Source organism: Nocardia sp. NPDC049526 (assembly GCF_044465765.1).
GTDB lineage: Bacteria > Actinomycetota > Actinomycetes > Mycobacteriales > Mycobacteriaceae > Nocardia.
Window position 1 is genome coordinate 287336 of record NZ_JBITMA010000005.1, and the last position, 57671, is coordinate 345006.

The following is a 57671-nucleotide window of genomic DNA, read 5'->3' on the forward strand; positions in this document are numbered from 1 at the left end:
CATGGGCTCGACGTTACTCATGTTGGCGCGCAAGCATTCCGGGCTGCGGGTGCGCGCACTGGTGCTCACCGGTGCGGGCACGGCGCGCGAGGACGAGGAGCGGGCCGCGCTTGCCGCGTTCTGTCCGGATGCAGATCTGCGCGTGACGGTGCTGGACCTGCCCGACGGCCGCGCACCCGCGCACTGGGACCGAATCAAGCAGGCGCTGGCCACTTTCCGCGCGAGCACCGAACCGGATCTGGTCTTCGCACCGCAGCGCGGCGACGCGCATCAGGATCATCGGCTCCTCGCCGAACTGGTACCCACCGAATTCCGGGACCATCTGGTGCTCGGCTACGAAATTCTCAAGTGGGAGACCGATACGCCGACGCCGACCGTATTCGTGCCGATAGCAACGGAATTCGCCGAGGAAAAGGCACGGCTGCTGCAGAAGCACTACCCTTCGCAAGTGGGGCGGGACTGGTTCGACGAGCAGTCGTTCACCGGTCTGTCCCGGCTGCGTGGGGTGCAATGCCGGGATCGGCATGCCGAAGCATTCGTTGTCGACAAGGTTGTCGTCGATTTGGGTCTGTCATGACTACTGGAGCTCAATTGACTGCCGAAGACGCGGGCATGCGTGTACTGCTCACCGGACATCAGGGTTATCTCGGCACGATCATGGCGCCGGTGCTGCGCGCCGCGGGCCACGAGGTGGTCGGACTCGATACCGGATTCTTCGCCGATTGCGTCCTCGGCCGACTGCCCGGCGATCCGCCCGGTCTCGCGGTCGACCTGCGCGATGTGACCGTCGAACAGCTCACCGGGTTCGATGCGGTGATCCATCTGGCGGCGCTGTCCAATGATCCGCTCGGCGCGCTCGATCCCGAAATCACCTACGCGATCAACCATCACGCGTCGGTGCGGCTGGCCCGGCTTGCGAAAGAGGCTGGGGTGCGGCGGTTTCTGTACGCATCGACCTGTTCGGTGTACGGCGCGGCGGGCGAGGATCTGGTCACCGAGGAAGCCCCGCTGCGTCCGATCACGCCCTACGCCGAGAGCAAGGTGCGGGTCGAGGACGATGTCGCGGCGCTGGCAGATGCCGACTTCACGCCGGTATTCCTGCGCAACGCAACGGCATTCGGCTTCTCGCCGCGACTGCGCGCGGATATCGTGCTCAACAATCTGGTCGGTTACGCGGTGCTCACCGGCGAGGTCAAGGTTCTCTCGGACGGGACACCGTGGCGGCCGCTGGTGCATGCCGACGATATCGCCAAGGCCTTCGCGACCTGTCTGACGGCGCCGCGTGCGGCGATCGACTGCCGGGCATTCAATATCGGCACCGAGGCGAACAACCTCACGGTGGCCGATATCGCCGAGGCCGTGGTGGCCGCGGTGCCGGGCGCACGGCTGTCCATCACCGGCGAGAGCGGCGCGGACCCGAGATCCTACCGCGTCGACTTCTCCGCCGCCCGTTCGGCTCTCGGCTACCGCGCCACCTGGACGGTGGCTGCCGGGGCCGAGCAGCTGTATCGCGAATACACCGCCAGAGGACTGACCAGTGACGATTTCTTCCGCCGGTTCACCCGTTTGCCGCATCTGGAGAAATTGCGAGATACCGGGGTGCTGGATGCGTCGATGCGTCGAATCACTGCTCCTGCGGCTCAGCACGTTTCGTGAGCGAGATTCAGCGAGCGAACCATGGGCACAGCGCGCCTGCTGCGCACGACGGAGCCCAGCGTCAGCGAGGCAGCGTCGTGCGCAGCTGTCGCCAACTGCCCGCGGCTCGGTCGCGGGCCGAGACCACGGTGACCGGCAGCGGCCAGGCGATGGCCAGTTCCGGATCATCGTAGGCCACGCCGATATCCTCGGCCGGATCGTGCGGACGGTCGATCCGGTAGCAGACATCGGCCGTCGCGCTGAGCGCCTGGAAGCCGTGCAGGAAGCCAGGCGGCACGTACAGATGCCGGAATTCGGTGTCGTCGAGCCGAAATGCCTGCTGCCGCCCGAAACTCGGCGAATCCGGCCGGATATCGACCAGCACGTCGTGCACCGCGCCGTGCGCGCAGCGCACCAGCTTCGCCTCACCACGCCCGGATCGTCCGTGCATGCCCCGGATGACTCCGCGTGCCGAACGGGATTGCGAATCCTGCACGAATGCGGCCGCCGTACCGGGTGCGCCGAGGTGGGCGTCGAAGCCCGTGGCGTCGAAGGTACGGATGAACAGGCCGCGGTCGTCCCGGAATGGTTCGGGCACCAGCACCAGGACATCGGCGAGATCGGTGTGTTCGATACGCACCAGGCCATCGTGTCATGAACGGCACCGTCCCGGGTCGCGGTTGCCGCGGCTGCTCGAGTACCGAACTCACCCCGGTGCTCGATCTCGGCAAAGTTCCTGCCGCCGATCACTTTCCGCTCGCGCGCAGTGCGATCGAAACCACCGAGGTCGCGCATCCGCTGCGCATGGATGTCTGCGGTGCCTGCGGGCTGGCGCAATTGGCAGATGACGACACTCGTACCGCGGAGCCGCGCGGTATCGAACCGCAGGCGCTGCGCGATCAGGCCGCCGAGGCGGTGGCCCGGGTGACGCGCGCCGGGCTGTTGCGCGGGCGGACCGTGCGCGAATTCGGCAGTCCGCACGGCGGTACCTGGCTGCCGTTGCTCGCCGGGCGCGGGTTCGAATCCGTCGATGGAGTCGCCGATGTGGTGCTCGACTGCTTCGGCATCATGCACGAGCCGGATCAGCGGGCCGCCTTCGCGCAACGGGCCGCGGCGACCGCACCGACGGGCGTGCTGCTGCTCCAGTACCACTCGCTGGCTAGCATCGTCGCAGCGGGTCAGTGGAATGCATTGCGGCACGGGCATTTCGCGTACTACTCGCTCGGCGCACTGCACCGATTGCTCGAGGCCGCCGGGATGAGTGTGGCGAAGGCGTGGGAGTTCGATCTGTACGGCGGCACCGTCCTGATCGGCGCGGTGCACGGCACGGTCGAACCGGACGAATCCGTGCGCGCGATTCGCGCCGCGGAAGCCGAATACACCGAACTCGTTGCGCTACAGGGCCTTCAGCGCAGTAGCGACGAGCACGCCCGACTACTACGCCGCTGGCTCGAGGCGATGGCAGCGCGCCACAGACGGGTGTACGCCTATGGGGCGGCATCGCGCGCGGTCGCGCTCTTCAGCATTGCCGGAGTGCACCGCGGGCTCATCGCCGCGGTCGCCGATGCCTCACCCGCCAAACAGGGCCGCCGGATGCCCGGCACCGATATCCCGATCATCTCCCCTGCCGAACTCGTCTCCGCCCGACCGGATTTCGTGCTGCTGACGCTGCGCGATCTGCTCCCGGAGGTCCGTGCCAGGCTTCCCGACCTCGACGGCCGCTGGATCGTCGACGACCCAGCCGGCCCATCGGAAGGACGGTGACCATATGCCGTGAGTTCGCTGCGCCATAGTGGGATCGGCGTCGGCGTTGCGCGTTTTGCTGTTGAAACATCTGTTATCGGGGAACCTGAGGGGAAATACTGATGAGGGAGAACACACTCCGTAGCCGGAGTCTGCGCGCGTTCATACTGGCCTCGGTCACGGCTTCAGGGCTGGCCTTTACCACCGGCGCCGCATCCGCGGCGATCGATAGCACCAGTCAGATCGTCGATCGGCAGGATCGGACGGTCGAGGCGATTCAATCCGACACCCGGATCGATTTCGTACCACCACTGGACGGCAATCCGCTGACCCGCGAGTGGTTCCACAACGGTGCGGCCTCCTACCGCGTCACCGGGCCGAACGCTCAGGACTGGTCGGGCCACATCACCGTCGGCTATCAGGTCGGATACCCGGCCACGCTGAACGGGCGGATCGCATTCCAGTGGTACACGCCGGATCTCGGTCTCGATCTCGGCGGCGCCGACGGCTCGGTGCTCAAGCTCAACGGTCTGATCCCGCGGGCAGGCATCGAACTCGAGGTGGGCTTCGGCCCCGGCATCCAGACCTTCGAGTGCACCGGCGGCGATGTTTTCGGCCCGGAGGGCTTCATCCGGATGTCCGGCTTCCACGGCACCGTCACCGGTGTACTCGGGCAGACCACCATTCGCCCGTTCGTGCGGGTGATCAGCGCCAACGGTGACGCGGTGTACACCTACGGCAGGCTCTGGACCATCTGAGCCGGCAGTGCGCGGCAGTGTGGCGGCAGGTCACGTCGCGGTGTTCGGGAGGCTGTGCGAGGCAGCTGTCCGCGCACCGCGCTGAGACCGTCATTATGGTGCGCTCGTTCGAACCTGCACGGTCGCCGGATTCGAACCGCGAGCTGTGTGGCATTCCGAGGCGTCCGTCATCACGATTCGGGACATTTGGAGTTGAAACAGGGTCATGGTCGGGCCGGCGTAGACGGACGGTCGAGCGGATCGACGCCGGTGAGTGCCGAGCTGGCGGCCCACACTCCGGTGGCGGTGTCGAGATCGGTCATATGCGCGTGGGGTGTTTCCCGATGCGGTTGTCCGCGGAGACCGAAAACCCTTGGCCCCCATAGTTGCCCGCCGGTGATATCGGGGTCCAGAACGGCTCGGACAATGCTTTCGGCCCCCGCGTGTTTGCCGTGCAGTACAACACCTGCGGGCAGCCCGCGCAGGCGCTGGGTGGTGGTGCGGACGAACAACGGTGGCCGCGACGGGGTCAGCGAGTCCAGGGCACCGCCGGGATGGACGACAATGCTGGCGGTGCCGGCACCGCGTGCGCGCAGACGACGATCCAGTTCGAAACCGAATAGCATCTGGGCCAGTTTCGATCGCCCATAGCTGCGCTTGGGCCGGTAGTCGTACTCGGACTGCAGATCGGCAAGATCCAGCCGCTCCGACCGCGCGGCGAAGCTGCCCACCGTGATCACCCGACTGTTCGCGGCGGCCGTCAACATCGGCGCCAAATGCGCGATTAGCGCGAAGTGCCCGAGATGGTTTGTCGCGAACATCAATTCGTGCCCCTGAGCACTCGCGCGGCGATCGGGACCGGACAGCAGCACCCCGGCATTCAGCACGACCGCGTCCAGGCTATCGACACCGAGGGCGTCTACTGTCGCAGGCAGGGAGGACAGATCCGCCAGATCCAAGCGCACGCATCGCAGTCGAGCGCCGGGAACCCGTGCCCGGATCGCACGTACCGCGAGGTCGCCCTTGGCGGTGTCACGGCAGCCCAGCACCACGGTGGCACCGTTGGCCGCGAGTTGCTCGGCGGTGAAATACCCGATGCCGGCGTTAGCGCCGGTAACCAGAATTGTTTTCCCCTCGGCCTGCTGGCCGCTGCTATGCCACGTCATGCCATCGACCTTGACAGCGCGCTCTTGCACTGCCCTCACACGCCACTGGCATGCAGCCCCGCACAATGGAGTACCCGCTCGGCCCGCCGGGGTGGATCGACGCATGTCCGGAAATCGGCTACTCCCGCTGCACGGAGCGCCCGCCCAAAGTGTGCCGGGCCTTGACGCTCCTGGATCGCTCGGACACAAACGGCGCTCGTTGATGGCTGAACCACCGCAAGGTGTTCGCGCAATAACACACCACAGCGAAGCCGCAGATCGATGACCTGCGACTGCACTGTTCGATGGGCCTAACGCTCCACAACCCGAACACTCCGACGGTCGAAGGGGTCAGCGATTCCGATCAGGCCGGTAGGCGCTCGGCAGGTGAAAACCATGGCTTGAAAGACTGATTTCACCGAACTGTCGGTGATCGGCGCTCCGCTGGTACATCGAAGACCACCTCGTACACCCAACCGTCAGTTCGCCCGGTATGCGGCATTTCAGTGCGTTCGGCAGTTGGGGCGATGGAGGCGGGGAGGGCGTGACATATGATCTGATCATTGCGCAGGAGGGAGCCCGATGGAGAGCCCGATCGAGGTGGTGCGCAGGTTCTGCGCGGCGTGGTCCGACGACGCCGGAGTCAGCGAGCTCGCCGCATTCCTCACAGACGACGCCGTCTACCACAACATCCCGATGGCACCGGTTACCGGCAGGGAAGCGATCGCCGACAACATCGCCTCGTTCATTCGCCCTGGCCCGCCAGGCATCATGGGCATCGACTTCCGCATCATCAACATCGCAGCCAATGGTCCGGTCGTGATGACCGAGCGGGTGGACGTCTTCACGATCCCCGACAGGTCCTTCGAGCTCCAGGTCATGGGAACCTTCGAGGTCAGGGATGGCAGGATCAGCGCCTGGCGGGACTATTTCGACCTGAACCAGTTCACCAGCCGGATGGGATGACTCCGGTCGGCTGCCCGAACTTCGTTGGATTTTCGGCGATTACTACCAAGACCCCGAAGTACTACGTGTAGCAAAGGATTGCTACGGACAAACGTCCCGTATTCCGCATGAGCGGGCGTCTACTCTCGTTATGGAACCCTGCCTGGACTGTGTCGGGGCTTGACGCCCCTGGATCGCTCGGACACAAACGACGCACATCGATGACGGAACCGCCACAAGGTGTTCGCGCAATAACACCATAGCGAAGCCGCAGATCGATGACCTGCGACTGCACTGTTCGATGGGCCTAACGCTCCACAACCCGAACACTCCGACGGCCGAAGTGGCCAGCGATTCCGATCAGGCCGGTAGGCGCTCGGCAGGTGAAAACCATGGCTTGAAATGCTGATTTCACCGAACTGTCGGCGATCGGCGCTCCGCTGGTACATCGAAGACCACCTCGTACACCCAACCGTCAGCTCGCCCGGTAGCGGCATTACCGCGCACTCGAGTCGACTGAAGCTAGCTCGGCATGCGGGCCCCGCAGCCCAATGAGCAACGACCTGGAACATATGTCCATAAATAGCGTGGCCAGCTGGGCGAACTCAGTCCCGGCCCTGATCGTGAGCAATCGGATTCGGCTCTGGTTCATCCGCCACGATCCAGCGACCGGTTGCCGGGACCGCGCACAGGACGAGAATCAGCAGGCTCACGATGATCGGAATGAACAAGAAGGTGAAACCTCTGTTGAAGAGCTGTGCAACGCTCACGATCAGTGCCACCCCTGACGCGAGGATCAACAGGAAGCGACCCGTTTTCATGTACGCCAGCAGAAGGAATCCGCCGACCCACCAGGCCAGCCCGATGACGACGGCGACGATCCCCATGACGATCAGGTCTGTGTACCCGCCGATCTCTGAATATTCGCGGGCGTGATCTTCGATTGCGACGACCGTGTAGAGAACCCACATGACTCCGGCGATTCCGGCGATTGGACCGAGGATCAGCGCGGTGATGGCTGCGGTGACGGCGGTCGCGCCGTGTGGAGCCGGCGTCGGTAACTCCGGTTGATCGTGCGGATCTTTCACACCCGTTCCCCTCGTCGTTTCGCGCGAACCTACCTCGCCGTGCCGGGAGTTGGCGATGCAGTGGTTCAGGTGTCTTGACCAGCACCACGACATGGCCGTTCGTGTCGGTCGAACCGGCGCCGTTCTCGGGATGGCGAAAGACGCTGCAGCGCGATCGCGCAGTGTCGGCGGCGGCCCACACGGAACCCGTTCATCAGCGGGAACCAACCCTGTGGTGTGCCGCCAGGGCGAGCCGATTGCCCAGAGACGGCCTCGGCGAGTTGATCTTCCGCTGCCTGCGTTCACCACTTCGACTCGCTCGGGTCGCCGCAGAACAGTGCGTTCGGTGTACGGGCCCGGCCTACGACGAACGGCCAATCATCTGAGCGGTGGCAGAATCGTGCGATGACAGCTGCCAGAACTGCCCGCCACCAAAGACTCTCGGCATTCCTGGCGTCCCGCAGCGATTTTGAGCTCGCTGAGCTGGCAGGCACCGGTCGAGTCATAAGCGTGGGTGTGGGCGGTGGCACGGCGGGCCTGGTCGTCGACGGCGTGCCGGTGTTCACCAAGCAGATCCCACTGACCGACCGGGAGGTCGCCAACCAAGGCTCCACCGCGAACCTGTTCGACCTGCCGGTGTTCTGTCAGTACGGTATCGGCGGCCCAAGTTTCAACGCATGGCGCGAGCTGGCGGCGAACAACATCGTCACCGAAGCCGTTCTGGGCGACGAGACGCAGTCGTTCCCGATGCTCTACCACTGGCGGGTACTACCTGGCCGGTCGCCGATCGCAGCCGAACACGCCGACATCGACACCGTCGTCACCGCCCAGGGCGGCTGCCCGGCCGTGCGGACCCGTCTCGAAGCGCTGGCCGCCGCGTCGTCGAGTCTCGTGCTGTTCTGTGAGTACATCCCGTACTCGATGCCGGACTTGCTGCGCGAGAACCCGGCTGGCAAGGCATCCGCAGTCGAGCGGCAGTTTTCAGAGATTGTGACGTTTCTGCGGGATCGGGAGTTGCTGCACATGGACGCGCACTTCGACAACATGCGCACTGACGGGGCCAGGATCTATCTCAGCGACTTTGGGCTGGCCACATCGCCGCAATTCGACCTGTCAGCCGCTGAGCGCGACTTCACTGAGCAACACGTCACTCATGACGCCGACTACGCCGCCATGCGCCTGGTCAACTGGCTGGTGACCGATGTCTGCAAGGTGCCGACACCGTCCAGCGGCGGTCCAGTCGCCCGCAACGAGTACGTGCTCCAGTGCGCCGCTGGGCGCATACCGGATGACGTGCCACCGATGGTCGCAGCGATCTTGACCCGGCACGCACCCGCCGCCGCGAAGATGAACGCCTTCTACTGGAAACTCTTCGACGGTGACATCCACGCGGAGTACCCGGCTGGGTAACTGCGCACGAAACAGGCACGCTCACATCGGCATGTCAGTACGTTGCCCAGGCCGAGATGATCTCGGCCCATTGATCGGGGCGGTGCCCAACCAAGGCGGATGACCTACGGCGCGGACCTCGGGATCACCATCAGTGGCGGATGCCCACAATCCCCTTGTCGCTCAGGCAAGATGCCTGGCATGAAGGTAATCCTCTTCGGCGCGACCGGCATGATCGGGCAGGGGGTGCTCAACGAGTGCCTCCGAGACGAGCGGGTCGAGCAGGTCTTCGCCGTCGGGCGCAGCTCGCTGGGTATCGAGAACCCCAAGCTGCGCGAGCTGGTCCAGCCCGATCCGACCGATCTCTCCGTAATCGCCGGCGAACTGCCGGAGTTCGACGCCTGTTTCTTCTGCCTCGGTGTCTCCTCTGTCGGCATGAAAGAGGAGAACTACCGCCGGATCACCTACGACCTGGCCTTGAAGGTCGGTCGCACGCTGGCGGCCGCGAACGCGAAGCTGACGTTCATCTATGTCTCCGGGCAGGGAACCGACAGCACTGAGCAGGGTCGGTCGATGTGGGGGCGGGTGAAGGGGAAGACCGAGAACGATCTGCTCGCACTTCCCTTCCAGGCGTACATGTTCCGGCCCGGATTCGTACAGCCGATGGACGGTGCGGTCTCCAAGACCCGGCTGTATCGCGCCGCGTACGTAGTCACCGGGCCGCTGATCCCGCTGTTCAAGCGGCTGGCGCCGAACGCGGTCAACGACAATCGGGAGATCGGTCGCGCCATGATCGCCGTCGCGGCCTCTGGGGCGGACACTCGTGTGCTAACGCCCCGGGAGATCACCGCGCAAGCTACGCCCTAGCTGGTAGTGGAGCATCCGCTCGTGCCAGTTGCCGCGCCGCGAGGACACTGATGGCAGTGACCAAGACGTACGCACATCGCCATGCGCGGGCGTCCACTCTCGTTATGGCACCCCGCCCGGAGTGTGTCGGGCCTTGATGCTCCTGGATCGCTCGGACACAAACGACGCTCGTTGATGGCTGAACCACCGCAAGGTGTTCGCGCAATAACACACCACAGTGCGGCCGCAGGTCGATGACCTGCGGCTGCACTGTTCGATGGGCCTAACGCTTCACAACCCGAGCCCGCTGACGGTCGTTGGGCCGGCGATTCGAATCACGCCGGTAGGTACTCGGCGGATGTGAGCGGTCGTGTGCCGGGGCGCGCCGCGGGCAGGCCATAAGCGGCAAGAAAAGCACGCCATCGACACCATCAGACGTTCACCAACCGCGTTCGACGCACGATACTTCGAATCGGCTGCTGCCGACGCGGCGCGGAACGAGTGGCACGAAACCCCCTTGGACAGTACGCTTCTCGAAGTTTGCAGCAGTGGTTCGGCGACCGAAAGCAGGGATGCGCGGATGACCGCGTCCCCAGCACACACGAATATCTGGAGTTGCATTCTTGAGTACGACACAGTCCCGACCGGACACCCCGGCCTGTCCAGTCGTCCACGGCTCGCCGATGGCTACCGAAGGTCCGAGGGTGTCGCTGTACTCGTCGGAATTCGCCGCGGATCCGCACCGTGTTTACGACGAAATGCGAAGACAGTACGGCTCTTTGGCTCCGGTTGAGCTGGCGCCGGGCGTGCCGGCCACGTTGGTGGTCGGGTATGACACCGCGCTGCGGATCCTCAACGATCCCGAGCACTTCCCTGTCGATCCGCGCACCTGGCAGCAGAGCATCCCGGCCGACTGCCCCGTCCTGCCGCTTATGGAGTGGCGTCCCACCGGGAGTCGAAGCGACGGAGCGGCCCTCCAGCGCTACCGGCAGGCAATCACCACGAGTATCAACGCGGTAGATCTATATGCTCTCGATGCCACCGTGGAGAAGATCGCCATCCCGCTGGTCAACACCTTTTGCCAGGCCGGTACAGCCGATCTGATCAGTCAGTACGCGTTGCCGCTCGCATTCGCGGTCACCGATGCTCTGCTGGGCTGCCCGCCGGAGATCGGACAGCGGGTCGCCGCAGGCATGGCCGCGATGTTCGAGGGGATCGATGCCGAGGACGGCAACAAGATGATCGTCGAGGCGCTGCTGGAACTGCTGGCCCTCAAACGGACCCATCCTGGCAACGACATCACCTCGCTACTACTGCGGCATCCGGCCGAACTCGATGAACTGGAGATGATCCACCAACTGAACAGCGTCTACGGCGCCGGGATCGAACTGCAACAGAACCTGATCGGCAACACCCTGCTGCTGATCCTCACCGACGAACGCTTCGGTGGAAGTGTCGTCGGCGGGAACCTGTCCACCCGAGACGCCTTGGACGAAGTCTTGTTCAACAACCCGCCACTGGCGAACCTTCTCACCACCTACCCCCGTCAGCCGATCCTCATCGACGACGTCTGGGTGCCCGCGCACCAGCCGATCCTCATCAGCATGGCCGGCTGCAACAACGACCCCAAGATCCGGACCGAGAATCACACGGGCAATCGCTCGCATCTGGCGTGGGGCATCGGCCCACACGCCTGCCCCGCGCAGTCGCTGGCCTACCTGCTCGCTCAAAACGCCATCGATCAGCTTCTCGATGCGCTGCCCGAGATCCAGCTGGCCATACCAGCCGACGCACCGACCTGGCGGCCTGGCCCGTTCCACCGGTCCTTGGCGGCTCTACCGGTCACCTTTCCCCCCTCTGCTCCGTTGAACGGAGTCTGAGAATCTCGCAATCTCCCACGCGCGTCGGAAGCGACTAGGCGACCATCTCGATCGCCCGTAGCGACGCCCGCCGCCATGCCAGCGACCTGAATTCGAGATCGCCATGGAGCGCAGTTGGAAACGACTCGTCCTGCCGCTCGGTGAGGTGATCCATCGGCATGAGCGTCCGTCTACCCGCGCTACATGGACCGCCTACCCGGAGTGTGTCGGGCCTCGACGACCCTGGATCGCTCGGTCACAAACGACGCTCGTCGATGGCTGAACCGCCGCAAGGTGTTCGCACAATGCCACACAACAGCGAAGCCACAGGCCAATGACCTGTGCCTTCGTCATTTAGTGGGCCCAACGCTCCACAACCCGAACACTCTGACGGTTCAAGGGCCAGCGATTCCGATCAGGCCGGTAGGCGCTCGGCAGTGAAAACCATGGCTTGAAATGCTGATTTCACCGAATTGTCGGCGGTCGGCGCTCCGCTGGTACATCGGAGACCACCGCGTGCACCCCAACCGCCAACCCGCCCGGTATGCGGTATGAGCGGGCAGTCCGACGTCGGAGCTCGGGAACCGCTCCCGCTCGGGCGGGAGCGATCCTCCATCAGTGGGCTCAGGTTCCCATCCGGTGCGAGGCCCGAGTTTCCGAGGCACTCGCGAGTGGGCCACGGCCGGACCAGACAGCGAGTGTGGCCAAGGCCAGCAGCACACCGGCGAATACCAGGACTGCGGGCAGTGAGACGGCCCGCCGGTCAGTGCGCCGAGTCCGATCGCCAGGTTGAACACCGCGACCCACAGGGCAGAGGCTGCTTCCACCGCCTTGGGGGCTGCCGTGATCATCCATGTCTGCAGGCCCACCGACACGCCGCCGAAGATCAGGCCCCACCCGATCAGCAGTATCACTCCGCCGATCGAGCCGCGACCGAGGAGCGGGTAGAGCAGTACCAGCACGGTCAGGCCGGCGGCGATACCGAGCACGGCCCGGTGCAGGGCTCGCCCGAGGGCCGCGCCCGCGAGGAAGTTTCCGACGATGCCCGCCGTGCCGAATCCCAGCAGCAGGGGGCCGACGAATCCGGCATCGATGCCGGACAGCTGTTGCAGGATCGGCCTGACGAAGGTGTAGGCGGCGAAGTGCCCGGTCACGAGGAGAAACGTGGCCAGGATGCCGGCTCGTGCTCCGGGGTTGCGGAGTTGATCGGCGAGCTGGCGAAGTCCGACAGGTTGCGTGGCGACCAGGGGCGGCAGGACCGCGACCAGGACGAGGGACACCCCCAGAGCCAGAATGCTCAGCGCCGCGAATGCAAGGCGCCAGCCCGCGAATTCACCGAGTGCCGTCCCGAGTGAGACGCCGAGCACGTTCGCGGCCCCGACCCCGCCGAAGATGAGTGCGGTGGCTTTCGGCACGGCCTTCTCAGTCACCAGCCGCACGGCCAGGCCCGCGGCGACTGCCCAGAAACCGCCGATGGCGATGCCGACCAGCACTCGGGAGACCATCAGTATTCCGAAGTTGGGTGCCACCGCGGAGATCGCGTTGGCGGCGGTCATGAGACCCATCAGCACGACGAGCAGCACCCGTCGATCGAGTCGGCCGATGATCAGCGGAACCGCCGGCGCCGCGAGGGCGGCCACGATACTAGCTCCGGTCACCATCAATCCGGCCGTGCCCTCGGAGACCTGCAGCGCCGAGCCGACCGGAGACAGCAGTCCGATCGGTAGCTGTTCGGCCGTCACCAGCAAAAACGTACCAACCGCCACCGCGGTCACAGCGGACCAGCGATTCGTTTGTAGGGCAACGGGATTGGTTGCGTGTTGCGTCGTGGTCAAAGCCACTCCTCCAATTTGGTAGCGATCGTTCCCATATGAAGCAGAATAATATGGTAACGATCGCTCCACAACCGTGGTAGGCTACCGCTGTGGCACGTCCGCGGGAGTTCGACGAGCAGGAGGTGGTCGCCAAGGCGACTGCGTTGTTCCGGCGGCGCGGCTACCACGCCACCTCGGTGCGTGACCTGGGGGAAGAGCTGGATCTCAAGCCGAGCAGCCTGTATCGGACGTTCACCGACAAGCACACCCTGTTTCTGCGTGCACTGGATTACTACCGCGCACACGACTCGGTCGAAGCCAAACGCCGCCTCGAAGCGTCGGGTTCGTGCCGGGAAGCATTGCGGGACTGGATGATCTGGATGATCAGCGACACGCCCCACGACAATGTCGCCGACGGGTGCTTCGTGGTCAACACCGCGACCGAACTCGGTACCACCGACAATGCCGTGCAGGAACGGATCGAGGCCGCTTTCGACGTCACCCGCGACACGCTCGAAACGGTGCTGCGCCGCGGCCAGGCCGCAGGTGAGCTGCCGGCCGATCTCGATATCGGCGCGGCAATCGAATCCCTGTTCACCACGGTTCTGGGTCTGCGGGTCCGGGAACGTGCCCGTCACGAACCCGATCGACTGATCACCGCAATTGACTTCGGCATTCGCTCACTCGGCCCGGAACCCAAGCGCCGCCAATCCTGAGCTTTCCGTACAACGAAGGCCGACCGAAGAACAGCATGCCCGCGCTACAGCGACCATCCTCAAATCGGCATGCGCGGGCGTCTACTCTCGTCATGAAACCCTGGCCGGACTGCGTCGGGCCTTGACGCCCCTGGATCGCTCGGACACAAACGGCGCGCATCCATGACGGAACCGCCACGAGGTGTTCGCGCAATACCACACAACAGCGCAGCCGCAGATCGATGACCTGCGGCTTCGCTGTTCGATGGAGCTAAGGGGACTCGAACCCCTGACCCCCACGAAGAGGTTCATGAGACTAATCGGTCCGGCGAGACCTCGATGTTCGGCACCGACACCAACGATCGCCCCCGCGACGGCAACGAAAGTGGCCGCACCCTCCGACTATGAAGCCGCCGAATTACGTTCGGCCACAACGGAAATACAGCGCACAGCGAGGAACTCCCGTCGAGTCCGAACTGCACGACCTCCCCACCGGGCTACCCCGAACGCACCCCCACAACGGATACTCAACCCTCTATGACCCTCTCGTCAGAACGTCAAGTCGACCGGCGGCAACCCAGCCTCCCGGCCCACTGCGTCCAAGACGGTCCGTGACACCCGAGCAGACGACTGAGCAGGGGAAAAAGGCAATACGGCCGACGATCTCCCTTCGGCTCCGCGAGCAGTCCTCCCCCAGTAGGCACCCGACGTCGACGTCACATCGATGACGAAAGAGTGGGGTAACCGTGGGGCCGGCTCAAGTCTGCACCCACACCCGCGAACCGCCACCGAACGATACGCAACCTGCACCGCGAGTTACCTCGAACGCTCGGTAGTAGCAAGTGTCTAACTAGCCGATTTCCGTGCAGTCGTCTTGCCTACGGTCTGTGGCGTTGCCACCCTCGGTCGCCGGTCGCATCCCCGGCAGCGAGCGTCAGGATCATGTTCCGTGATGGCGGCCGGGGCCCCGCTCAGGCGGATCAAAAATGCACCCTGAATAGACGTGATAGATCCTCCGACTCGGAGGTCCGCGCCTTGGGCGGGTGGCCTTGGCGGCTGTATATACCGGCGAAAGCGTGGGTAACCGCAAGTAGCGGGCGTCGAATAAGTGTGGCCACTCCGCGACGAGATCAAATCCCGGACACGGGGTCGGATCACCGAGTGCTGCCCACCCACGCGTGACCTTCCAGTCGGCAGCGCGAATCGATTCCGCATATTTCGACAGCGGATCGGCCGCCGTTGTTCCGTCACTCCGGCGGGCGCCGATCCGTGCCCCGACTATCTCGGAGGGTTTGCTGTAGTTCGCTGTTGATGCGTTGGGCTTCGGCGAGCTGATCTTCGAGGATGACGATGCGGCACGCGGCCTCGAGTGGGTTGCCTTCGTCGACGAGTTGCCGGACCCGAGCCGCGATACGCAATTGGTAGCGAGAGTAGCGGCGGTGGCCACCCTCGGAGCGTTGCGGGGTCAGCAGTTCAGCGGCGTCGAGACCGCGCAGGAAGGCTTGAGTGACTCCGACGATTTCCGCGGCCCGGCCCATGCTGTAGGCGGGGTAGTCATCGTCATCGAGCCGGTCGGCGGGCGTGCTGTCAGGGTTCGCTTGCGGATCTTCCACTACACCTCTCGAGGATTTCATGCCTCCAGGCCCCGGCGCGTACAGCGCCGGGGCCTGGGGTCGATCTATCTGTTGTTTCAATTCCGACTATCGGCCGGCAAGGCCGGTGTCGCACACCGCGTCCGGACATGTCCACAAATGACGCGTAGTGCGTATGTGTTTGCTCGTAGACCACCTCCCGGTTCGTAGGATGCGCACCCCGCGCCAACCAGCGACGCGGTCCCGCCCGGAAACTCGTCGAGACGCTTCCTGCGCTTTCTTGCGGTGTTCTTCGTCCCCTCCGGCGGTAAACCAAACATCAACTACTTCACTTCACCCCAGCCGGAGGGGACGGCCGAACCTAACATCTTCCGGGCAGTTCATCTCTGCCACGGCCACCGGACTTCCTACTCTCTGAACAAGAGCGACAGTACAACAGTACGCATCGGTTGTCTACATTCACCACTACAGATTTCTTCTTCGCCGATCCGTAGCCCACTCCACCATTGACGGCCGCAACCGCTCGACTGTCACGAGCGGCAACCATTGCGAGGCAAGACACGCCCAACAAGCGCTCCCCGGCCCCGGTCAACAGCACGTGGGTGCACGAATAGACCCGGCGTACAGGCCTTTCCCTGCTGGGACGGCACGCCCGAAGCAGCGCACCATCCCACAGGGTTACGCCAGGGACGAATCCTGTCGACGCTCGCTGGTTGCACACAGTCACCCCCGGCGCTATAAGAAATATGCACCCACTGGCACAGATTATCTTGCCAGTAGATTCGAGAGGAAAGGACAGTTGAAGGTGGCGACCATGTTGATGCGTACCGATCCTTTCCGGGATCTGGACCGGTTCACACAGCAGGTATTCGGCACTGCGGCACGTCCGGCGGCGATGCCGATGGATGCGTGGCGCGAAGGCGAGGAATTCGTGGTCGAGCTGGATCTACCCGGCGTCGATCCGGATTCGCTGGATCTGGATGTCGAACGCAACGTACTCACCGTGCGAGCACAGCGTTCGGAGTTGAACGCGGGCCGGGAATTGATCGCCGCGGAACGACCACGGGGTGTGTTCAGTCGGCAGTTGTTCCTCGGCGAGTCCCTAGACACCGAGGCCATCAGCGCCGACTACAACGATGGTGTGCTGCGACTTCGCATCCAGATCGCGGAGAAAGCCAAGCCACGCAAGATCGACATCGAACGCAGCAACCGACGGCAGGTCATCAACGCCTGACGCGAACGAGTACGCCGGAAAAACGAACAGGCACTCCGGCCATCTCGGCCGGGCTCGCGTCGTGCACGTCCCTGCACAGCACCTCAACCGGCCGAACAGCCGCTCGCTGAGACCGACCCGATCGTGTGGGATACCGGAACAACGCGACGAGCGTTCGCTGTCCTCGTTACTCCGGTCGACCGTGTCGAGTGCTCGGTCCACGAGCCCCGGACGTGCGGATTCTGCGGTTCATGGCATAGTTGGCTGTTGAGACCGGGCGTATCGAAGTGATCTGCACGGCTCACCTACAGAGAAGAAGTTGTTAATAACATGGCTCAAGGCAGTGTGAAGTGGTTCAACGGTGAAAAAGGCTTCGGCTTTATCGCTCAAGACGGAGGCGGCCCTGACGTCTTCGTGCATTACTCGGCTATCGGCGGGGCGGGTTTCAAGTCGCTCGAAGAGGGCCAGCGCGTGGAGTTCGAGGTAGGCCAGGGCCAGAAGGGTCCGCAGGCCCAGGATGTCCGCGCTATCTGATCCAGCGTGACCTGTAAAGGCTCCGCACCATCGAGGTGCGGGGCCTTTCTCATTCGTGTAGCGCCGGCCGACTCCGGGATTGGTTCAGAAGCGATAGTTGGGCTACTCCGCTAGAGCGGAAGCCCGCACGAGCGCAGCGCACAAACACCCGAGGTGGCAGGAGGAATCCGAATCATCCAGCTCCGCCAGGCATTCAACAAGCCGGCCCGATCCCGAAAGAACAGCGCGCCCGCAAAAGCGGAACGCGAACACGCCGTGAACGACCGCTCATCAAGCGGCAGTGTCGGGTTCGTCACGCGCCGGTAGGAACGGTGTCGCATCAGGTGACCGTCCTTGCTCGATGCCGCGCCCACGCGCTAGTTCGGCATCGAACGCCGCACCCATCAGCACCGCGAGATTCGTGATCCACAACCACACCAGGAAGACCACCGCAGCGGCTAATGAGCCGTAAACCTTGTTGAACGAACCGAAATTCGCGACATAGACCGCGAATCCGGCTGAGGCAGTGGTCCAGACAATTACCGTAAGCACACTTCCCGGTGTCAGCCAACGGAACCCGGGGTGCCGAACATTCGGCGCGGCCCAGTAGAGCAGCGCGCACACCAAACTCACCAGCACAGCCAACACAGGCCACTTGAGTACATCCCAGATCCGGACACCCGCCGAGCCGACACCGAACCACCCACCGATCTCGCGAGCCACCGCTCCGGTGGCGACCACCCCGACCGTGCACGCCGCGACGACGACCAGCAGCGCGACGGTCAATCCAAGCCGCAGTGGCAACGTCTTCCACATCGAACGGCCTTCATCGATCTCGTAGATCGAGTTCGCGGCGCGAATGAACGCGCCGACGTAGGCGGAGGCGGTCCACACCGCGACGGCAAGCCCGGCCATCGCCACGGGCCCCGACAGCGAACGTGCATTCTGCAGATTCTCGATCGCGTCGACGAGAAGGGCGATACCGCTGCCCGGTCCGAGCTGCTCAACGGTGTCGATCAGCGTATCCGTCGAGCTGGGCTCCAGCATGCCGAGAACCGCAGTGAGCACCAACAGGCCCGGAAAGAGCGACAGCACGCTGTAATAGGTCAGCGCCGCAGCCCAATCCGTGAGCTTGTCCGACCAGACCGCGCCAATCGTGCGCCACAGCGCATCACGCCAGGATCTCCACCGCAGGTCCGTCGGGCCCGACACCCGCTCAACAGTCATCCACGCACCTCCCGGCCAGCACGCGGATACCCAGGCGCCGTCACCCAAAACACATGGCCGGCTACAGGTCGTGCGCCTCCGGGCCTCGATTGATCGCACTTTGTCGACAAGCCACGCCCGAGACTGGTCGCGGGCAGCGCTGGTGCACGTCGAGCGCAACCCTGAGTCCGGGCGCAAGCCACGGCGTCCAGGTCAGGAACAGCCACCCTCCCACACGTCCCCCAGCATGCACGGCATGCCGGTCAGAATGGCTGGGAACGCGACCGTGCGTGCGCCCAGTTCGTCGGCCACCCGCAGGGATTCGCGATAGCAGGAGGCCCGCAGTGCCGAGCGGTCCTCGGCGTCCGAGGAGTTGTTCGAACAGTTCCCATTCGTCGTTGTCGAAGATCTCGATCTCGGTGTCGTCGTCGCGGGGTAGCCGGATGCCCGCGCAGGGGTTGAATGCCAGCAGCGGTGTCGGGCGTTGTTCGACGGCCGCGCGCATGGGGGCGGACAGGAAGCCGTGTTCGTTCTTGATCGTCTTGGGGGCGTTGCCCTTGTCCTGTTCGAGGTAGACGATCCAGGCGGCGTCGGTGTCCTGGGTGACGGCCTCGAGGGTGGCGTGCTCGCCGAAGAACGGGACGATGTCGTTGACGATAAAGCGTCGGTATTTGGCGCGACCGTCCTCCTGGACGCCGGTGAGTCGCGGGTCAGCCAGTCGAGCAGCAGGACCGCACCGGTACCTGCGTCGTGTTTGCCCGCCACGACGTCGCGGGCAGCGTCGAGGCCGATGCGCTCGATCAGGTCGGCCCACCACTGGGCCTCGCTGTATTCGTCGAAGCTCTCGGCCCGACTGCCGGCGTTTGCGCTCGGTGTCGTAGTAGTGGAACGGGACCTGCCAGCTGACGGTGCCGTCCTTGCGGGTGCGCGGGCGAGGTGCGGGCATGCGCCACTCCTGTCGTGTCGAAGATGGCGACACGAGCTGCCGGAGAAGCGGTGGTGACCGCGATCGAGATCGAGATCGAGATCGAGGCTACCAAAATAGCCTCTGACCTGCACATACGACAGTGGAGCTAAGAGGACTCGAAACCCCGGACTCCACGTTGCCACTCTGTGAGCACCCTGGGGGGAGAATTGCCCACCCCTCGGGTTTGCTGGGCGATCCCTGAGGTCTCTGTTCCGCGGGGCGCGAACACCGGACAGTTATCCGTGTACCCGTTCCCGATCTCCCGGAGGAATCCCCTATGCAGCCGAGCTACGTTCACCACGTCCGTCGGCAGGTATGCGAATACGGGGATACGAGGTCGTATACCTATCTGCGTGAGGTCGGACGCGAGCTCGTCGAGGAGATCGTCAGCTATCGCGAACTCGATCGCGACGCCAGGGCTGTGGCCGCTTGGTTGGCCGATCGTCCGGAATCGGGGCAGCCCGTTGTGCTCCTCTACCAGGACGGTATGGCGTTTCTGCGAGCATTTCTCGGCTGTCTGTACGCCGGCGTTGTGGCCGTTCCCGCGCCGCTGCCGCACTACGAGCGCAGCGCCGACCGGGTAGCGGGCATAATCGCGGACTCCGGCGCCCGGTTGGTGCTTACAACCAGCCAATTCCAGCCGCTGGTCGCGGCGGCCACGACGGCGATCGTGGCCGCCACCGACGTTCCGCTCGGCGACCCCGACGCCTGGCAAATGCCCGATATCGACTCCGGGACGATCGCATTCCTGCAATACACCTCGGGATCGACCGGCACCCCGAAGGGTGTCGTCGTGACGCACGGCAATCTCATGCACAACGAGGCGGCCATCGCCGTCGGCGGCGAGCTGGACGATACCGCGACCGGTGTCAGCTGGATCCCGAACTTCCACGACATGGGCCTGATCGGCTTTGTGCTGGGGGCGGTGTACTTCGGCGCGAATCTGGTGTTCATGTCGCCGACGACATTCCTCAAGCGTCCGATGCGCTGGCTACAGGCCATCAGCAAGTACCGAGCAACCTACACCGGCGCGCCGAATTTCGCCTACGACCTGATCGTGCGCCGAGTCACCGACGAGCAGCTGGCAGATCTCGATCTCAGCAGTCTGCGGTCCGCGTTGTGCGGCGCCGAGCCGGTTCGCGAACGAACCGTGGCGGCGGTAAACGAGCGGTTCGCGGTCGCAGGATTGCGGCCCACGGCATTCCTGCCGGCCTACGGCCTGGCGGAGGTGACGCTGCTCGCCAGCTACGGACGGATCGACGCGGCACCGGTCTACCTCGACGCCGGACGCGATACCCGGCTCGTCAGTTGCGGACGCGCGGCGCGTGGTCTCGACATCCGCATCGTCGACCCGCACACGCGCAAACAGGTGCCGGACAACACCGTCGGCGAGATCTGGATTCGCGGCGAGAGTGTTGCGGCCGGCTATTGGAACCGTCCCGATGAGACCCGCGAGACCTTCGACGCACACCTCGGGACCGAGGGGCCGTTCCTGCGCACCGGTGATCTCGGTCTGCGACACGACGAGGAACTGTTCATCGCCGGCCGACTCAAGGATCTGCTGATCATCAACGGCCGCAACCTCTATCCCCAGGACGTCGAGGAACTGGTGGGCGAGCTGCATCCGGCACTCGCCGGCAGCGTCGGCGTCGCCGTATCCGTCGACGCGGGGGGCCGGGAACGAATGGTCGTACTGCAAGGCGTCAAGAAGGCGCTGCTCGGCGAGGCCACGCTGACCGAGCTGACCTCGGCGATCAAAATCGCGGTGGCCCGAAGGTTCGATGTGCCCGCACCGAATGTCGTTCTCGTAGAAACCCGTTCGGTGCATCACACCACCAGCGGCAAGGTCCAGCGCGGCTCGATGCGGGCGGCGTTCCTGGAGGATCGCGTCGAGGGTGTCCTGCACGAAGATCTCGAACCGGCACTGAGCCGATCACTGACCGTCTGACCGACCCCGTACCGCCGAGGAGCCGAATATGTTCGACACAGCTGCCGCCTGCCCGACATCGATCCAGGGCTGGCTCGTGAAGCGCGTCGCGGATTACACCGAACGTGCACCGCACCAAGTGGATCCGGCGGTCCCACTCGCCGAACTCGGCCTCGACTCCGCTTCGGCGGTGACCCTGTGCGGTGAGATCGAGGACCGGTGGTCACTCGACGTCGACCCGACCCTGGTCTTCGACTACCCCACCATCGCCGATATCGCCGCCCACCTCGCCGCCGAATTCGCCCACGCCGCATGACCGATATCGCCATCGTCGGCCTGGATTGCCGATTCCCGCAAGCACCCGATCCGAATGCACTGTGGCAGATGCTGCTCGAAGGACGAGACGCGATTTCGGAGGTGCCCACGAATCGCTGGCATGCCGACGACTTCCACGATCCGGCCGGTGCGCCCGGCACGATCAATACCCGCAGCGGCGGATTCATCGACGATGCGGACGCGTTCGACCACGAATTCTTCGGTATCGCACCGCGGGAAGCCGAAGCGATGGATCCGCAACAGCGCCTGCTGCTGCAGTCCACCTGGCGGGCCTTTGAGGATGCCGCACTCGACCCCCGGGCCCAGTCCGGCACGCGCACCGGGGTATTCGTCGGCGTGATGGCCAATGAATGGGCAAACCTCCAGATGAGCGATTATGCCGCCATCACACCTCAGCACGGTTCGGGCAACGGATATTTCATGACCGCGAATCGCCTGTCCTATCAGCTCGATCTGCGCGGCCCGAGTATCGCGGTCGATACCGCCTGTTCGTCATCGCTGGTCGCGATCCATCTTGCCTGTGGCGCACTGGCTTCCGGCGAATGCGATCAAGCGGTGGCCGGTGGCGTGAACCTCGTTCTCACCCCGGCCGTCGGTGTGTTCTACACCCAGGCCGGCCTGTCCGCACCCGATGCCCGCTGTAAACCGTTCAGCGGCAACGCCGATGGGATTGTGCGCGGTGAGGGTGTCGCGGTTCTCGTGCTGCGGCGTTTGGCCGATGCGGTGGCCGAGGGGCTGCCGGTCTACGCGGTGATCAAGGGCAGCGCGGTCAATTCCGACGGCCGCAGCAACGGCATCACCGCGCCGAACCGGTGGGCACAGCAGCAGGTGATCACCGAGGCGTATCAGCGGGCCGGCATCCAGCCCGAGGCCGTGGACTTCATCGAAGCACACGGCACCGGAACGATTCTCGGTGACATGATCGAGGTCAAGGCGCTCGGCGCACTGCACGGGACGAACCGGGCCGAACCCTGCGGCATCGGTTCCATCAAGGGCAATCTCGGCCATACCGAGGGCGCTGCAGGCGTCGCCGGACTGATCAAGGTCGCGCTCGGTCTGCACCACGGTGTCGTCGCGCCGACGAGATTCGCCGAACAGGAAAACCCTCGGCTGCGGATGAGTCACCATGGTCTGCGCCTGGTCGCGGAACCGATGCCGCTGCACGGACCGGCGCTCGGCGGGGTCAGCAGCTTCGGGATCGGTGGTACGAATGCGCACATCGTGCTGGCTAGCGCACCCGCGAAGCAAGCTCCGACGGCGTCCGGCGGTGGCGTACTCACGCTGTCGTCGAATGATCAGGAAGGACTGCGGCGCAACGCGCTTCGCCTCGCCGACGCATTGGCGACGGTGCCGGAGGATCGGTTCGCGCAGCTGTGCTGGACCAGTAACCAGGTCAAATCTTCCGGGCGAACTCGACTCGCGATCGTCGCGAACGATCGCGCCGATGCTATCGCAAGCCTGCGGGGCGAGCCCGAAATCGGTGTGGCACAAGCGGTCGGCACCGGTTGGATGTTCACCGGTCAGGGTTCGCAATTCGCCGGTATGGCACGGGCATTGGACGCGGCGGACCCGTTGTTCCAGCACGCCCTGTGGGCGGTCGACGATTGCATGATCGATCACCTGGATCGCTCGGTGCGCGACCTGCTGCTCGATGAGAGCGCCGATATCGACCGCACCGACCTCGCACAACCCGCCATCTTCGCGATGGAATACGCACTCGCCCGGTCGCTCGCCGACGCGGGCGTGCGGCCCGCATGGCTCATCGGGCACAGCATCGGCGAATTCGCGGCCGCGGCCGTCGCGGGCGTTTTCGACCTCGACGACGCGTGTCGACTGGTAGTCGCGCGCGGTCGGCTGATGCAGCAGTTGCCGACGGGCGGTGCGATGCTCGCGGTACGCGCGGCCGAGGACCGGGTGGCCGATCTGCTCGCCGAGGAACCCTTGCTTGCGATCGCCGCTGTCAATGGTTCGGCAGATCTCGTGCTCTCCGGTCCGGCCGCGGCGATCGAGCGGATCCGGGTGGCACTCGACGCTCGTGCGGTGATCACGAAGGCGCTCAATGTTTCCCACGCGTTCCACAGCCCGCTGATGGAGCCGATGCTGGCGGAGTTCGAGGCCGTCGCCCGCGACTGCGTCTACCGTGCACCGAATATTCCCATCTATTCGACCGTGCGCGGACGGTTGCTCGATGCTTCCGAGCCGATGGATGCCGCGTACTGGACCGAACACGTCTGTGCCACTGTTCGATTCGCCGACGCCGTGACGGGGGCACTCGGCACCGAGCCCAGCCACATCATCGAGGTCGGCCCGCGAAAGGTCCTGGCGGCGCTGGTCGGCCGGATTCGGCCCGAGCTGGCGGCGCGCTGCCTCGCGCCCAGCCCCGGACCGGGTGCGACCGGCGCCGAATTCGCGCAGACCCTTGCCGCGCTGTACCGCGACGGTTTCAACCCCGATTGGGATCGGCTCTACCGACCGGCGCAACGAGTCCGTCGCCGCCTGCCGACCTACGAGTTCTCGACCGAACACCGATTCTGGGTCGAACCCCCCACCCACACAACGACTTCCACAACCCCTGAGGCAACAACCACTATGGATCAATTGATCGCACTCTTCCGCGAGCAGGCCGCCGTATTGGCCAGTGTCGCAACGGGATCCACCGAGATCCGGACACCGCTGCCGGACACCGAGCGGTCGTCGGTCAGCCCGGAGGCGGTCGCCGGCATCGTGCGCGCGGAGGTGGCCCGGGTCAGCGGCTTCCCCGCCGACCTATTGCGGGACGACCGGACTATCACCGACGGCCTCGGGCTCGATTCGATCATGCTCACCGACCTGTTCGGCGGACTCGTCCGCAAACTTCCCGGACTGACCATCGATCCGAGCTGGTTCACCGCGACGACGACACTGGATGATGTCATCGGCTATGTCGCGGATCAGTTCACCGGTGCGCCCACGCCCGCCGCGCCGGAACCCGAGCGCGTCACCGTCGCGCCGGAGTATCGGATCTCCGACTTCGCCGAGGTGCGGGCGATCGCCGATCGGCTCTCCGGCGCGGAGGCGCTCGGGCTGTCGAATCCGTACTTCCTGATCAACGATGGCGTCACCCGGGACACCTCGGTAATCGACGGCGCGCCGGTGCTCAACTTCTCCAGCTACAACTACCTGGGCCTGTCCGGTCATCCGGCGGTTGTGACGGCGGTGCAGGATTCGGTTGCCCGCTACGGCAGTTCGTGTTCGGCCAGCCGTGTGCTTTCCGGAGAGAAGCCGGTGCATCGCGACCTGGAGGCCGAACTCGCCGGTTTGCTCGGCACCGAGGATGCGATCGCGCTCGTCGGCGGCCATTCGACGAATGTCACGATCATCGGACATATCGTCGGCCCGCAGGATCTGGTGATCCACGACAGCCTCGCGCACGACAGCATCCTGCAGGGCTGCCAACTCTCCGGCGCGACGCGGCGGCCGTTCCCGCACAACGACCATGCGGCACTCGACCAGCTGCTCACCGAAATCCGGCACCAGTATCGCCGCGTGCTGATCCTCATCGAGGGCGTCTACAGCCAGGACGGCGACATTCCGGACCTGCCCGCGATCATCGAGGTCAAGCGGAAGCACCAGGCGCTGTTGATGATCGATGAGGCGCACAGCATCGGTGTGCTCGGCGCCGGCGGTGGCGGCATCGGCGAATACTTCGGCGTCGATCGCGGCGACGTCGAATTGTGGTCCGGCACGATGTCGAAGGCGCTGGCCGGCTGCGGCGGCTATGTGGCGGGCAGCGCCGAACTGATCCGCTTCCTCAAATACACCACGCCGGGATTCGTCTACAGCGTCGGCATGACCCCGATGAATGCGGCCGCGTCGGTGGCGGCGATCCGCCAGCTGCGCGCCGATCGCACGCCGCTGGATCGCCTGCGGCACAGTGCACAACTGTTCCTGCGGCTGGCCCGCGATGTCGGTATCGACACCGGTGACAGTGCGGACACCCCGATCATCCCGTGCATCATCGGCGACTCGATGCAGACGCTGACACTGTCGAACGCGCTGTTGCGCCGCGGCATCAACGTCAACCCGATCCTCTACCCCGCGGTCCCGGAAAACCTTGCCCGTCTGCGCTTCTTCGTCACCGCATGCCACACCGAGGACCAGATTCGCGACACGGTAAAGATCCTCGCCGAGGAGTTGGCCCTGCTTCGGTCAGCTGGCCGAGCCGAACTCACTACCGATCTCGGCGAATAACACCGGGGCATCGGCACCGAAGGTGACCGCGGCGGTATGCAGCGCTGCTATCGCCGCGGTCAACGCGTCCGGATCCATTGCGTGCTCGATGGCGCTGAATGCGAAGTGCGGGCGATGCACGGGACCGATATCGAAGGGATTCGCTTGCGGACGCCGCGTCGCGTCGAGGGTCGCGACAAGTTGGCGCGACCTGTCCTCGGCAGGTCCGAACTCCTCCTCGTCCAGACGCCCGAAGGCGGTCTCCATGTCATCGAACGGCGGGGGTAACGGTCGCCCTTCATTCAACGCCGTCAATGCCGGTGCCACCCAGGGCCTTTCGGCGATACCCGCCAACTCGCAGGCCTTGACCGCGCACCGTCGAGCCAGCCGCCGCAGGGTCGGCTCGTCCATGTCGGCGATCGCCTCGGCGAGCGGGCGGTCGAAGCGGGCCAGTTCTGCGGCCGAAACGTGTTCACGCAGTTCCGGTATCGGTTCACCACCCCATTCCGTGCGCGCCATCTCCGCCTCGAGGTCAGCGGCCCGGATGCGTCGGGAACCCGTGGAGTCCATGAGGAGAACCCATTCCTCATCCACGAAATCCTCCGGCGCGGTTCGCCCGGATATCGGCACATTTTCCGGGATGCCGTAGCCCGGCATATCCCACTGCCGGTGCGGGAGGAGGTCGCCACCGTCGTCGGGCCACAACCGAATCCGCCAGATATCACCGGGCGTCGTGGTCCCCGGCCAGCCGTAGCTCACGAATCCGCGACCACTGACTTCGATCAGATAATCACCGGGCGGCACCGGACACGGATCCGCCCACATGTCAGGCGGCGACGAAATACTGAGCGCTCCATCGGAATCCACGGCGAGCCGCCCCTCGCAGACCTGCTGCCAGTCGTCGCGATCGTTCGGCGGCCTGTCATCCCACACCTGCACCGTGATCGACATCTCGAAGTTGTTCTGATGCGGGCTCAGCACGAGCAGAACGTTGCCGTCACCCGCGCACGGCTGCTGCGCCCACGCCTGATCGAGGAGGTCGAGTTCGCTATCCGGATCGCCGAGACCGCCGTCTATGCAGAATTGGCCGTAATCCATCATCAGCTCGACCGTATGCTCGGCAATCCGGTTCGCCCCGTTGGTCATTCGGCCATCCTGGCATGGCGGGGCCGATCCGCGAATTGGCTATCCGGCCAGCCGCTCCGCCGCGATGGCGAGATCCTTATCGCCGCGCCCGGAGAGCCCGAGTACCACGATCGAGTCGGCGGGCAGGTCACCGTGTTCGGCAAGTTCGAGGACATAGCCGACGGCGTGGGCGGATTCGAGGGCGGGAATGATGCCTTCGGTGCGGGTGAGGGCGTGCAGGCCGCGCAGCGCCACGGCGTCGGTGGCGGTGCGGTAGGTGACGCGCCCGATGTCCTTGAGATAGCTGAGTTCCGGGCCGACTCCAGGATAGTCGAGGCCCGCGGCGATGCTGTGGGTCGGCGTGACCTGTCCGTCGTCGTCCTGCAGCAGATAGCTGTAGGCGCCATCCATTTCGCCGGGACTGCCCGCGCTGAGGGTGGCCGCATGAACCCCGGTTTCGACGCCGAGGCCCGCGGCCTCGACACCGATCAACTGAACGTCCGGTTCGTCGACGAAGGGGTGAAACAGGCCGATGGCATTGCTGCCGCCGCCGACACACGCCACGAGGTAATCCGGTAGTCGGCCTTCGGATTTCAGGATCTGCAGTCGGGTCTCGCGGCCGATGACGGTTTGCAGATCGCGCACGATCATCGGATACGGTGCGGGCCCGGCCGAGGTGCCGAACAGGTAGTGCGTGGTATCGAGGTTCGACACCCAATCCCGCACCGATTCGCTGATGGCCTCCTTGAGTCTGCGGCTGCCGGTCTCCACCGGACGCACCTCCGCGCCGAGCAGCGTCATCCGCATGACATTGGAGGCCTGGCGGCGCATATCGTGCGCTCCCATATAGATGACGCACGTCATGCCGAGCATCGCGCAGACGGTCGCCACCGCGACTCCGTGCTGACCGGCACCGGTCTCGGCAATGATCCGGGTCTTGCCCATCCGCTTGGCCAGCAATCCCTGGCCCAGTGCGTTATTGATCTTGTGCGCACCGGTATGGGTCATATCCTCGCGTTTCAGATACACCCGGACGCCCGGCACCGCCAGCAACTCGGCGAAGCGCGGCACCTGATGCAACAGCGTGGGACGGCCGACCCGAGTGCGCAGCAATTCGCCGAGTTCGTCGCGGAATCCGGCATCGGCCCGCGCCACCGCATAGGTCTGTTCCAATTCCAGCAGCGCCGCCATCAGACCTTCGGGGACATACCTGCCACCGAACTCACCGAACCGCCCGCGCTCGTCCGGAAGTGTGCTCGATAGCAACGCGCCCCGCGACACATGATCAATAACCATCCACACCAACGCTTCCTGCCACGAGTCCCCAGCACCTGTCTACTTCGACTCGCCGCATCGCGCGCGCCCGCAACGGATTAGTTAACAGTCTCTTTAGTTTGCCGATTCGGGATTCACTGCATCGGCAGCTCGGCGAAACTGCCAGTTCATGTGTCAGACCAGCAAATCCGGGCGGTTGCGAACGGTGGCTACCGTGCGTACGCGCAGGCGGTGTAATGCGGCCTTGGCCAGGCGGGCGTCACCGGCCAGCACATCGCCGCGGTGGACCAGCTCCGGGTAGTCGTTCGCGATGCGATGGTGGAAGCGATACATATCGGTCAGTTTGCTGACGGTGGAGGTCTGGCTGCACAGGTTGAACGACGAATTGCGCCAGGCGGCCAGGATTTCGGTCACGCCGAAGAAGGCGCCGAAGGACGAGACGCGCGCGAACAGGTCGACATCCATGGGAAAGACCAGGTCACCACGCAAACCGCCGACGCGGTCGTAGTGCTCGCGGTAGAACATGGCCGCCGCTGTCGGTCCGAAGTCGGCGGGGCCGCGGCGGACGATGGTGCGCGCCAGAGCACGTGGGGTCTGTCTGCCGAGCAGCCCGGCCAGTCCGAGTTCGGTCTCCAACACCTCCCCCGCCTCATCGATCACCTCGAAACGGCTGGAGGAGATGGCGATCGACGGATCGGTCATCACCTCGAGTTGGGTGGTGATCGCACCGGGACGCAGTACATCGTCGGCGCAGACAACCTTGATGAGTTGCCCGGCGCAGGCTCGGATCGCCTTGTCCCAGTTGTCGCCGATCGCCAGCACGGTGTCGTTGCGCAGTAATCGGATTCGTGGATCGTCGAACGATTTCGCGACCTCCGACGTATCGTCGGTACTCGCATTGTCCAGGACGACCAGTTCGAATTCCGCATCCTGATCGAGGATCGATCGCAGGGTTGTGGCTAGAGTCCGGCCGGAGTTGTAGGCCGGAACGCAGACCGACAGCGTCGTCACCACCGTTATCCCCCTCGTGGGACCGGCCGAACCGGTCCGTTTTCCACCAATCCGAATACTCGCGCCAAAGCACTCCGGCCCGCATCGATCTGTTCGACGGCCCGCTGTTGCAGTGGATCCCGGAGCGCAGGTGCATCGTCCCACAGCTCGTCCAGCGCCATGGTCAATTCCTGTTCCAGTTTGGGATCGTTCAGATGCACCACGCGCAGTCCGGTCCCGAACATCTGCGCCAGCCCGTGGAATTTGTCGTCGTAATACTCCGAGGCGGTGATACCGACGGCCGGAATCCCCTGGGACAGCGCGAAGACCGCCAGATGATAGGCACTGGTCACCAATACGCGACACCGCCCGACCTGCCGGGCCACATCCGCCGGGGTGCCACCGCGACCGACCGGCGGCAGTGCCTTGTCCGCCCCGACCAGCAGCGGCAACGTCGATAGCCGGTCCTCGGAGGCGTATTCGGAGATGATCAGCGGCACCAGCCCGGCATCCAACTCCGCGGCGCGGGTGCGCACCACCTGCCCGACGATCCCCTGGGCTTCGAGGCTGACCTGTGCATAGTCCGCAACGCGCAGACAGACGCCGATCTCGGTGCCGATCCTGGCATCGCGACTGCGATAGGCGAATTCGACCGCATCGTCACCGGTGACCAGCACCCGATCCGACTCGACGCCGAATTCACCGAGCAACTCCGGGCCGCGCCGCCCTTCGCGCAGCGCAACGAAATCGACCTTCGGCAGCACCTCCTCGGCTCGGCGGACCAGATAGGGGTCGCGCATCGGACCCATACCCTGACCGATCAGCGCCGTCGGAATGCCACGCGCGGAGGCGTATTCGAGCAGGTTGAGGCTGCGGTGCGCCTGATAGCGGTCGACATCGGTCAGATAGCCGCCGCCGATCGCGAGTACGAGCGAGGCCTGTTCGACCGCCGCCGGAATCTCCACCGGGAATTCGAGTTCCGGCGCTACCGGATTCATCTCGGCGTCATCGGACTCGCCGCGACCACGGGTGCGGATGACACGCAGCCGATCCTTCGGTCCATCCGTGGTCGCCCGCCACCACAATGCCGCCGGGCCAACCACTTTCGTGCCCGCGGTACGCGATAACACTCCATGCCAGCCGTCGGATCCCCAACGCCAATCGGGCCCGCAGATCGGCTCGGCCTCCGGCACCAGAGCCCGTAGTACACCGGGCTGATGAGTCAGCACTCCTATGCGTGCCCGCGGCCAATGCGCGCGGATCCGCTCGACGGTGACCACCATCATCGCGATATCGCCGCGATTGCGCAGCCAGTACTCGCCGTTCTCGACGAGCACCCGGATCTCACGTTCGGCGATATCAATGCGCTCAGCCACAGACCCCTTGGTCCCCACTGTCCTAGTCCCTCCCGCTGGTCCCCCGCGGGTCGGTCCGCGCCCGGCACGAACTCGATGTGAAATCTACCCCACTCGATCGATGTGGGCCAGCTGGCTAATCCGTTGTCCGCTCGGCGATCTGGCCGTTGTAGACCGCGCGCAACGAGGCTCCTGCGAAGGCCGCGCAATAGTCGATGAGATTGTCCATCGGCACGTCCAACCGGCCGCCCTGCTTCTCCACAATCACCCGCTCCAGCATCCCGACCACCGACAGCGCGAAGATATCGATGATCTCCGCGGGCGGCTGAACATCCGGTCGCGCCTCGGTGGCCGTGGCCGCGACCAATCGGGCGAAGCGCCACAACGCCTGGCGCATCCGATATTCGGCACCGGCCGCGGTGGGTTCGACGAAAACGATGCGCAATTTGCGCGGATCCTCGGCCAATGCGGTGAGGTACGTGCCGATCCCGGCCCGCAGCTTGCGCGTCCCGCGCGGCTTCGTCGCCTCGACCGCCGTGGTCACGGCCGCGAACAGCTCGTCGATGACATGGTCGAAGACCGCGGCGAACAGTTCCTTTGTGCCGGCGAAGGATTCGTAGAAGTACCGGTCGGTCAATCCGGCGGCGCGACACAGATCCTTGACGCCGGTCGCCGAATATCCACGCGTGCCGAACAGCTCCAGCCCGGCTTCCAGGAGTCTGCCGCGCCGCGCCGCGACTCGATCCTCCGCGCCGATACCGCCATAGGTCCGCACCGGGCGTCGCTGCATCGTCATCTTCGCATTGTCTCCCATCCCGACCGCCGATCTGATAAATATGACGATCGAAATAGTCAGAATTAGGGGTCGTGCAGTGACAACTGAGCATCGGAACAACCAGATCAACAGACGCTCGCTGCTGCGCGGCGCCGCAATGGCGGGAACTGCGGGACTGGCGACATCGACCGGGATCGCGGCGGCCGAGCCGACGTCGCGACGCCGAAACGGCCCGGCGCGCAATACCGTCGCGGTGCTCGGCGCGGGCATCGGCGGTCTCACCGCGGCGCACGAACTGGCCGAACGCGGCTTCGCGGTAACCGTTTTCGATCGCAAGGAACTCGGCGGCAAATCCCGCACGATTCCGCTGCCGGGCACCGGAATCGGCGGCCGCGCACCACTGCCGGGCGAGCATGGCGCGCGCGGTTTCACCTCGTTCTATCACCACGTGCACGACACGATGCGGCGCATTCCGCTGCCAGGCACCCGACAGTCGGTGTACGACAATCTGATTCCGTTCTCGGTGAGCGATCCGCGCTATCCGCGCGCGGGCGATCTGCCCGACGGCTTTCCGCTGATGTTCGGGGTCTATTTCGATCCCGCGCAGGCGCTCACACCGGAAGGGTTGCAACGCATCCTGGTCGAGGTCTTCATGAAGAACAATCTCGTTCCGCTGCCCGAGGCCATATATATGGCGGGGCGGGTCGTCACCTATCTGACCTCGTGCGAGGAGCGTCGCTTCGGCCAGTGGGAGCATGTCAGCTGGTGGGATTATGTCGGCGCGGCAAGCAGATCCGCGCAGTTCCAGGCGCTCGCCGCCACCGGTCTGACCCGAGCGCTGGTGGCCGCCAAGGAGTATGTGGCCAGTACCAGGACCATGGGCAACATGATGGAGGGCTTCTTCATCGCACTGCTGCGGGAACTGACCGGCGGCCCGAAGGTCTACGAGGTGCTCAACGGACCCACCAATGAGGCCTGGCTCGATCCGTGGATTTCGCTGCTGGAGGGCATGGATGTGCAATTCCGGCCCGGCCACGCGCTCGAGGAACTCGTAGTGACCGACGGCCGCATCGGCGGTGCGCGGATTCGTCGCCCGAATGGCGGCACCGAGGTGTTCGAAGCGGATTGGTATGTCTGCGCGGTGCCGACCGATCGGGCTCGTCGGCTGTGGTCACCGGAAATCCGCGAGTTGGATCCGGCGCTCGGCCGAATGGATGCGCTGACCGTCGACTGGATGAACGGCATGCAGATGTTCGTCACCGAAAAGCTGAACCTCGGCAAGGGATACAACATCTACCTCGACGCACCGTGGCGGCTGACATCGTATACCCAGCGCGCTTTCTGGAACGTTGATTACGCCGCGAAATACGGTGACGGATCGATCGTCGACGGCCTCACCATCGATATCGCCGACTGGGATACCCCGGGCATTCTGTTCGGCAAGACCGCCAAGGAATGCACCCGCGACGAGATCTACCAGGAGACCTGGGCGCAGATGACCGCCGCGCTCAACGACGACGGCCGAATCCAGTTGCAGGACGGCATCGTCCGCGAGTGGATGCTCGATCCAGGTATCGAGTGGGCCGACGGACAGAATACGAATGATGAACCGCTGCTGGTGAATACGATCGGCTCATGGGCCGATCGTCCGACCGCGCACACGCAGATCCCGAACCTGTTCCTGGCCGCCGACTACGTGCGGACCAACTTCGACCTTGCGACCATGGAGGGCGCGAACGAGGCGGGCCGCACCGCGGTGAACGCACTCCTGGGCGCGTCCGGCTCCCCCGCCGCCCGCGCCCAACTATTCACTCGCGATTCGATTCCCGCTTTCGAACCGTTCCGTCAAATGGATGCCGCTCGTTACAAGGCCGGTCAGCCCAATCTGTTCGACCTCGGCTGACGACAGCAGACTGGTCATTCGCCCCCTGGTCGGGAGTTGATCTCGACCCACCGGAACCACCGAACTCCCCTAGACTGTTGCGCGGGAAGCGAGTTCAGATAGCGGGCTCGCCCCATCATCGCCAGGAGTAGGGGGCCGCGATGACGGCAGCGACCGGGGCATTGCGCGTGCACATGGCAGGTTCGGAATGGTTTTCGGCAGCCCCTGGCGGACTCAATCGTTATTTCACAGAACTATTCCACGCACTCGCACGGCAACCGAGAGCACAGGTTTCGGCATCGGCGTTCGGTACGGTCGGCCCCGATGATCCGCCTGGCGCACGGTCGTGGGGACGAACCGGCGGTTCGACCATCGCCCGGGCCCGCTCCGCATTTCGGGAGCGGACCGATCTGCGCCACGCGGATATTCTCGATCGGCACTTCGCGCTGTATGGCCCGGCTGCCTTCGCACGAGGCGGCCGGGTGCCGCTGGTCGTGCACTTCCACGGACCGTGGGCCGCGGAGAGCCGCCTCACCGGACAGAGCGAATTCGGTGCACGGGCGAAGTATCTGATCGAGCGGATCCGTTATGCGGGAGCGGACCGATTCGTGGTGCTGTCCAATCACTTTCGCGATGTGCTCAGCGAGGACTACCGGATCTGTGCCGACCGGATCCGGGTCATCGCGCCCGGTGTGGATCTGACCCGATTCCGATCGGCGCCGATACCGACCGGTACCCACCGAACCGTGCTGTGTGTGCGCAGACTCGAACGCCGGATGGGCATCGATTCGCTATTGCGCTGTTGGCCGGACGTGGTCGCCGAACATCCGGACGCACGACTGGTCCTCGTCGGAACCGGTAGCGCCGAGGGCGAATTGCGCCTTCAGGCCGCAGGTGCCGGACTCGGCGATTCGGTCACCTTCGCGGGCAGTGTCGATGACGGAAAACTCACTGAACTCTATGAACAGGCCGCACTCACTGTTGTCCCGACCACTGCGCTGGAAGGTTTCGGACTGATCGCCCTGGAATCGCTCGCCTCGGGTAGGGCCCCGATAGTCACCGACTGTGGCGGACTGCCGGATTCGGTACGCGGACTGGATTCTTCGCTGATCGTGCCTGCTCGGGAGTCCGAGGCCCTGGGCGCGCGGATCGCGGCCGCACTCGACGGCGCCCTGCCGACGCCCGAACAATGTCGCGCGCACGCGGAAACTTTCTCGTGGGATGTCACAGCGGAGCGTCATCTCACGATGTATCAGGAATTAAGGCGATGACCCCATCGAGGACGACCAAGGCCCTCTTTCTCGCGCATACCGCGGCGCCGTCGGGCGCGGAACTGGCGACGCTGCGGTTGCTTGCCGCGCTGCGCGAGTCGGGGCTCATCGATGTCGCTCAGGTCTATACAGAGGATGGCCCGATGGTCGAACGCATGCGGGCGCGCGGGGTCGAGACCCGCGTGGTGCGTGGTGCTTTCGACAGCCGCGCCATGACCATCGGATCCGGGCCGGTGCGACTGGTCGCCGGATTCATTGCTCTGCTGCGATCGGGCTGGACGCTCGGCGCGACGGCGCGCGAACTGGGTGCCGATGTGCTGATCGCCGAGAGCACCAAGGCTTTGGTGATGGGTGCGGTCGCGACGCGACGAGCGGGAATTCCGTTGGTGTGGCAGGTACACGATCGGATCGCGGTCGATTATTTCGGCCGACTACCGACGGTGGTGATCCAGCTGCTCGGCCGACTCATGGCACATGGTTATCTTGCCAATAGCCGAACCACCTTGCGTACCTTGCGGATCGGCCGCCGTCCGGCGGTGGTGGCCTATCCGGGTGTGGAACTCGCCGAGGATATCGAGTGCGCCGCACAGCGTGCACCTACCGAAACGGTCCTCGTCGCCGTCGGCAGGCTGACGCCGTGGAAGGGCCAGCACGTGCTGCTGCGTGCCATCGCGGCGACGAAGGTACAACCGCGACAGATCCTTCTGATCGGCGGCACCTTCTTCGACGAGGAGCCCTACCAGACCGAATTGGCCCGCATGGCACAGGAATTCGGGCTGCCGGTCACCTTCACCGGACACGTCGACGACCCCGGAGGCTATCTGCGCGACGCCGACATCCTGGTGCACTCCTCGGTGCTCCCCGAACCATTCGGACAGGTCGTCGTCGAGGGCATGCACGCGGGCTGCGCGGTGATCGCTACCGGACCGGGCGGTCCTGCCGAAATCGTCGAACCCGGTGTCAACGGACTGCTCGTGGACGGCGGCGATCAGCAACAACTCACCACCGCACTCGACACCCTCATCGCCGATCCGGCGCTGCGCACCCGCCTGGCCACGGCAGCCCGCACCCGCGCCAAGGATTTCGATATCGAAACGTCGGCGCGCACCGTCGGCGCTTTCCTCAATTCCATAACCCACCGCAACGGCGCGGTATCTCATTGGCGGCGCTCGTTGGGCCCTACGTGGTCACGCTCGGCTATCGCCTCCGGGCCCGTCGCTCCCGCCGCGGGTGGCCGGCAGAATCCGCGAGAACGGACTCCGCATGTCTGAACACAAACATGCCGCAGGCCAGCCCACCGAACCACCGACACCGACCGCCACCGGCGGAGCCCATCGCAAGGACGAACGCGGCGCGCCCGGCGGCGGCATGCACCGATCACACGGCCTCGGCGGGGTACTGCGCGATATCGGCTACGTCACCTTCGGCAAGTACGGACAGTACGTCATCACGATCGTCACGGTTCCGCTGATCGCGCGGGTGCTCGGTGCACACGGCCTGGGCCTGTTGGCAATCGGTATGTCGTCGTATTTCATCGGCTCGCTGCTGGTGGATCTCGGCATCACCTCATTCCTGGCCGCGCGGGTGCACGATTCGCGCGAACGCGATGGCGAGAATCTGCGGCTGCAGACGATCAATCAATTGCGCGGCGATTATCTGGCCATCCGCGCGAGCACCCTCGGCGTCATCGGGATCGCCCTGCTACTGAGTCTGGCGGCGAGTGCGCCGGTGCAGGTGGACATGATCCTGCTGGGCCTGTTCGCGGGCGGATTCTGGTCGGTCTCGGAGGATTGGCTGCTGATCGGGCAGGGCCGGTTCGGAGCGTCGACCGCCTATCAGGCGGTCGGCCGGATCGGCTATCTGATCCTGCTCGTCGGGCTACTCCCCCGGATGCCGAGCGCGCAGCTCGCATTGCTATGCCTGCTGATATCGTCCGTGCCCACCGTGGCACTGACCTGGTGGGATTCGCTGCGCACCTTCGGCCCGCCCGCGCGGCCTCGGCAATTCAAGAGCGTATTGCGAACGGGCGCACCGGTTCTCACCTCGCGAGTTCTGGTGACTTCCTACGGTCAGGGCGCGGCCGCAGTGTATTCCGCTGTGCTGGATACGGTTTCGCTCGGTCTGTACTCGGCGGGCGACCGGCTCGTGCGCGCGATCCAATCCACCCTGGATCCCATCGGATTCGCGCTGCTGCCCCGCATGGCGAGGCGCAGTACCGATCACCGATTCTGGCGGCACGCCCTACTGGCGCTGGCGGCCTGCATCTGTGTCGCCACCGTCGCGGCCGTGGCCGTCTGGTTGGCCGCGCCAGTGTTGATCCGACTGGTCTTCGGTGACGAATTCAGCGGAGCCGTCGGGCTGTTGCGGGTCGAGATCTTCATGCTGCCCGCCACCACGATCACCTCGTTCGTCACCACGGCGCTGCTACCGGTGCGCCAGGACACTACCGGCGTGCTCATCGGCGCGGCGCTCGGCACCTGTGTCGCCGGCATCGCACTGTTCATTGCTTTTCGGACTCATTCGGTCTGGACACTCGTCTACGGCAGTGTGCTCGTCGAATTCAGTACGGCTATCTGGTATCTCGCTCGGGTCCGCACATTGATCGTGCGCGAACGCACGGCGCCGGTAGCTTCGAGTCCCGCCGTGGTGCTGATGCGCGAGGAGGGCACCGCGTGAAGATCTTGTTCATCGGGGACGACTGGGTCGGCAGCAATGCACGCTCGCTCGCGGACGGCTTCCGGCAGGCGGGCCACGAGGTGGTGGTCATCGATTCCACCCCGGTCACGCTGCCGACGCGACTGTCGCCGCCGTGGGTCTATGCCAAGTTCGCGCGTCGGCGCGCGCCGTGGACCGTCGCCGACCTGCACGGCGAAATCGACCGTGCCGCAGCACAGTTCCGGCCGGACCTGGTCTTCGCGTTCAAAGCCGTGCACCTCGACCAGCGCAGGCTATTGGGCATACCGGCGCGGCTACACGTGCACTACAGCCCCGACGATGTTGCCAATCAGGAGAACATCAGTCCGGAATACCTTGCGCACGAGCCCGATTGGGATCTGATCGTCACCACCAAGCGGCACAATGTGCCCGAACTTCTCGACCGGGGCGCGAAGGCGGTCGGTTTCGTCCGCAGCGCCTACGATCCGGCGTGGCACTATCCGGCCGCGCGCGGACGGACACCGCGCTACCTGGTCGGCTTCATCGGCGTCTGCCGCCCCGATCGCCGAGCCGATCTGATCGCGCTGGCCCGCGAACATCGTGACCGGATGCTCGTGCGCGGCCCGGGCTGGCGGCGGGTGCCGGAATTGCGCACCACCCGCGCCACGGTGGGCGGCCCGGTCTACGGGTCAGGCTATTCGGCCGTAATCGCCGATATCACCGCGAATCTGGTGCTGCTCAACTCCGATAACCGCGACACCCACACCTGCCGCACCTTCGAAGTGCCCGCCGCGGGTGGACTGTTCGTCGGCGAACGTACCGACGAACATGTGGAACTCTTGCGCGACACCGTCGAATGCTTCCTGTTCACCGATCATGCGGAGCTGCGCGAAATCCTGGACTGGTGCGCGCGGCATCCGGAGAAGGCGGATGCGATCGCCGAGGCCGGCTACCGGCGGATCGCCGACGGCGGGCACCGGTACGTCGATCGGGCACGCGAGATCATGGACGTACTCGAGGCGCAGTCATGAGCGAGCGCAGCGAGCGAACAATCTACACAGCCGCCCAGGCGGGCATGACGGAGCCGAGCGCCAGCGAGGCGCAGTCATGACCGCCCATTCCGAGATCATCGCAATCGCTTGCGCCCTGGCCACTTTGGTGATCGCCGCGGCGTGGGTGCCCAGCGTCGCACGGGTTTTCATCATCGCGCAGGCCGCATTCTGGTCACTGTCCTATGTCGCCCGGCCCCTGGTACTGCTCATGGTGCAACCCGAACCGCACTATGGCGACAATGTGCCCGATCCGCGCCTGGCCGAACTCGGCTACGACCGTGGCATCGAGCTGGTCTTGCATCATGTCGTCTTCGGCTTGTGGGTGTACGCGATACTCATTGTGGGATATGCGATCTGGTCGCGACGCCGTCCCGTGCCCAGCCGGCCCGCGATGACCGGCAATCCGGATTTCGTACCAGCACTCGCCACCATCTACGTTATCGGTCTGCTCGGGCGGGGTGCCTCCTACGCCACCGGATCCATCGGCCACGCCGGTGATGTCGACAGCGCCAATCCGATTCTCGCCTTCGTCAGCATTCTCGCGACCGTCGCGGCGCTCGGACTGATCATCTTCATCCGACCGGCCCAGCCGCGCACCACCGCGCTGTTGATCGGCGCGCTGTTGGCCGGGGAACTGATGTGGACCGTGGTCGTCGAATCGAAGACCCCGATCCTCGGTGCCGCGCTGGCGGTGGCGGTCCGGTTCGCGATACTCGGCTGGACCAAGGCCAAGGTGGTCGGTGTGCTTGCCATCGCGGTGCTCGGCATCGGCGGTTTCGGGTGGTTGCAGTCGTTCAAGACCACCGAGGTCGGCAAGGCCGAAGTGGCGATGACCAGTTCGGCATATCCGCCTTCGGTGCGACCGTTCCTGAGTATCCTGCGGCGCTTCGATCTGCTGGAGGCCGCGACCGACGCCTACTATCACGGCACCGGATATTGGCTCACGCCCGCCGAGGAGTTCCGCCACGCCGCGCTGAGCCTGATTCCGACCCAGTTGCTCGGTGCCCCGAAATTCCAATCCGGTACCGCATGGGCAAATGACGTTCGCGGCGCCTCGGTGGATATGACGCAGGTCCAGGTGTCACTCGCGGAGGGAAATGTCAACGAGGGTTATGTGATCGGCGGCTATACCGGCATCGTGGTGAGCGTCGGCTTCACTTTCGTGCTACTGCTCGCCTGGGCCAAAGCGCTGTATTCCCGATACTTCCCGATGGTGGTGCTCGCGCTCGCGCTGACCGGAGCCTCCTCGCTGTTCGAGCGCGGCATCCTCGGCAGCATGGAGGCGCTCGGCAAATTCCTGCAGGCCGCGGTGCTCGCGACGCTGCTCTATTTGGCGGTCCAGGAATATCGCCGCCGCGCGAAACCGCGGGTCCTATCGCAGCCACCGCAACAGCCTTTGCTGGTCATCGGGAAAAGAGGTTCCGAACAATGGGGTTGATCGACTACTGGCATATCGCGCGTCGTCGCTGGATGCTGATTCTCGGTGTGCTGGTGCTGTGCCTACTCGCGGCGGTGGGTTACGCACGCAGCCAACCGACGAACTATGTGGCCACGAGCAGCGTCTACATCTCGATGGCGACCGGAACCTCGGTGAACGATTCGTATCAGGGCGGACTGGCCGCCCAGCAGCGGGTGCGGTCGTACCTCGACTTGGCCACCAGCGCCAATGTCGCCAAGCGCACCATCGACGATCTCAGCCTGAAGATGTCGGTCGACGAACTGCGCGGCAAGATCACCGCAGCCTCGCCGCCCGCCACCACCTTGATCGTCTTCGCGATCAAGGACAGCTCACCCGAACGCGCCCGCGATATCGCCAATACCGTTGTCGCACAGTTTCGTCAGTTGATCGCCGAACTCGAATCCATCGAGAAGGACGCCGCACCTGCCGCCCGCGCCGAGGTAGTGGACCGGGCCGAACTGCCATCCGGAGCGAGCGGTCCGCAATCGACCCGGCTGCTCGCGCTCGGCGTGCTGGCCGGACTCGCGCTGGGCGGCCTGGCCGCCTTCGTCCGCGATCGCACCGACCGCAAGCTGCGCACCTCCAATGATCTGGAGGCGGTGCTGGCCGGCCCGATTCCCGGATCGACGCGCACCGGTGCGCCGGTGCCGATCCTCGGCATCATCGATCTCGGCCGTCCAGGTGCGGTCGAGGAAACCCGAAGGCTGCGAACGCGTTTGCAGCGCAACGGCGAGGCGACGACGGTGCTGCTGTCGAGTCTGTCGGCCCGGTCGGAGCCGGAAATCGCGATGGCACTGGCGAAGTCGTTCGCCGATACCGGCCGGCATGTGGTCTATATCGACGCCGACACCTCCGGTCACGGCGGATCACAGCAGATCGTCCTCGGGGCGGTGCCCGGACTGGCCGGCGTCCTGCACGGATCGTTACCCGTCGCCGACGCACTGACCGGCTGGCCGCAGGCCGGGGTGACGGTCCTACCACTGGGCGAACTGGATGAGCACACCCCGGATCTGCTCGCCTCCGACCGGTTCGCGGCCGTGGTTGCCAAACTGCGCACCGATTACGACCATGTGGTGATCCAGGCCGCGCCGGTCGCCCACGCCGCCGATGCGATCGCCCTCGCCCCGCTGTGTGAGCACACCGTCGCGGTGGTCCGACTCGGCACCAGCACCGCACCGCAGATCCGCGGCGCGCTGGCCACATTCGGGGACAACCTGCTCACCGGCGCGGTAGCGTACAGCAAGCTCGGCACGGGTATAGAGCGGCTGGTGGGGAGGCTGCGCCTTTGAATTCCGCATCGCGTAGCGATCCCATGGACGATGGTGGTCGGGAGACGGGTGGGCGTTTCGAGGCTGTGCATCGACGACGACTGCTGGCCGCATCCCTCGGCGCCGCCGCCGCGGTACCCTTGGCGGCCTGCTCCTCCGCCGACTCCCCCGGTGCCGAATTCCGGTCACCGCATGTCACCGACGCACCGGCGGCGCGCAATGTCCGCGACTTCGGTGCGGTCGGGGACGGCGTCGCCGATGACACCGCGGCGATCCGGTCGGCGGCAGCCGTCGGAGACGCGCCGCTCGTACTGTATCTGCCCGCAGGCCACTACAAAGTGACCTCCTGGCCCGATCTGCCCGACTACGCAACGGTTCTCGGCGACGGCGGCGATGTCTCGGTGGTCACCTGTGATGCCGACATCACGCTCATCACACTGCGAAAACGAAGCCGGGTGCGGTTCTCCCGCATCGGCTTCTTCCTGACCGGACCGCGCTCGACGGCGGTGGTGCTGTCGGAATCGTTCCGCTGCTCCTTCGACGCGGTGGTGATCCGCGGCAATCACCTCAGCGACAACCATCCGCGCTTTCTGCAGCAGCGCGGCGTGGTCCTCGAAAACAACACCGGTGGAACGGCATTCGTCAACTGCGATATCAATAACTTCGGCTTCGGCATCGTCACCTCCTGCATCCAGAACTATGTGACCTCCTCCAAGCTCACCAGCAACTACATCGGGGTGCTCGGCACCGGCAACAACCACAATGCGGGGCTATCGCTCACCAATGTGGAATTCGTCTCCGACGAGGATCCACGCACCACCGATCGGCATATCAGCATCGACGGTGCGGCCAATGACTGGTGGCTGACCAATGTCTGGTTCGAAGGCGCCGATACCGCGCTGTCGGTGGGCCAGCGCGATCGCGGCGGACCCGCCCAGTTCGGCATGATCAACTGCAAGGTCGCCGCGCGCACGGTCGGGCTCGACCTCGTCTACTGTCGGCAGCCGTATCTGGCCAATGTGCAATTCGACAAGGACTCCGACCGGCCGCCGATCGAGTTGCGCATCGATGCGACGGGCTGTCCGGAGGGCACCGCGGTCAACCTGATCTCCAGTGCCTCCGATGATCTCGCGCCCGGCATGTTTCCGGAGAAGTGGCACGTCATGGGGCGCGACGGTATGCACGCGCCGCAGTACAGCGGCACCATGGTCGGCCGGGCGGGGCAGGGCAATGCGGATATCTACCAGGCGCAGGCGGCCGACGGCACCGTGCGATCGGCCGTATTGTCCAGCGGTGCTTGGCTTTCCGACCGCGCGGAGAGCGGGATCGTGCTCAAGGACGCGACGGGCGGCTACTGGCGCCTATCGGTCGGCACCGATGGTGCCGTGAAAACAACCTCGCTCGGCCGCCAACGACCCCGGGAGTGAGCATGTCCAGCAGTTCGTTGTCCGGAATCCGGCTCGGACCCATGACCTTGCACGGCGCGACGGTCGTGCTGCGCCCGCCGCGGATCGACGACTACGCGCACTGGCGGCGGATTCGGCTACGCGATCAGCGCTATGTCGAACCCTTCTGGTCGAGTTCGCCGCTGGACTGGGACGCGCGACATTCCGGAAAGCTCTGGGTCCGTGAATGTCTCAGCGGGCGGGCGGAGGCACGGGCGGGTCGCCGACTGTCCTTGGTGATCGAGGTCGACGGCAGACTCGCGGGCCAGATCGAACTGGTGTCCATCGAATCCGCAACCGGCTCCGCCGAAATGGGGATCTGGGTGGACGCGGAGTTGGCACGGCACGGCATCGGCGGCCTGGCCTCGTCCATGGTGCTGGATTTCGGTTTCGGACCGGCCGGTCTGCAACGCATCACCGCCCCGATCTCCCCGGCGAATCTCGCCACCGCGCGCGGCGCCGCCCTCATCGGTTTCCAGCGCGAAGCGATGATGACCAGGTATTTCGATGTCGGTGGGGCTCGGCGCGACCACGAATTGTGGGCGATCACCAATGTCGCGATCCCACCGAAGGGCTTCGCGCGGAACTGGATCGAGAGCCACTCGACCCAACATCCGGAAACGCCGCAGCCTGTCCGACCGGACGCCGACACAGATACGCCGCTGAACCGGACCACAGTGCTGACCGCCGTCGCCCGGTACTGCGCGGGCCGGGCACTGCACCGGTTCGATCCACTGCGCTCACCGCCCACGGCCCGGCTCACCAATCCCGACGATCCGATGGTGGTGCTGCGCAGTCGGCACCTGCTGGACCGGACCCGGTGGCGGACCGCGCGAATCCGTAATCGCGATGCACTCGATCCGGAGCCCAACGCACCGGCCGCCGCGTGGGAGCGCCGGCACGGACGAATCGCCTGGCTACGCGAATTCTTCTGTGCTCGTGCGGGATTGCGATCCGAACGGGGTCTGGTGCTGGCGGTGGAGGTGAACGGCGCCTATGCGGGCGAATGCCGATTGTTCGACCTGGATATGTTCGATCGCAATGCGCGCATGTTCGTGTGGACCGATCCGGCCGTCGGCGGTGAGCAGGTCCGGATAGCGGTCACCCGCCTACTGATCGACCACGCCTTCACCGCACTCGGTCTGTGCCGGGTGGCGACCGCCATCGAACCCGGTGATGCGCATTCCGCCGAAATCGCCGCGCGCGTCGGCATGGTCCGCGAGGGACGCATGCGCAGCTTCGTCGGCGCCACCGGTCGTAGGGCCGATCACGACCTGTGGGCGGTTACCACCCCTATCGCCCAGGGGTGACGAAGTTGCGCGGACACCGCACCCCACCGGACGTACAGTGAACCGGAGAACCTATCGCGCGCATGCCGATTCGTGCCGGGGGCCCTGTGTGCGCGTGCATCATCTCTGCCAGGAGCTCAGCATGGACCACGTTGACCGCGGCCATACCAACCCCGACAACCAAGCGGCCCGCCGCAACCGTTTCGCGCGCAGCAACGAGCTACAGGCGCGGCTGCACGATCTGGTACCCGGCGGTGCGCACACTTATGCCCGCGGGCCGGATCAATATCCGGAGTTCATGGCGCCGGTTCTGGTGCGCGGCGAGGGGTGTCGGGTCTGGGATGCCGACGGCAATTGCTATATCGAATACGGCATGGGCTTGCGTTCGGTCACCCTCGGCCACGCATACCGCCCGGTGCTCGAGGCCGTGACCAGGGCGATTGCCGACGGTGTCAGCTTCAGTCGACCCACCGAGCTGGAATTGCTTGCGGCACAGGACTTCCTGTCGCTGACACCGGGCGCCGACATGGTCAAATTCGCCAAGAACGGCTCCGACGCCACCACCGCCGCGGTGCGACTGGCCAGGGCCGCGACCGGACGCACCGTCATCGCGGTCTGCGATCAACCGTTCTTCTCGGTGGACGACTGGTTCATCGGCACCACCCCGATGGCCAGCGGCATACCCACCGAGGCCGTCACCGGCACGATGAAGTTCCAGTACAACGACCTGCCGTCGCTGGCCGCCGTGCTGAATACCGGCACGGTCGCGGCCGTGGTCATGGAGGCGGCGACCGCACTGAACGAACCCGCACCCGGCTTTCTCGAAGGTGTGCGCGAACTCTGCGATCGGCATCGCACCCTGCTCATCTTCGACGAGATGATCACCGGGTTCCGGTGGTCGGCGGGCGGTGCGCAGGCCATCTACGAGGTCACACCCGATCTGTCGTGCTGGGGCAAGGCGATGGGCAATGGTTTCCCGATTTCGGCGCTGGCGGGTAAGCGCGAGTTCATGGAACTCGGCGGATTGCGCACCGACCGCGATCGGGTGTTCCTGCTGTCCACCACGCACGGGCCGGAATCGGCTTCGCTGGCGGCGTTTCGGGCGGTCGCGCACGAGTACACCACCGGCGATCCGATCGCACGGATGGAACATGCCGGTCGGTTGCTCGCCGACGGTGTCAACGCGATCGCCGCCGATCTCGGTATCGCGGACTACCTGCAGGTGCTGGGCCGTCCCTCCTGTCTGATCTTCGCGACCCGCGATCCCGAGGGCAGGCCATCCCAGGAGTTCCGCACGCTGTTCCTGCAGGAACTGCTGGACCGAGGCGTGCTCGGTCAATCCTTCGTCACCTCGGCCGCGCATACCGAACCCGATATCGACCGAACGATTACGGCGTGCCTCGAGGCGGCGAGCGTGTACCGCAAGGCAATTGAGCAGGGCACGGTCGACGGGTTGTTGGAGGGCCGTCCGGTGGCTCCGGCCATTCGACGCAAGGCCGAGCCCCGCCGCATCGACTCGGTGTCCGAATGAACCTGTCACACAATGGGACCGGATCGTCGCGAATCGCGATCGTGCACGAGCGGTTCACCGAATTCGGCGGATCCGAGGCGGTGGTCGGCGAATTCGTCGAAACCTGGCCCGATGCACAGGTATTCGCACCGATTGTCGATCCGGCAGGCGTCCGACCGCCGCTGACCGCGGTGCAGGGCACCTGGCTCAGCCGCGCATACACCGCCACCGGTCGTCGCTCGCACGCCCCGCTGTTGCCCTTCGTTCCAGGCGCCCTTCGACAGCTGCCCTTGCGCGGACGGTTCGACGCGGTGCTGATCAGTCATCACGCCTTCGCCACCCAGGCCGCATTCGCCACGGACGCACCGACCATCGTTTACGTACACAGTCCGGCCCGCTGGGCCTGGGATCCGGAATTCCGCGCACAGGAGGCCGGCGGTCGCGCCGGACAACTCGCACTCACCGCCCTCGGCCGACTGGCCCGCCGCGGCGAACTACGCGCAGCCCCACACCTCACGCATGTGATCGCCAACTCGCACGCGGTGGCCGATCGTATCCGCGACTGGTGGCGGTTGCCCTCGACCGTGGTCAATCCCCCGGTGCAGGTCGACGATTTCACTCCCGATTCGACCGTGCCTCGCGAAGACTTCTTCCTCGCCGCCGGCCGCCTGGTCCCCTATAAGCGCCCCGACCTGGCCATCCGCGCCGCCCAGCGCGCAGGTGTGCGCCTGGTCGTCGTCGGCGACGGACGCTTCCGCCCCCAACTCGATGCGATCGCGGGCTCCGAAACCACCTTCCTCGGTGCCGCATCCTTCCAGACCCTGCTCGACATGTACCGCCGCTGCCGCGCCCTGCTCATGCCGGGCATCGAGGATTTCGGCATCGTCCCTGTCGAGGCAATGGCCTGTGGCACACCGATTCTCGCGGTCGACGAGGGCGGCGCCCGCGATACCGTGCGCCCCGGGATCACCGGCGAATTCGTCGAACACGGCAGCGACGAGCACGTCATCGCGGGCTTGGCGCAGGCCATGGGCGACTTCGATTCCACCGCCTACGATCCGACAGTCATCCGAGCCCACGCTATGACCTTCTCCCCCAAGTCATTCCGTGCGGGCATTGCCGACATCGTCAGCAACACAATCGGATCCGGATAGCCACTCGATCGGTCTCGCGCGGACGCTCCACTTCCGCCTCGAAGGATGCCTCGACACAGCACTCCGGCGCAGCCCTATCTCGGCAAATGGAAGTACGACCAACCCGACACCGGCTCGCGGACCGAGATCGCGGTCATGAATCTGCCCGGCGGCGGCGCCCACGCACCGCAGATCGGCGAGGTCGTTTTCACGCTATCCGCACGACGCGGGGTCCTGGGTCAGGACGGCGCGACCATGTCCGGCGCACCAGTGCAAACTAGCCTGCGCCCAGGCAGGCAACACCACGATCACCCTCGCTGCTGCACCATCGCCGGCGACGGCCACCACAGGATTCGATCATGATGGGTACCGACGAGCACAGCGCGCCGTTCACCGTCGGCACGGGCAGTCTGCCCGGCGCTAGTTGAGCGGTTCGGACAGGTCGGTCTTCAGGTGCTCGAGCCCCGCCCGGATCCGGGATTTGACCGTGGGGAGACCGACCCCGAGACGCGCCGCCACCTCGGGATAGCTGAGTCCGGAGTAGTACGCGAGCGCGATGGATTCGTGCTGGAGTGCGGTCAGATGGGTGAGGCTGCGACGCAGGGCATCCCTTTCGTCGTGCCGCACCGCCTCCTCGGCCACCACATCGCTGGGGGGCTGATAGTCGCGACTGCCCCAGGAGTGATTGTGGTCCATGGTGGCGCGCTCGTGCCGAACCCGGTCCACGGCCTGGCGATGAGCCAGCATGCGCAACCAGGTGAGCACGGAACCGCGGCGCTCGTCGAACCCGATCGCACAGCGCCATACCTCGAGGTAGACGTCGTGACAGGTCTCTTCGGCATACCCACGATCACGGACGATCGCCAGCACCCGGCGATAGACCAGACCGCGAGTGCGGCGGTAGAACTGAGCGAAGGCCTCTTGATCGCCGTCGCCGATGCGATGTACCAATTCTGCATCGACAACATCGGATTCGATATCAATCCGATTACGAACCGGCCGAGCGACGGACCGCAGAGTGGTTGGAAGTCGTTCGGACCGATGTGAATTGCCTTCGGACCGAGATGAAACGAGCAGGATCACGATTGCCCCCAGACAAACAAGTGATGCGACAAGCAGGTTGATTTCAACGTATGAAGCTGCGTCGAAGCAGACCGTCGAGGGCATGGACGGCACTGGCGGAGAACGGAATCGGCCGGGGACTGGGGCCGATAGTCCAACTTTCACATTACCGCGCCGCGCGCAAATGATCATGCACTTTCGCGCAGTAATGGATTTACTCAGACGCGCAGGCCGAGTTCGACGATCCCTTTCGCCACCGCATGTATGGCGACCCGATTCTTGCGAGCGTGTGTGCGGATCAGTTCGAACGCGACCTCCGGCGTGATCCGCCTGGCATTGGCGATCACACCCTTGGCCTGTTCGATGACGATCCGCGAATCCAGCGCATGCTGCAACTGCGCGGTCAGACGCTGCTGACGGCGCAGCACGTTCGAATTGACGATATGGCCGGTCGCCATGCTGGCCAACAGTCCGCCCACCGAGAGATCCTGGTCGGTCCAGATCCGTGGGCTCGGGCCGTACAGGCCGAGCGCACCGACCGTGGTCTCGCCGACCCGCATCGGAATCTCGGCCAGCGACGACAACCCGTGCCGGACCGCCTCGGCGGCGAACTCCGGCCAGCGCTCGCCGTGTCGACCGATATCGTCGATCGCGACAGGTTTGCCGGACCGATACGCGTCCACGCTCGGACCGCGTTCGCTGCGATGCTGACAGAGTTCCATGGCCACCAGCTCGTCCGGTGCCGCGGCGGCCATTCGGGAGAGCTCGTCGGGCGTGAGCGTCTCATCCGGCATCAGCATGACGGTGCAGCCGGCCAGGTCGAGCGCGACGATCGCGCTGTTCATCAGCTGGCGCACCATCTCCGCTGTGTCACCGATCGCAGGTAGCAGTTCGGCCAGCCGCGTTGCCGCGGCGACCAGCACCGTGTTGTCAGACACCCGAATCACCCCATATGTGCGAAAGTCGGTCGTCCCCTCGAGTCCCGCGCCGCACTTGCTGACGTTTCCATGGTATGGCTAAGCGAAGTAACACACCACGATTTCGACACCACCATGCTCCTTTGAATTATCCAGCTACTCATCGGATTCCGTTGACCGGCCATCGGATAGTGGTCGACATGACTACTATCCGAATGCCACGATGGACGACAGGCTCGACCTGACCGTGCCACGATAATGTGCCCGGTGAGGCTTACTTTCGCTGAATTCTCTCCGTTAAATGTGCCGCATTGCGGCGAGTAGCAATGACCGCGACCGGGAGACTGCAATGGCGCCCCCATTCGACGATCGGCAGCACGACCGATCATCCGAGCCGCTGCCGGATTCGATCCAGTTATTACGGTCACTTGTGCGCGCGGTCGACTCGCTGGCGAGCGATTTCGACGTTGTCGAACTATGTCAGCAGCTACTGGAAGCCTGTACCGAAGTCACCGGCGCGAGCGATGCCGGATTGTTGCTAGCCGACCAACGCGGTGAACTACAGGTACTTGCCTCTACCAACGAGTCGGCCCGACTGCTCGGTTTGTTACAGCGCGAGGGACCGAGCCTGCATGCCTATCGAAACGCGACCGCGGCATCGGTCTCCGATCTGCGCGCCGACGGGCAGCTGTGGCCGGAGTTCGCAGCCGCGGCATCGGCCGCGGGGTATGGCTGCGCCTATGCCGTGCCACTGCGGCTGCACCGCGGCAGCATCGGTGCGCTCACGATCCTCGCCACCTCGGCCGGCGCGCTCGGACAGCTGGATCTGCGCATCGGGCAGATCCTCGCGGATATCGCGGCCGTCGGCATCGCGCAACACGTGTTGCTCGCACAGGGCGCGACGATCCAGGCGCAGTTTCCGACTGCGCTGAACACGCGCGTCGCCATCGAGCAGGCCAAGGGTGTGCTCGCCGAGCGCGGCGACCGGGATATGGATCGCGCGTTCCAAATCATGCGCGGACATGCCCGCGCCACCGGACGACGGCTCTCCGAGATCGCCGGTGACATTGTCGAGGGGCGCATCGATCTGCGTGCCGACGCGGCGGACTGAGTCAGTTATCGAAGCGCAGCCGGTTGTCCACGACCAGCGCCGCGACCTCGGCCAGCGACAGCCCGTGCGCGAAGGCATAGGCGCGCAGCCGCGCATAAGCGTCGGGTGCGCGAATGTCCAATTGCGCGAGCACGATTCCGGCCGCCTGGTGGATCGTGCGACTGGTCAGCGGCTGATCCCACCATTGCGCGGCGGCATGCGCGGATTTCGCCGATCCGACCACCAACTGCGCGATGACCAGATCGGCGATATGCAGCCCCGCCGAAATCACGTACGGTTCCAGTTTGCCCGGTTCGGCCCGATATAGGTCGAGCACGCCGAAATGCACCACACCCAGCTGTAACGGCACCGCGACCATCGACCCCGCGACCACCGCCCCGGTAACCGCGACGCGGTTCAATTCGTCCGCGAAACCCGGCCACCGCACATCGGTCTCGGCCAGATCGGCCACCAGCACCGGCACACCGGCGACGGCGGCGTCCATGGCCGGCCCCTGCCCCGCGGTGGCCTGCACCGCCTCCACCCGCGCCGCCACCGAATCACTTGTGGCCCACGGCTGCAGCCCGGCATCGCGCTCTTGAATCAGGATCGCGGCACGTTGCACCGGCAGCACCCGCACACAGGCGCCGCACAGGGCGGTCATCCCACCGCCTTCGGCCGACAGCTTTTTCAGAAACTCGAGGGCCGACAAGAATTCATCGGTCAACTGATCGAACTGCCCCACACCATTCCTACGAACTTTCACGACCGTTATCCCTGCTACGAGTTCGACGGTCCCATGTCCCAGGATTCGTCACCACCCCGGGACTGGACCGCAACTACGCCGCAGGAAATACGGCGGGTCGGCACTGCAAGAATACGAAACACCGATCGTCCACACCAGGGCCGAACGTCCCACAGTCGCCGCAGCAGGCGGGTCGCGTCGAGAAAATCAGCCCATGATGGGATCTGTCACCAATGTAGGCCGGGGATTACCCGGGTGACCCGCGCAGCCGGGCTCGGCAGTGCCATCAGCGGCAGTACCACCGGTGCGAGGTAGGACAGCGCATTGCGACCGGAGTCCTGATCCGCATCGTCGGCAGCGGCGGGGGTTACCGTCTGCTGCTTCCCCTGTGCCGCATGCGATTCACCGAACCAGCGGAACCCCTGGTGCATGATCGTCCGCTTGACCGACGGCATCAGCAGTTCGACCGCTTGGGCGAAGGTGCCGACCGGGGTGTCGATGCGGTGCGGGCGATCCTCGATGGCGCGCACCACGATGGCGGCGGCACGGTCGGGATCCGGCACCGGCAGCGAGCGATAGATATCGGTCGGCGCGATCATCGGCGTGCGCACCAATGGCATGCGCACGGAGGTGAAAGTGATTCCCGCATCCCGATTTTCGACAGCAGCAATCTCGCTGAAGTTGTCCAGCGCGGATTTGCTCGCCACATACGCGGCGAAGCGCGGCACCTTGGTCTGCACGGCGATCGAGGAGATGTTCACGATATGTCCGAAACGCCGCGCCCGCATCGACGGCAGCAGCGCGAGAATGAGTCGCACCGCACCGAAGTAATTGACCGCCATGGTCCGCTCGAAATCGTGCATGCGGTCGGTGGAATTGACCACCGAACGACGGATCGACCGTCCCGCATTGTTCACCAGATAATCGACATGACCGTGATCGGCGAGCACCGCGGCGACCAGATCGTCCACGCCGTCGGAATCGGTGATATCGCACGGATAGGCATGCGCGACACCGCCTTCGGCCCGCACCGACTCCGCCGCGGCGTGCAGATCGTCCACACCGCGCGCCACCATCAGTACGGTCGCACCGCGCTGCCCGACGGCATGGGCGGTGGCCAGGCCGATACCGGAGGACGCCCCGGTGATCAGGACGACGCGACCATCCAGCCGATCACCGCTATCGCCGGGCCGACCCCGGTTCGGGTCCAGGTTCTCGGCCCAGTACTGCCACAGCCGCTCGGCGTAGCTGTCGAACGACGGCACCGCCAACCCCGTCCCGCGCAACTGTGCCCGTGTGGAGTCGGAGACGAATTCCGCCGCGAACGAGGTGTGCGGTGCGACCTCGGCCGGAATTCCCAACTGCGCCAACAGGAAATCGCGAACGGTCGCGACACCCGGGATGTGGGCGAGCCCGTTCAGCGCGAACCCGCTGCCGGGCACCGTGCCGATTCCGGTCGGCGCACCCGCCGCGGCCGCGAGCGCACCGTAGATCTCGCCGAATGGCTGCGGCTCGGGGTTGACCAGGTGGAATGTGCGTCCGTCGAGCCCCTTGCGGCGCACCAGCTCGACCATCGCGCCCGCCACGTAGTCGACCGGCACGATATTGGTCGCACCCAGATCCGGCAGCAGCATCGGCAGTTCGGCAGGCAGTGCGCCGAGGCGCGAGATGGCGGGGAAGAAGTAGTACGGACCGTCGATCTTGTCCATCTCACCGGTGCGTGAATCGCCGACCACGATCGCCGGCCGATACACCCGCCAGCGCACCCCCTCTGATTCGCGGACCAGCTTCTCGGCGGCGAATTTGGTCCGGTGGTACGGCGAGGTCAGCTGCTGACCGAGGTCGAAATCCTCCTCGAAGAATTTGCCCTTGTGGTCACCGGCCACGGCCACCGAGGAGACGTGGTGCAGCACCGCGCCCAATTCACGGGCCAGCTCCAACACCGAGCGCGTGCCCGCGACATTGGCCGCGTGCGCGGTCTCCTCGTCTGCGGTCATGTCGTAGACCGCACCGAGGTGGATCACATGGTCGGCCTCGGGCGCGTCCTCGATCAAACCGAGACCTTCGGCGGTCAGATCACCGAGCATCGGAAATGCGCGTTCGCCACCCGTCCAGCCCGCGGTGAGTTCACCGAATTTCGCCACCGATGCGGTGCGAACCAGCACATGCACAATGGCTTCGGAATCGGCCGTCAGCAGTTCCTGAACCACCCGCCGGCCCAAGAATCCGGTTCCGCCCGTCACGATGAAAGTTGTCATCGCATTTCCTCCTGCTGTCGCACTCGAATTGAGTTGTCACACATGCGCGCCCGGCATGCAGCAGTGAATGCGGACATCATTGATTTCGGCTTCCAGCCAACAGTTTGCTGAGCCAATGCAGGAACACCATTGCCCTACTGGTGGGTAACTTTAATCGGCGCAGCTAGCCCCGGGCAAGCGAACGACGGCCAAGGGTGATGTGTGACTGGTCACCAATGGGCGTCGCTAATATTGTGTGTTACAACAGTTTTCAGATAATGCCCGAACGCGAAAGGTCAATCGGGACACCGCGTTTGCCCACCGGCTCAGCGCTTCCCGGCGCGGGCGGGCGGCGATTCCAGCGGTGGGCGGCCCTTCAGATAGGTCTCGAAAGCATCAAGATCGATGGGCCCGACAGTCTTGTCGGTGCTCTCGGTGAAGACCGTGAAACCGTCGCCGCCCGAAGCCAGGAAGCTGTTGGTGGTGATGCGATACGTGGCGACCGGGTTGAGGGGTTGGCCGCCGATGCGCACGCTGTCGGCGACGACCTTGCTGCCCTTCGGACTCGACTCGACATAGGTGTAGGTGAGCCCAGCGGGCGAGAGCACGGTCGCCTTGCCGTTGCTCCATTGCTGTTCGAGCAGGCGCAGGATCTGACTGCCCGTCATGGTGACGGTGACAACCTGATTGCCGAACGGCTGCACGCTGTAGATATCTCCATAGCTGATCTGACCGGACTTCAGGTCGGTGCGTACACCGCCCGGATTCATGAAGGCCGCGACCGCCGCCGCGGGTGCGGCCGCGGTGACCGAGAGCATCGAGTCGGCGATGACATCACCGAGCGGCGATTCGCCGGAGCCCGCCGGTTCGTGCGGCAGCGACGCCGCCGCGATGCCGACCGGCCGCTCCGCGCGCGGCTTGGCCTGCTCGGCATAGAAGTCGATCAGCGAGGTGGTGGTCGCGTCCGGAGTGACCTCCCGGGTCACCACCCGGTTGACCGCCGATGCCTGCACACCGTCGGCGCCGAAGCGCAGGGTGACATCGGTGATCAGCCGACCGTAGGAGGCGGCTTGGGTGACCACCTTGCCGTCGATGGTGCAGACATACGGCTGATGCGAATGTCCGGTGAACAGCACCCGCACTGCGGGATCGACACCGGTTGCCAAAGCGGTGACCTCGGGGGAGATATTCGCACAACCGTTGTAGTCGACCGCCGCATTCTGGGCTGTTCTCTGCACGCCACCGTCGTGCACCAACGCCACCACCGATTGCGCACCGGCCGACTTCACCTCGGGGACATAGCGATTGATCGCCGCGACTTCGTCGCCGAAGGTGTAGCCCCGAATGCCTTCCGGCAGCACGATACTCGCCGTCTCGGGCGTCACCGTGCCGATGACCCCGATCTTGTGTCCGCCGACCTCGAGCATCGTCCACGGCCGCAGAGTGGACGGCAGCTTACCGTCCGCACCGGTGACGTTGGCGGCCAGAAAGGGAAACTTCGCTCCGGTGAACGGCGCGCCGGGCGAGCATCCGGCGAGCGCGCATCCCCCCTGCTGCAGCCGCGCCAATTCGACTACGCCGCTGTCGAATTCGTGATTGCCCACCGAGGAGGCGGCCAGCCCGATGGAATTCAGGAAGGTGATGGTCGGCTCGTCGTGGAAAAGTCCGGAGACCAGCGGGCTCGCGCCGATATTGTCCCCCGCCGACACCACGGCGCTGGCCGGATACGCCTTCTTCAACCGAGCCAGATGGGTCGCGAGGTACGCGGCACCGCCCGCGTCGTGTCCAGCGATCTTGGCGGTCGAACCCGTGGGTGGTTGCAGATTGCCGTGGAAATCGTTGAGCCCGAACAGATGTACCTCGTCCGACTGAGCGCCGCGCAGATCGTCGGTCGAGATGAGCGGGATCACCCCCGGTGCCGTCGAGGTGGTCGGGTGACCGCTGTCGGATGCGGTACCACACCCCGGCACCAGGGCGATGCTCACGAGTCCCGCAATGATCATGCCGATGCGACGGTGCGCTCTCATACTTCAGACTGTCCCACGCCCGGGTGCCATCGGCATGAATCTCGTGCGAACACACCGACGGCGGGGTCGATACTCGACCCCGCCGCGCGGATTTCCCGGTTATACCCGGCCCGCTGCGAATTCCGCGGCCGGCCAGAATGCCCAGCCGTAGTTCGTGTGCTGGCTCGGGTCGATGCCGCCACCGCAGATCGGATCACCTCCGGTGCAGTAGTCGGCGGTCTTCCAGGCGTAGTTGCCTGGGACGCCCCAGCCGATCAGGCGGAGGGGATCACCGAACAGCAGAACCGCGGAGACCTTCCATTCGAGATCGCCAGGGAGCACGTAGATCCCGGGCAGCGCGGTCACGATGCCGGTGCCGACGACACCGTGCACGACGGCCGCGCCCTGCGAGTAGCCGACCAGGATGAACTGCTGATCCGGGCACATTTGCGACTGCCGAATGACATGGTCGGTCATGTCCTGGGTGCCGCGGCTGAGCGACGTAGGGTCGAGCAGGTCCGCGGGATAGTCCACCCGGTAAGCACTGCTGCTCACCGGAAGTGCTTGGAGCAGCGTGCCATACAGCGGGTCGCCGACGACGGAGCCGAGCCACCCGGGTTCCCCGGTGCCTCTGGCTACGACCACATCGACCGCGGCACAGTCCGCCCGTGCCTGCGCGCCGATACCGGTCACCACCCCCGCCGTCGCGACGAGCAATAGCACAGCGAATACCCGTGCCGGCCGCCACTTCTCGAATATTCTTACCTTCCGGATTTCCATCGTGATCACCTCTCACGCCGTTGTGAGAAGCCGAGTGACGCTTGTCAGCGACAAGTGTCACTCGGCTATATCTGCGAAGGTAAGAACGATAGAGAGTTGCGTCAAGCAACTCAGCTGAAGCGAGACCGGTTCAGCGCTGAATCGTGTCCTGGAATCCGGTCCCGCGCACGACGATTCGGGCGCCTATGGGATGAGAACCGCTGCGCCGGTGAAACGTCCGTGTGCGAGATCCGCGAGGGCTCGATCCGCCGTACCGAGGGAGTACCCCGTTGTGGTCACATGTATACGGTGTTCGCCCGCCAGCGCGAAGAATTCGCGCGCGTCGGCGCGGGTATTGGCAGTCACCGAGCGAATCTCGCGCTCCTGGAACAGATGCCGCTGATAGTTCAGCGCCGGGATATCGCTGAGATGGATGCCCGCGATGGCAAGGACGCCGCCGCGATCGAGCGCTTCCATAGCGGGCAGCACCAGTTCGCCGATCGGCGCGAACAAGATCGCCGAATCCAATTGCACCGGAGGCCGATCCGCCGCACCCTGCACCGAGGCCGCGCCGAGGTCGGCGGCCAACTCGCGCGCCGCCGGATCCCTGGTCATCACATGCACCTCGGCACCGCGCGCCAGCGCCACCTGCGCGGCGATATGCGCGCTGCCGCCGAAGCCGTAGATCCCGAGCCGTCCACCCCTCGGTAGATCCGCACGCTGCAGCGCCCGATAGCCGATGATGCCGGCACACAGCAGCGGCGCGGTTTCCATATCGCTGTATCCGTCGGGCAGTTGGTGCGCGTAAGCCGCTGGGACAGTGGCATATTCGGCGTAACCGCCGTCCGCGTCCCAGCCCGTGTACTGCGAATTCGGGCAGAGATTCTCCGCGCCGCGCAGACAGTACCGGCAGATGCCGCAGGTGTGGCGCAACCAGGCAATGCCGACGCGATCACCCACCGCGAATTCGGGAGCCGAAGAGCCGAGTGCCCCAGCGGATCCCGGTCCCTGCGCCACCACCTCCCCCACCACCTCGTGCCCGGGCACTACGCCGGGCCGATGCACCGGCAGATCACCCTCGGCAACATGCAGGTCGGTGCGACAGACTCCGCAGGCCAGTACTCGCACGAGGAGTTCACCGGCCGCGGGTTCGGGCACCGCTTCGCGAACGAAGTCGAGCGGTCCGCCATCGATCGGTCCCGGCCGTCGCACCCGCCAGCCGGTCACGCCCGAGGTCGCCGCCGCACTCGCATTCACCGATCACTCCTCACCGACAGGGGAAACGGTCTCTTCGGATTATCCCTGCCGACCGCGCTGGTTCACCCGTTCCGCCGAGGGCGAGTCGGCCTTCTGATACATTTCTGTATTGAATACATTGGTGTATCGAATGGACCGGATGCCCGAGGAGGTGCACATTGGCCTCGACCACCGATGCGGATACCCCGGCGCGCCGGGTGACCCGCCGGCGCACCGAGACACGTAAACGCCTGCTCACCGCCGCATATCAGGTCTTCGCCGAAGAGGGCTTCGGCCGGGCCTCGGTGGAGCGCGTCTGCGAACGGGCCGGGTTCACCCGTGGCGCCTTCTACTCCAACTTCACCTCGCTCGACGAGTTGTTCCTGGCCATGTGGGAGCAGCGATCGGCCGCCATGATCGCCGGTATCCGCGCGACCCTCGACGGCTTCTCGGTCGACGGCGTCGCCGATATCCGCGCCGCGGTCGAGCGCTTGGACCGCGCCGTGCCGATCGATGAAGACTGGTTCCGCATCACCGCCGAGTTCACCTCGCACGCGCTGCGCACACCCGGCCTGCGGCAGGTGATGGCCGGACGCGAGGAGGCAATCGTCGCGGCGCTGATGCCGACGATCGTCGCCGCGCTGGCCCGCGTCGGCCGGACGGTGCCCGATCCCGTCGCGCTCGGACAGGCCCTGGTCGCGGTGCACGACGGCACCGCTGTTCAGGTGCTGATGGAACCCCGCAGCCGCAAAGTGCGCATGCGACGCACCGAGCTTTTCTGCCACATCGTGCTGGCCTACAGCACCGGAACCGAAGGATGACCATGACCGACCCGAGTCCCGAATTCACGCAAGAGGCAGATGTCATCGTCGTCGGTGCGGGCCTGGCCGGGCTCGTGGCGACCCACGAACTGGTCAAGGCCGGCCGCAAGGTGCATGTGCTGGACCAGGAGAACCGCAATAACCTCGGCGGCCAGGCCTTTTGGTCGCTCGGCGGATTGTTCTTCGTGGACAGTCCGGAGCAGCGCCGCCTCGGCATCAAGGACTCCTACGAACTGGCACTGCAGGATTGGTTCGGTTCGGCGGGTTTCGATCGCGAGGACCAGGACTGCTGGGCCCGCCAGTGGGCGCGGGCCTATGTGCGCTTCGCGGCCACCGAGAAGCGAGACTATCTGCACGAGTTGGGTTTACGGGTGACGCCGCTGGTCGGTTGGGCCGAGCGCGGTGGCGCCTTCGCCGATGGGCACGGCAATTCGGTGCCGCGCTTCCACCTCACCTGGGGTACCGGCCCCGAGGTA

Annotated in this window: 45 protein-coding genes and 2 pseudogenes (2 of these 47 running past the window's edge); 28 read left to right on the forward strand and 19 right to left on the reverse strand. The window is 65.2% G+C overall.

Annotation, left to right across the window (positions count from 1 at the left end; all coding sequences use genetic code 11):
- Positions 1 to 577, forward strand: the 3' portion of a protein-coding gene (locus ACIBW7_RS17865) for a PIG-L deacetylase family protein (RefSeq protein WP_397047438.1). 74 nt of this gene lie to the left of the window's left edge; the window shows 577 of its 651 coding nt (coding positions 75-651); the start codon falls outside the window, past its left edge; the stop codon is at positions 575 to 577.
- A 35-nt stretch (positions 578 to 612) separates the two neighbouring features.
- Complete coding sequence (locus ACIBW7_RS17870) at positions 613 to 1656, forward strand: NAD-dependent epimerase/dehydratase family protein (protein WP_397048162.1); 1044 nt, start codon at positions 613 to 615, stop codon at positions 1654 to 1656.
- Between the two features lie 61 nt (positions 1657 to 1717).
- On the opposite strand, the gene rfbC is transcribed toward ACIBW7_RS17870, so the two are convergent.
- Positions 1718 to 2275, reverse strand: a complete 558-nt coding sequence (gene rfbC, locus ACIBW7_RS17875) for a dTDP-4-dehydrorhamnose 3,5-epimerase (RefSeq protein WP_397047440.1) — start codon at positions 2273 to 2275, stop codon at positions 1718 to 1720.
- Between the two features lie 14 nt (positions 2276 to 2289).
- Between rfbC and ACIBW7_RS17880 the strand changes: the two genes are divergently transcribed.
- The gene (locus ACIBW7_RS17880; protein WP_397047442.1) at positions 2290 to 3399 is read left to right on the forward strand and encodes a class I SAM-dependent methyltransferase; all 1110 of its coding nucleotides are present in this window, start codon (positions 2290 to 2292) and stop codon (positions 3397 to 3399) included.
- Between the two features lie 101 nt (positions 3400 to 3500).
- Positions 3501 to 4136 carry an MspA family porin gene (locus tag ACIBW7_RS17885; protein WP_397047444.1) on the forward strand — a complete coding sequence of 212 codons (636 nt, stop codon included), beginning with the start codon at positions 3501 to 3503 and terminating at the stop codon, positions 4134 to 4136.
- 203 nt (positions 4137 to 4339) lie between these two features.
- Here the strand turns inward: ACIBW7_RS17885 and ACIBW7_RS17890 are convergent, their stop codons facing one another.
- On the reverse strand, positions 4340 to 5281 hold the full coding sequence (locus tag ACIBW7_RS17890) for an SDR family NAD(P)-dependent oxidoreductase (protein WP_397047446.1): 942 nt from the start codon (positions 5279 to 5281) through the stop codon (positions 4340 to 4342).
- Between the two features lie 561 nt (positions 5282 to 5842).
- Here ACIBW7_RS17890 and ACIBW7_RS17895 point away from each other — a divergent pair.
- On the forward strand, positions 5843 to 6226 hold the full coding sequence (locus tag ACIBW7_RS17895) for a limonene-1,2-epoxide hydrolase family protein (protein WP_328401842.1): 384 nt from the start codon (positions 5843 to 5845) through the stop codon (positions 6224 to 6226).
- A 584-nt stretch (positions 6227 to 6810) separates the two neighbouring features.
- On the opposite strand, the gene ACIBW7_RS17900 is transcribed toward ACIBW7_RS17895, so the two are convergent.
- On the reverse strand, positions 6811 to 7293 hold the full coding sequence (locus ACIBW7_RS17900; RefSeq protein WP_397047448.1) for a hypothetical protein: 483 nt from the start codon (positions 7291 to 7293) through the stop codon (positions 6811 to 6813).
- A gap of 531 nt (positions 7294 to 7824) precedes the next feature.
- Here ACIBW7_RS17900 and ACIBW7_RS17905 point away from each other — a divergent pair.
- The 3 genes from ACIBW7_RS17905 to ACIBW7_RS17915 all read left to right on the forward strand — a co-directional run bounded on the left by ACIBW7_RS17905 (position 7825) and on the right by ACIBW7_RS17915 (position 11387).
- Positions 7825 to 8682 (forward strand): serine/threonine protein phosphatase, encoded by an 858-nt coding sequence (locus tag ACIBW7_RS17905; RefSeq protein ID WP_397047450.1) that lies wholly within the window; start codon positions 7825 to 7827, stop codon positions 8680 to 8682.
- 180 nt (positions 8683 to 8862) lie between these two features.
- Positions 8863 to 9528, forward strand: a complete 666-nt coding sequence (locus ACIBW7_RS17910; protein WP_397047452.1) for an epimerase — start codon at positions 8863 to 8865, stop codon at positions 9526 to 9528.
- A gap of 662 nt (positions 9529 to 10190) precedes the next feature.
- Complete coding sequence (locus ACIBW7_RS17915; RefSeq protein WP_397047454.1) at positions 10191 to 11387, forward strand: cytochrome P450; 1197 nt, start codon at positions 10191 to 10193, stop codon at positions 11385 to 11387.
- Positions 11388 to 11761: 374 nt separating this feature from the next.
- On the opposite strand, the gene ACIBW7_RS17920 is transcribed toward ACIBW7_RS17915, so the two are convergent.
- A complete protein-coding gene (locus ACIBW7_RS17920) occupies positions 11762 to 13270 on the reverse strand; it encodes an MFS transporter (RefSeq protein WP_397047456.1) in 1509 nt (502 codons plus the stop codon).
- A gap of 20 nt (positions 13271 to 13290) precedes the next feature.
- Between ACIBW7_RS17920 and ACIBW7_RS17925 the strand changes: the two genes are divergently transcribed.
- Positions 13291 to 13896, forward strand: coding sequence for a TetR/AcrR family transcriptional regulator (locus tag ACIBW7_RS17925; protein WP_397047458.1), 606 nt, complete (start codon positions 13291 to 13293; stop codon positions 13894 to 13896).
- Positions 13897 to 15122: 1226 nt separating this feature from the next.
- On the opposite strand, the gene ACIBW7_RS17930 is transcribed toward ACIBW7_RS17925, so the two are convergent.
- A complete protein-coding gene (locus ACIBW7_RS17930) occupies positions 15123 to 15413 on the reverse strand; it encodes a MerR family transcriptional regulator (protein ID WP_397048164.1) in 291 nt (96 codons plus the stop codon).
- Between the two features lie 853 nt (positions 15414 to 16266).
- On the opposite strand from ACIBW7_RS17930, the gene ACIBW7_RS17935 reads away from it, so the two are divergent.
- Both ACIBW7_RS17935 and ACIBW7_RS17940 read left to right on the forward strand, forming a co-directional pair.
- Positions 16267 to 16701, forward strand: coding sequence for an Hsp20/alpha crystallin family protein (locus ACIBW7_RS17935; protein WP_397047460.1), 435 nt, complete (start codon positions 16267 to 16269; stop codon positions 16699 to 16701).
- Between the two features lie 309 nt (positions 16702 to 17010).
- Positions 17011 to 17214, forward strand: coding sequence for a cold-shock protein (locus ACIBW7_RS17940; RefSeq protein ID WP_328404798.1), 204 nt, complete (start codon positions 17011 to 17013; stop codon positions 17212 to 17214).
- Positions 17215 to 17484: 270 nt separating this feature from the next.
- On the opposite strand, the gene ACIBW7_RS17945 is transcribed toward ACIBW7_RS17940, so the two are convergent.
- Together ACIBW7_RS17945 and ACIBW7_RS17950 are read right to left on the reverse strand one after the other, a co-directional pair.
- On the reverse strand, positions 17485 to 18420 hold the full coding sequence (locus ACIBW7_RS17945) for a YihY/virulence factor BrkB family protein (protein WP_397047463.1): 936 nt from the start codon (positions 18418 to 18420) through the stop codon (positions 17485 to 17487).
- A 234-nt stretch (positions 18421 to 18654) separates the two neighbouring features.
- A pseudogene (locus ACIBW7_RS17950) lies at positions 18655 to 18759 on the reverse strand (macro domain-containing protein); the annotation flags it as partial.
- Positions 18760 to 19643: 884 nt separating this feature from the next.
- Between ACIBW7_RS17950 and ACIBW7_RS17955 the strand changes: the two are divergent.
- Genes ACIBW7_RS17955 through ACIBW7_RS17965 form a run of 3 tightly spaced genes read left to right on the forward strand, consistent with a single transcriptional unit; the run spans position 19644 to position 25859 of the window.
- Positions 19644 to 21314, forward strand: coding sequence for a fatty acyl-AMP ligase (locus ACIBW7_RS17955; protein ID WP_397047465.1), 1671 nt, complete (start codon positions 19644 to 19646; stop codon positions 21312 to 21314).
- A gap of 28 nt (positions 21315 to 21342) precedes the next feature.
- On the forward strand, positions 21343 to 21609 hold the full coding sequence (locus ACIBW7_RS17960; protein ID WP_397047467.1) for an acyl carrier protein: 267 nt from the start codon (positions 21343 to 21345) through the stop codon (positions 21607 to 21609).
- Positions 21606 to 25859, forward strand: a complete 4254-nt coding sequence (locus ACIBW7_RS17965; RefSeq protein WP_397047469.1) for a type I polyketide synthase — start codon at positions 21606 to 21608, stop codon at positions 25857 to 25859. The genes ACIBW7_RS17960 and ACIBW7_RS17965 overlap by 4 nt, the downstream gene beginning before the upstream one ends.
- On the opposite strand, the gene ACIBW7_RS17970 is transcribed toward ACIBW7_RS17965, so the two are convergent.
- The 5 genes from ACIBW7_RS17970 to ACIBW7_RS17990 form a co-directional block, all read right to left on the reverse strand.
- A complete protein-coding gene (locus tag ACIBW7_RS17970) occupies positions 25818 to 26984 on the reverse strand; it encodes a hypothetical protein (protein ID WP_397047471.1) in 1167 nt (388 codons plus the stop codon). The genes ACIBW7_RS17965 and ACIBW7_RS17970 overlap by 42 nt on opposite strands.
- Before the next feature lie 39 nt (positions 26985 to 27023).
- Complete coding sequence (trpB, locus tag ACIBW7_RS17975; protein WP_397047473.1) at positions 27024 to 28259, reverse strand: tryptophan synthase subunit beta; 1236 nt, start codon at positions 28257 to 28259, stop codon at positions 27024 to 27026.
- Positions 28260 to 28412: 153 nt separating this feature from the next.
- Positions 28413 to 29252, reverse strand: a complete 840-nt coding sequence (locus ACIBW7_RS17980) for a glycosyltransferase family 2 protein (RefSeq protein ID WP_397047475.1) — start codon at positions 29250 to 29252, stop codon at positions 28413 to 28415.
- 2 nt (positions 29253 to 29254) lie between these two features.
- Positions 29255 to 30604 (reverse strand): polysaccharide pyruvyl transferase family protein, encoded by a 1350-nt coding sequence (locus ACIBW7_RS17985; protein ID WP_397047477.1) that lies wholly within the window; start codon positions 30602 to 30604, stop codon positions 29255 to 29257.
- A gap of 115 nt (positions 30605 to 30719) precedes the next feature.
- Positions 30720 to 31379: a TetR/AcrR family transcriptional regulator gene (locus ACIBW7_RS17990; RefSeq protein ID WP_397047479.1), complete on the reverse strand. Its 660-nt coding sequence runs from the start codon at positions 31377 to 31379 to the stop codon at positions 30720 to 30722.
- A gap of 40 nt (positions 31380 to 31419) precedes the next feature.
- Between ACIBW7_RS17990 and ACIBW7_RS17995 the strand changes: the two genes are divergently transcribed.
- From ACIBW7_RS17995 to ACIBW7_RS18045, 11 genes and pseudogenes are all read left to right on the forward strand, one after another.
- A complete protein-coding gene (locus ACIBW7_RS17995; protein WP_397047480.1) occupies positions 31420 to 33261 on the forward strand; it encodes an FAD-dependent oxidoreductase in 1842 nt (613 codons plus the stop codon).
- Between the two features lie 173 nt (positions 33262 to 33434).
- Entirely contained in the window at positions 33435 to 34511 is a 1077-nt protein-coding gene (locus tag ACIBW7_RS18000) for a glycosyltransferase family 4 protein (RefSeq protein ID WP_397048166.1), read from the forward strand.
- Positions 34508 to 35686 (forward strand): annotated as a pseudogene (locus ACIBW7_RS18005) (glycosyltransferase family 4 protein); the annotation flags it as partial. The gene ACIBW7_RS18000 and the pseudogene ACIBW7_RS18005, both read left to right, overlap by 4 nt.
- A gap of 193 nt (positions 35687 to 35879) precedes the next feature.
- Positions 35880 to 37187 carry a lipopolysaccharide biosynthesis protein gene (locus tag ACIBW7_RS18010; RefSeq protein ID WP_397048168.1) on the forward strand — a complete coding sequence of 436 codons (1308 nt, stop codon included), beginning with the start codon at positions 35880 to 35882 and terminating at the stop codon, positions 37185 to 37187.
- Positions 37184 to 38197 carry a glycosyltransferase gene (locus tag ACIBW7_RS18015; RefSeq protein ID WP_397047482.1) on the forward strand — a complete coding sequence of 338 codons (1014 nt, stop codon included), beginning with the start codon at positions 37184 to 37186 and terminating at the stop codon, positions 38195 to 38197. The genes ACIBW7_RS18010 and ACIBW7_RS18015 overlap by 4 nt, the downstream gene beginning before the upstream one ends.
- 76 nt (positions 38198 to 38273) lie before the next feature.
- The gene (locus tag ACIBW7_RS18020; RefSeq protein ID WP_397047484.1) at positions 38274 to 39656 is read left to right on the forward strand and encodes a hypothetical protein; all 1383 of its coding nucleotides are present in this window, start codon (positions 38274 to 38276) and stop codon (positions 39654 to 39656) included.
- Positions 39647 to 40966: a Wzz/FepE/Etk N-terminal domain-containing protein gene (locus ACIBW7_RS18025; protein WP_397047486.1), complete on the forward strand. Its 1320-nt coding sequence runs from the start codon at positions 39647 to 39649 to the stop codon at positions 40964 to 40966. The genes ACIBW7_RS18020 and ACIBW7_RS18025 overlap by 10 nt, the downstream gene beginning before the upstream one ends.
- A gap of 23 nt (positions 40967 to 40989) precedes the next feature.
- The gene (locus ACIBW7_RS18030) at positions 40990 to 42372 is read left to right on the forward strand and encodes a glycosyl hydrolase family 28-related protein (protein ID WP_397048170.1); all 1383 of its coding nucleotides are present in this window, start codon (positions 40990 to 40992) and stop codon (positions 42370 to 42372) included.
- 2 nt (positions 42373 to 42374) lie between these two features.
- Positions 42375 to 43700 carry a GNAT family N-acetyltransferase gene (locus ACIBW7_RS18035; RefSeq protein WP_397047488.1) on the forward strand — a complete coding sequence of 442 codons (1326 nt, stop codon included), beginning with the start codon at positions 42375 to 42377 and terminating at the stop codon, positions 43698 to 43700.
- 121 nt (positions 43701 to 43821) lie between these two features.
- Entirely contained in the window at positions 43822 to 45210 is a 1389-nt protein-coding gene (locus ACIBW7_RS18040) for a glutamate-1-semialdehyde 2,1-aminomutase (protein WP_397047490.1), read from the forward strand.
- Complete coding sequence (locus tag ACIBW7_RS18045; protein WP_397047492.1) at positions 45207 to 46343, forward strand: glycosyltransferase; 1137 nt, start codon at positions 45207 to 45209, stop codon at positions 46341 to 46343. Before ACIBW7_RS18040 ends, ACIBW7_RS18045 begins: the two co-directional genes overlap by 4 nt.
- 399 nt (positions 46344 to 46742) lie before the next feature.
- Here ACIBW7_RS18045 and ACIBW7_RS18050 read toward each other — a convergent pair whose 3' ends face one another.
- The gene (locus ACIBW7_RS18050) at positions 46743 to 47273 is read right to left on the reverse strand and encodes a sigma-70 family RNA polymerase sigma factor (protein ID WP_364486692.1); all 531 of its coding nucleotides are present in this window, start codon (positions 47271 to 47273) and stop codon (positions 46743 to 46745) included.
- 329 nt (positions 47274 to 47602) lie between these two features.
- The gene (locus tag ACIBW7_RS18055) at positions 47603 to 48322 is read right to left on the reverse strand and encodes a GAF and ANTAR domain-containing protein (protein WP_397047495.1); all 720 of its coding nucleotides are present in this window, start codon (positions 48320 to 48322) and stop codon (positions 47603 to 47605) included.
- Between the two features lie 328 nt (positions 48323 to 48650).
- Between ACIBW7_RS18055 and ACIBW7_RS18060 the strand changes: the two genes are divergently transcribed.
- Positions 48651 to 49412 (forward strand): ANTAR domain-containing protein, encoded by a 762-nt coding sequence (locus ACIBW7_RS18060; protein ID WP_397047497.1) that lies wholly within the window; start codon positions 48651 to 48653, stop codon positions 49410 to 49412.
- Between the two features lies 1 nt (position 49413).
- Here the strand turns inward: ACIBW7_RS18060 and ACIBW7_RS18065 are convergent, their stop codons facing one another.
- The 5 genes from ACIBW7_RS18065 to ACIBW7_RS18085 form a co-directional block, all read right to left on the reverse strand.
- On the reverse strand, positions 49414 to 50157 hold the full coding sequence (locus ACIBW7_RS18065) for a GAF and ANTAR domain-containing protein (protein ID WP_397047499.1): 744 nt from the start codon (positions 50155 to 50157) through the stop codon (positions 49414 to 49416).
- Positions 50158 to 50363: 206 nt separating this feature from the next.
- Positions 50364 to 52394: an SDR family oxidoreductase gene (locus ACIBW7_RS18070; protein ID WP_397047501.1), complete on the reverse strand. Its 2031-nt coding sequence runs from the start codon at positions 52392 to 52394 to the stop codon at positions 50364 to 50366.
- A gap of 305 nt (positions 52395 to 52699) precedes the next feature.
- Positions 52700 to 54400, reverse strand: a complete 1701-nt coding sequence (locus ACIBW7_RS18075; RefSeq protein ID WP_397047502.1) for a bifunctional metallophosphatase/5'-nucleotidase — start codon at positions 54398 to 54400, stop codon at positions 52700 to 52702.
- A gap of 99 nt (positions 54401 to 54499) precedes the next feature.
- On the reverse strand, positions 54500 to 55159 hold the full coding sequence (locus ACIBW7_RS18080) for a cutinase family protein (RefSeq protein ID WP_397047504.1): 660 nt from the start codon (positions 55157 to 55159) through the stop codon (positions 54500 to 54502).
- A 183-nt stretch (positions 55160 to 55342) separates the two neighbouring features.
- Positions 55343 to 56365 (reverse strand): zinc-binding alcohol dehydrogenase family protein, encoded by a 1023-nt coding sequence (locus ACIBW7_RS18085; protein ID WP_397048172.1) that lies wholly within the window; start codon positions 56363 to 56365, stop codon positions 55343 to 55345.
- Between the two features lie 188 nt (positions 56366 to 56553).
- Here ACIBW7_RS18085 and ACIBW7_RS18090 point away from each other — a divergent pair, with 188 nt between their 5' ends.
- Complete coding sequence (locus ACIBW7_RS18090; RefSeq protein ID WP_397047506.1) at positions 56554 to 57195, forward strand: TetR/AcrR family transcriptional regulator; 642 nt, start codon at positions 56554 to 56556, stop codon at positions 57193 to 57195.
- A protein-coding gene (locus ACIBW7_RS18095) for an FAD-binding dehydrogenase (protein ID WP_397047508.1) crosses the window boundary here: on the forward strand, positions 57192 to 57671 show its start. The gene runs 1212 nt beyond the window's last position; 480 of the gene's 1692 nt are visible here — the first part of the coding sequence; it begins with the start codon at positions 57192 to 57194; its stop codon lies off the right edge, out of view. Before ACIBW7_RS18090 ends, ACIBW7_RS18095 begins: the two co-directional genes overlap by 4 nt.

Bases quoted from the DNA above. Each gene is read 5' to 3' on its own strand.
- ACIBW7_RS17870 (WP_397048162.1), top strand. From the start codon at position 613: ATGCGTGTACTGCTCACCGGACATCAGGGTTATCTCGGCACGATCATG.
- ACIBW7_RS17880 (WP_397047442.1), top strand. From the start codon at position 2,290: ATGAACGGCACCGTCCCGGGTCGCGGTTGCCGCGGCTGCTCGAGTACC.
- ACIBW7_RS17885 (WP_397047444.1), top strand. From the start codon at position 3,501: ATGAGGGAGAACACACTCCGTAGCCGGAGTCTGCGCGCGTTCATACTG.
- ACIBW7_RS17890 (WP_397047446.1), bottom strand. From the start codon at position 5,281: ATGACGTGGCATAGCAGCGGCCAGCAGGCCGAGGGGAAAACAATTCTG.
- ACIBW7_RS17895 (WP_328401842.1), top strand. From the start codon at position 5,843: ATGGAGAGCCCGATCGAGGTGGTGCGCAGGTTCTGCGCGGCGTGGTCC.
- ACIBW7_RS17910 (WP_397047452.1), top strand. From the start codon at position 8,863: ATGAAGGTAATCCTCTTCGGCGCGACCGGCATGATCGGGCAGGGGGTG.
- ACIBW7_RS17915 (WP_397047454.1), top strand. From the start codon at position 10,191: ATGGCTACCGAAGGTCCGAGGGTGTCGCTGTACTCGTCGGAATTCGCC.
- ACIBW7_RS17930 (WP_397048164.1), bottom strand. From the start codon at position 15,413: ATGGGCCGGGCCGCGGAAATCGTCGGAGTCACTCAAGCCTTCCTGCGC.
- ACIBW7_RS17940 (WP_328404798.1), top strand. From the start codon at position 17,011: ATGGCTCAAGGCAGTGTGAAGTGGTTCAACGGTGAAAAAGGCTTCGGC.
- ACIBW7_RS17945 (WP_397047463.1), bottom strand. From the start codon at position 18,420: ATGACTGTTGAGCGGGTGTCGGGCCCGACGGACCTGCGGTGGAGATCC.
- ACIBW7_RS17955 (WP_397047465.1), top strand. From the start codon at position 19,644: ATGCAGCCGAGCTACGTTCACCACGTCCGTCGGCAGGTATGCGAATAC.
- ACIBW7_RS17960 (WP_397047467.1), top strand. From the start codon at position 21,343: ATGTTCGACACAGCTGCCGCCTGCCCGACATCGATCCAGGGCTGGCTC.
- ACIBW7_RS17965 (WP_397047469.1), top strand. From the start codon at position 21,606: ATGACCGATATCGCCATCGTCGGCCTGGATTGCCGATTCCCGCAAGCA.
- ACIBW7_RS17970 (WP_397047471.1), bottom strand. From the start codon at position 26,984: ATGACCAACGGGGCGAACCGGATTGCCGAGCATACGGTCGAGCTGATG.
- trpB (WP_397047473.1), bottom strand. From the start codon at position 28,259: ATGGTTATTGATCATGTGTCGCGGGGCGCGTTGCTATCGAGCACACTT.
- ACIBW7_RS17990 (WP_397047479.1), bottom strand. From the start codon at position 31,379: ATGACGATGCAGCGACGCCCGGTGCGGACCTATGGCGGTATCGGCGCG.
- ACIBW7_RS17995 (WP_397047480.1), top strand. From the start codon at position 31,420: ATGACGATCGAAATAGTCAGAATTAGGGGTCGTGCAGTGACAACTGAG.
- ACIBW7_RS18000 (WP_397048166.1), top strand. From the start codon at position 33,435: ATGGCAGGTTCGGAATGGTTTTCGGCAGCCCCTGGCGGACTCAATCGT.
- ACIBW7_RS18010 (WP_397048168.1), top strand. From the start codon at position 35,880: ATGCACCGATCACACGGCCTCGGCGGGGTACTGCGCGATATCGGCTAC.
- ACIBW7_RS18020 (WP_397047484.1), top strand. From the start codon at position 38,274: ATGACCGCCCATTCCGAGATCATCGCAATCGCTTGCGCCCTGGCCACT.
- ACIBW7_RS18025 (WP_397047486.1), top strand. From the start codon at position 39,647: ATGGGGTTGATCGACTACTGGCATATCGCGCGTCGTCGCTGGATGCTG.
- ACIBW7_RS18030 (WP_397048170.1), top strand. From the start codon at position 40,990: ATGGACGATGGTGGTCGGGAGACGGGTGGGCGTTTCGAGGCTGTGCAT.
- ACIBW7_RS18035 (WP_397047488.1), top strand. From the start codon at position 42,375: ATGTCCAGCAGTTCGTTGTCCGGAATCCGGCTCGGACCCATGACCTTG.
- ACIBW7_RS18040 (WP_397047490.1), top strand. From the start codon at position 43,822: ATGGACCACGTTGACCGCGGCCATACCAACCCCGACAACCAAGCGGCC.
- ACIBW7_RS18045 (WP_397047492.1), top strand. From the start codon at position 45,207: ATGAACCTGTCACACAATGGGACCGGATCGTCGCGAATCGCGATCGTG.
- ACIBW7_RS18060 (WP_397047497.1), top strand. From the start codon at position 48,651: ATGGCGCCCCCATTCGACGATCGGCAGCACGACCGATCATCCGAGCCG.
- ACIBW7_RS18070 (WP_397047501.1), bottom strand. From the start codon at position 52,394: ATGACAACTTTCATCGTGACGGGCGGAACCGGATTCTTGGGCCGGCGG.
- ACIBW7_RS18075 (WP_397047502.1), bottom strand. From the start codon at position 54,400: ATGAGAGCGCACCGTCGCATCGGCATGATCATTGCGGGACTCGTGAGC.
- ACIBW7_RS18080 (WP_397047504.1), bottom strand. From the start codon at position 55,159: ATGGAAATCCGGAAGGTAAGAATATTCGAGAAGTGGCGGCCGGCACGG.